This is a genomic window from Rhodococcus wratislaviensis (assembly GCF_900455735.1).
Taxonomy (GTDB): domain Bacteria; phylum Actinomycetota; class Actinomycetes; order Mycobacteriales; family Mycobacteriaceae; genus Rhodococcus_F; species Rhodococcus_F wratislaviensis.
The window spans coordinates 1-54,839 of the sequence record NZ_UAUI01000019.1; the positions used below are offsets into that span (position 1 = coordinate 1).

General features: G+C 67.0%; 59 protein-coding genes and 2 riboswitches (1 of these 61 running past the window's edge). Of the genes, 27 read left to right on the top strand and 32 right to left on the bottom strand.

Going from position 1 to position 54,839, the window contains the following annotated elements:
* The coding region (locus tag DTA22_RS21490) for an SDR family oxidoreductase (RefSeq protein ID WP_112300828.1) at positions 1 to 1,590 on the bottom strand (1,590 nt) is incomplete at its 3' end.
* 32 nt (positions 1,591 to 1,622) lie between these two features.
* Positions 1,623 to 3,743, bottom strand: coding sequence for an MMPL family transporter (locus DTA22_RS21495; protein ID WP_112300829.1), 2,121 nt, complete (start codon positions 3,741 to 3,743; stop codon positions 1,623 to 1,625).
* A gap of 102 nt (positions 3,744 to 3,845) precedes the next feature.
* Positions 3,846 to 3,977, top strand: a riboswitch (cobalamin riboswitch).
* A gap of 94 nt (positions 3,978 to 4,071) precedes the next feature.
* On the opposite strand from DTA22_RS21495, the gene DTA22_RS21500 reads away from it, so the two are divergent.
* The 7 genes from DTA22_RS21500 (at position 4,072) to DTA22_RS21530 (ending at position 12,285) form a co-directional block, all read left to right on the top strand.
* On the top strand, positions 4,072 to 5,067 hold the full coding sequence (locus tag DTA22_RS21500) for an ABC transporter substrate-binding protein (RefSeq protein ID WP_112300830.1): 996 nt from the start codon (positions 4,072 to 4,074) through the stop codon (positions 5,065 to 5,067).
* Positions 5,064 to 6,152 carry a FecCD family ABC transporter permease gene (locus DTA22_RS21505; protein ID WP_112300831.1) on the top strand — a complete coding sequence of 363 codons (1,089 nt, stop codon included), beginning with the start codon at positions 5,064 to 5,066 and terminating at the stop codon, positions 6,150 to 6,152. The genes DTA22_RS21500 and DTA22_RS21505 overlap by 4 nt, the downstream gene beginning before the upstream one ends.
* The gene (locus tag DTA22_RS21510; RefSeq protein ID WP_112300832.1) at positions 6,149 to 6,925 is read left to right on the top strand and encodes an ABC transporter ATP-binding protein; all 777 of its coding nucleotides are present in this window, start codon (positions 6,149 to 6,151) and stop codon (positions 6,923 to 6,925) included. The genes DTA22_RS21505 and DTA22_RS21510 overlap by 4 nt, the downstream gene beginning before the upstream one ends.
* Positions 6,918 to 7,664 carry a (2Fe-2S)-binding protein gene (locus DTA22_RS21515; protein WP_112300833.1) on the top strand — a complete coding sequence of 249 codons (747 nt, stop codon included), beginning with the start codon at positions 6,918 to 6,920 and terminating at the stop codon, positions 7,662 to 7,664. The genes DTA22_RS21510 and DTA22_RS21515 overlap by 8 nt, the downstream gene beginning before the upstream one ends.
* A 144-nt stretch (positions 7,665 to 7,808) precedes the next feature.
* The gene (locus DTA22_RS21520) at positions 7,809 to 11,063 is read left to right on the top strand and encodes an error-prone DNA polymerase (RefSeq protein WP_112300834.1); all 3,255 of its coding nucleotides are present in this window, start codon (positions 7,809 to 7,811) and stop codon (positions 11,061 to 11,063) included.
* Positions 11,064 to 11,086: 23 nt separating this feature from the next.
* Positions 11,087 to 11,980: a DUF4349 domain-containing protein gene (locus DTA22_RS21525; protein ID WP_112300835.1), complete on the top strand. Its 894-nt coding sequence runs from the start codon at positions 11,087 to 11,089 to the stop codon at positions 11,978 to 11,980.
* Positions 11,977 to 12,285, top strand: coding sequence for a rhodanese-like domain-containing protein (locus DTA22_RS21530; protein WP_037244869.1), 309 nt, complete (start codon positions 11,977 to 11,979; stop codon positions 12,283 to 12,285). The genes DTA22_RS21525 and DTA22_RS21530 overlap by 4 nt, the downstream gene beginning before the upstream one ends.
* A 21-nt stretch (positions 12,286 to 12,306) precedes the next feature.
* On the opposite strand, the gene DTA22_RS21535 is transcribed toward DTA22_RS21530, so the two are convergent.
* Positions 12,307 to 13,356, bottom strand: coding sequence for a TDT family transporter (locus DTA22_RS21535; RefSeq protein ID WP_112300836.1), 1,050 nt, complete (start codon positions 13,354 to 13,356; stop codon positions 12,307 to 12,309).
* An 89-nt stretch (positions 13,357 to 13,445) separates the two neighbouring features.
* On the opposite strand from DTA22_RS21535, the gene DTA22_RS21540 reads away from it, so the two are divergent.
* A complete protein-coding gene (locus DTA22_RS21540) occupies positions 13,446 to 14,390 on the top strand; it encodes a LysR family transcriptional regulator (RefSeq protein ID WP_037244875.1) in 945 nt (314 codons plus the stop codon).
* On the opposite strand, the gene DTA22_RS21545 is transcribed toward DTA22_RS21540, so the two are convergent.
* Positions 14,371 to 14,838, bottom strand: coding sequence for a tRNA (cytidine(34)-2'-O)-methyltransferase (locus tag DTA22_RS21545; protein WP_112300837.1), 468 nt, complete (start codon positions 14,836 to 14,838; stop codon positions 14,371 to 14,373). The two genes, DTA22_RS21540 and DTA22_RS21545, sit on opposite strands and share 20 nt — an antisense overlap.
* A 24-nt stretch (positions 14,839 to 14,862) precedes the next feature.
* Between DTA22_RS21545 and DTA22_RS21550 the strand changes: the two genes are divergently transcribed.
* A complete protein-coding gene (locus DTA22_RS21550) occupies positions 14,863 to 16,488 on the top strand; it encodes a recombinase family protein (protein WP_112300838.1) in 1,626 nt (541 codons plus the stop codon).
* Positions 16,489 to 16,527: 39 nt separating this feature from the next.
* Here DTA22_RS21550 and DTA22_RS21555 read toward each other — a convergent pair whose 3' ends face one another.
* Genes DTA22_RS21555 through DTA22_RS21565 form a run of 3 tightly spaced genes read right to left on the bottom strand, consistent with a single transcriptional unit; the run spans position 16,528 to position 17,773 of the window.
* A complete protein-coding gene (locus DTA22_RS21555; protein ID WP_146777782.1) occupies positions 16,528 to 16,809 on the bottom strand; it encodes a hypothetical protein in 282 nt (93 codons plus the stop codon).
* Complete coding sequence (locus tag DTA22_RS21560) at positions 16,806 to 17,180, bottom strand: P27 family phage terminase small subunit (protein ID WP_245973309.1); 375 nt, start codon at positions 17,178 to 17,180, stop codon at positions 16,806 to 16,808. Before DTA22_RS21560 ends, DTA22_RS21555 begins: the two co-directional genes overlap by 4 nt.
* Complete coding sequence (locus DTA22_RS21565) at positions 17,177 to 17,773, bottom strand: hypothetical protein (protein WP_146777783.1); 597 nt, start codon at positions 17,771 to 17,773, stop codon at positions 17,177 to 17,179. The genes DTA22_RS21560 and DTA22_RS21565 overlap by 4 nt, the downstream gene beginning before the upstream one ends.
* Before the next feature lie 499 nt (positions 17,774 to 18,272).
* Here DTA22_RS21565 and DTA22_RS21570 point away from each other — a divergent pair, with 499 nt between their 5' ends.
* Positions 18,273 to 18,590: a hypothetical protein gene (locus tag DTA22_RS21570; RefSeq protein WP_146777784.1), complete on the top strand. Its 318-nt coding sequence runs from the start codon at positions 18,273 to 18,275 to the stop codon at positions 18,588 to 18,590.
* Between the two features lie 459 nt (positions 18,591 to 19,049).
* Here the strand turns inward: DTA22_RS21570 and DTA22_RS35945 are convergent, their stop codons facing one another.
* The 8 genes from DTA22_RS35945 to DTA22_RS21605 form a co-directional block, all read right to left on the bottom strand.
* Entirely contained in the window at positions 19,050 to 19,949 is a 900-nt protein-coding gene (locus tag DTA22_RS35945; protein ID WP_146777785.1) for a helix-turn-helix domain-containing protein, read from the bottom strand.
* A complete protein-coding gene (locus DTA22_RS36110) occupies positions 19,930 to 20,106 on the bottom strand; it encodes a hypothetical protein (protein WP_160118530.1) in 177 nt (58 codons plus the stop codon). Before DTA22_RS36110 ends, DTA22_RS35945 begins: the two co-directional genes overlap by 20 nt.
* A 540-nt stretch (positions 20,107 to 20,646) precedes the next feature.
* On the bottom strand, positions 20,647 to 21,417 hold the full coding sequence (locus tag DTA22_RS21580) for a hypothetical protein (RefSeq protein WP_112300843.1): 771 nt from the start codon (positions 21,415 to 21,417) through the stop codon (positions 20,647 to 20,649).
* 104 nt (positions 21,418 to 21,521) lie between these two features.
* Entirely contained in the window at positions 21,522 to 21,839 is a 318-nt protein-coding gene (locus tag DTA22_RS21585) for a hypothetical protein (RefSeq protein WP_112300844.1), read from the bottom strand.
* Between the two features lie 78 nt (positions 21,840 to 21,917).
* Complete coding sequence (locus DTA22_RS21590) at positions 21,918 to 22,154, bottom strand: hypothetical protein (RefSeq protein WP_112300845.1); 237 nt, start codon at positions 22,152 to 22,154, stop codon at positions 21,918 to 21,920.
* Positions 22,151 to 22,357: a MerR family transcriptional regulator gene (locus tag DTA22_RS21595; protein ID WP_112300846.1), complete on the bottom strand. Its 207-nt coding sequence runs from the start codon at positions 22,355 to 22,357 to the stop codon at positions 22,151 to 22,153. The genes DTA22_RS21590 and DTA22_RS21595 overlap by 4 nt, the downstream gene beginning before the upstream one ends.
* Positions 22,354 to 22,668: a hypothetical protein gene (locus DTA22_RS21600; protein ID WP_112300847.1), complete on the bottom strand. Its 315-nt coding sequence runs from the start codon at positions 22,666 to 22,668 to the stop codon at positions 22,354 to 22,356. The genes DTA22_RS21595 and DTA22_RS21600 overlap by 4 nt, the downstream gene beginning before the upstream one ends.
* Positions 22,665 to 22,928, bottom strand: a complete 264-nt coding sequence (locus tag DTA22_RS21605) for a hypothetical protein (protein ID WP_112300848.1) — start codon at positions 22,926 to 22,928, stop codon at positions 22,665 to 22,667. Before DTA22_RS21605 ends, DTA22_RS21600 begins: the two co-directional genes overlap by 4 nt.
* A 1,773-nt stretch (positions 22,929 to 24,701) precedes the next feature.
* On the opposite strand from DTA22_RS21605, the gene DTA22_RS21610 reads away from it, so the two are divergent.
* Both DTA22_RS21610 and DTA22_RS21615 read left to right on the top strand, forming a co-directional pair.
* The gene (locus tag DTA22_RS21610; RefSeq protein WP_112300849.1) at positions 24,702 to 25,016 is read left to right on the top strand and encodes a hypothetical protein; all 315 of its coding nucleotides are present in this window, start codon (positions 24,702 to 24,704) and stop codon (positions 25,014 to 25,016) included.
* A 48-nt stretch (positions 25,017 to 25,064) separates the two neighbouring features.
* Entirely contained in the window at positions 25,065 to 25,478 is a 414-nt protein-coding gene (locus DTA22_RS21615; RefSeq protein ID WP_146777786.1) for a helix-turn-helix domain-containing protein, read from the top strand.
* A gap of 5 nt (positions 25,479 to 25,483) precedes the next feature.
* Here DTA22_RS21615 and DTA22_RS36330 read toward each other — a convergent pair whose 3' ends face one another.
* Complete coding sequence (locus DTA22_RS36330) at positions 25,484 to 25,645, bottom strand: hypothetical protein (RefSeq protein WP_174233839.1); 162 nt, start codon at positions 25,643 to 25,645, stop codon at positions 25,484 to 25,486.
* A gap of 535 nt (positions 25,646 to 26,180) precedes the next feature.
* The gene (locus DTA22_RS21620; protein ID WP_112300851.1) at positions 26,181 to 26,426 is read right to left on the bottom strand and encodes a hypothetical protein; all 246 of its coding nucleotides are present in this window, start codon (positions 26,424 to 26,426) and stop codon (positions 26,181 to 26,183) included.
* Positions 26,427 to 26,607: 181 nt separating this feature from the next.
* Here DTA22_RS21620 and DTA22_RS21625 point away from each other — a divergent pair, with 181 nt between their 5' ends.
* From DTA22_RS21625 to DTA22_RS21635, 3 genes are read left to right on the top strand one after another with little or no spacing between them, the layout of a single operon-like run.
* Positions 26,608 to 27,213, top strand: a complete 606-nt coding sequence (locus tag DTA22_RS21625) for a pentapeptide repeat-containing protein (protein WP_037244878.1) — start codon at positions 26,608 to 26,610, stop codon at positions 27,211 to 27,213.
* Positions 27,214 to 27,246: 33 nt separating this feature from the next.
* A complete protein-coding gene (locus DTA22_RS21630; RefSeq protein ID WP_174233840.1) occupies positions 27,247 to 28,107 on the top strand; it encodes a bifunctional methylenetetrahydrofolate dehydrogenase/methenyltetrahydrofolate cyclohydrolase in 861 nt (286 codons plus the stop codon).
* A 1-nt stretch (position 28,108) separates the two neighbouring features.
* Entirely contained in the window at positions 28,109 to 28,393 is a 285-nt protein-coding gene (locus DTA22_RS21635) for a DUF3017 domain-containing protein (protein ID WP_005239865.1), read from the top strand.
* A 30-nt stretch (positions 28,394 to 28,423) separates the two neighbouring features.
* On the opposite strand, the gene metX is transcribed toward DTA22_RS21635, so the two are convergent.
* Both metX and DTA22_RS21645 read right to left on the bottom strand, forming a co-directional pair.
* Positions 28,424 to 29,548 (bottom strand): homoserine O-acetyltransferase MetX, encoded by a 1,125-nt coding sequence (gene metX / locus DTA22_RS21640; RefSeq protein WP_037244882.1) that lies wholly within the window; start codon positions 29,546 to 29,548, stop codon positions 28,424 to 28,426.
* On the bottom strand, positions 29,545 to 30,828 hold the full coding sequence (locus tag DTA22_RS21645; protein WP_005257028.1) for a bifunctional o-acetylhomoserine/o-acetylserine sulfhydrylase: 1,284 nt from the start codon (positions 30,826 to 30,828) through the stop codon (positions 29,545 to 29,547). Before DTA22_RS21645 ends, metX begins: the two co-directional genes overlap by 4 nt.
* A gap of 117 nt (positions 30,829 to 30,945) precedes the next feature.
* A riboswitch (SAM riboswitch) is annotated at positions 30,946 to 31,066 on the bottom strand.
* Positions 31,067 to 31,340: 274 nt separating this feature from the next.
* Between DTA22_RS21645 and DTA22_RS21650 the strand changes: the two genes are divergently transcribed.
* The 5 genes from DTA22_RS21650 to yhjD all read left to right on the top strand — a co-directional run bounded on the left by DTA22_RS21650 (position 31,341) and on the right by yhjD (position 36,943).
* Positions 31,341 to 32,564 carry an NADP-dependent isocitrate dehydrogenase gene (locus tag DTA22_RS21650; protein ID WP_005560536.1) on the top strand — a complete coding sequence of 408 codons (1,224 nt, stop codon included), beginning with the start codon at positions 31,341 to 31,343 and terminating at the stop codon, positions 32,562 to 32,564.
* Between the two features lie 198 nt (positions 32,565 to 32,762).
* Complete coding sequence (locus DTA22_RS21655) at positions 32,763 to 33,986, top strand: MFS transporter (RefSeq protein ID WP_095867335.1); 1,224 nt, start codon at positions 32,763 to 32,765, stop codon at positions 33,984 to 33,986.
* Between the two features lie 35 nt (positions 33,987 to 34,021).
* On the top strand, positions 34,022 to 34,828 hold the full coding sequence (locus tag DTA22_RS21660; protein WP_112300852.1) for an exodeoxyribonuclease III: 807 nt from the start codon (positions 34,022 to 34,024) through the stop codon (positions 34,826 to 34,828).
* 52 nt (positions 34,829 to 34,880) lie between these two features.
* On the top strand, positions 34,881 to 35,915 hold the full coding sequence (gene trpS, locus DTA22_RS21665; protein WP_037244889.1) for a tryptophan--tRNA ligase: 1,035 nt from the start codon (positions 34,881 to 34,883) through the stop codon (positions 35,913 to 35,915).
* A complete protein-coding gene (yhjD, locus tag DTA22_RS21670) occupies positions 35,912 to 36,943 on the top strand; it encodes an inner membrane protein YhjD (protein ID WP_037244891.1) in 1,032 nt (343 codons plus the stop codon). The genes trpS and yhjD overlap by 4 nt, the downstream gene beginning before the upstream one ends.
* 18 nt (positions 36,944 to 36,961) lie before the next feature.
* Here the strand turns inward: yhjD and DTA22_RS21675 are convergent, their stop codons facing one another.
* From DTA22_RS21675 to sdhC, 6 genes are all read right to left on the bottom strand, one after another.
* Entirely contained in the window at positions 36,962 to 38,242 is a 1,281-nt protein-coding gene (locus tag DTA22_RS21675) for a D-alanyl-D-alanine carboxypeptidase family protein (protein WP_112300853.1), read from the bottom strand.
* 118 nt (positions 38,243 to 38,360) lie between these two features.
* Positions 38,361 to 39,356 (bottom strand): malate dehydrogenase, encoded by a 996-nt coding sequence (locus DTA22_RS21680; protein ID WP_112300854.1) that lies wholly within the window; start codon positions 39,354 to 39,356, stop codon positions 38,361 to 38,363.
* 156 nt (positions 39,357 to 39,512) lie between these two features.
* A complete protein-coding gene (locus DTA22_RS21685) occupies positions 39,513 to 40,292 on the bottom strand; it encodes a succinate dehydrogenase iron-sulfur subunit (RefSeq protein ID WP_005256985.1) in 780 nt (259 codons plus the stop codon).
* On the bottom strand, positions 40,292 to 42,043 hold the full coding sequence (sdhA, locus tag DTA22_RS21690) for a succinate dehydrogenase flavoprotein subunit (protein WP_037244896.1): 1,752 nt from the start codon (positions 42,041 to 42,043) through the stop codon (positions 40,292 to 40,294). The genes DTA22_RS21685 and sdhA overlap by 1 nt, the downstream gene beginning before the upstream one ends.
* 15 nt (positions 42,044 to 42,058) lie before the next feature.
* Positions 42,059 to 42,502: a succinate dehydrogenase hydrophobic membrane anchor subunit gene (locus tag DTA22_RS21695; protein ID WP_005239887.1), complete on the bottom strand. Its 444-nt coding sequence runs from the start codon at positions 42,500 to 42,502 to the stop codon at positions 42,059 to 42,061.
* A 1-nt stretch (position 42,503) separates the two neighbouring features.
* Entirely contained in the window at positions 42,504 to 42,908 is a 405-nt protein-coding gene (gene sdhC, locus DTA22_RS21700) for a succinate dehydrogenase, cytochrome b556 subunit (RefSeq protein ID WP_005239889.1), read from the bottom strand.
* 255 nt (positions 42,909 to 43,163) lie between these two features.
* Between sdhC and DTA22_RS21705 the strand changes: the two genes are divergently transcribed.
* From DTA22_RS21705 to DTA22_RS21715, 3 genes are read left to right on the top strand one after another with little or no spacing between them, the layout of a single operon-like run.
* The gene (locus DTA22_RS21705; protein ID WP_037244899.1) at positions 43,164 to 43,568 is read left to right on the top strand and encodes a cytidine deaminase; all 405 of its coding nucleotides are present in this window, start codon (positions 43,164 to 43,166) and stop codon (positions 43,566 to 43,568) included.
* Positions 43,561 to 44,856: a thymidine phosphorylase gene (locus tag DTA22_RS21710; protein WP_037244901.1), complete on the top strand. Its 1,296-nt coding sequence runs from the start codon at positions 43,561 to 43,563 to the stop codon at positions 44,854 to 44,856. The genes DTA22_RS21705 and DTA22_RS21710 overlap by 8 nt, the downstream gene beginning before the upstream one ends.
* A 9-nt stretch (positions 44,857 to 44,865) precedes the next feature.
* Positions 44,866 to 45,951, top strand: a complete 1,086-nt coding sequence (locus tag DTA22_RS21715; protein ID WP_037244904.1) for an adenosine deaminase — start codon at positions 44,866 to 44,868, stop codon at positions 45,949 to 45,951.
* A 20-nt stretch (positions 45,952 to 45,971) separates the two neighbouring features.
* Here the strand turns inward: DTA22_RS21715 and DTA22_RS21720 are convergent, their stop codons facing one another.
* The 5 genes from DTA22_RS21720 to DTA22_RS21740 all read right to left on the bottom strand — a co-directional run bounded on the left by DTA22_RS21720 (position 45,972) and on the right by DTA22_RS21740 (position 49,516).
* Positions 45,972 to 47,216 (bottom strand): hypothetical protein, encoded by a 1,245-nt coding sequence (locus DTA22_RS21720; RefSeq protein WP_037244907.1) that lies wholly within the window; start codon positions 47,214 to 47,216, stop codon positions 45,972 to 45,974.
* 128 nt (positions 47,217 to 47,344) lie between these two features.
* Positions 47,345 to 47,650 (bottom strand): YbaB/EbfC family nucleoid-associated protein, encoded by a 306-nt coding sequence (locus DTA22_RS21725; protein ID WP_037244909.1) that lies wholly within the window; start codon positions 47,648 to 47,650, stop codon positions 47,345 to 47,347.
* Complete coding sequence (locus tag DTA22_RS21730; RefSeq protein ID WP_037245031.1) at positions 47,647 to 47,991, bottom strand: hypothetical protein; 345 nt, start codon at positions 47,989 to 47,991, stop codon at positions 47,647 to 47,649. Before DTA22_RS21730 ends, DTA22_RS21725 begins: the two co-directional genes overlap by 4 nt.
* 8 nt (positions 47,992 to 47,999) lie before the next feature.
* On the bottom strand, positions 48,000 to 49,190 hold the full coding sequence (locus DTA22_RS21735) for a C40 family peptidase (protein WP_112300855.1): 1,191 nt from the start codon (positions 49,188 to 49,190) through the stop codon (positions 48,000 to 48,002).
* Positions 49,191 to 49,192: 2 nt separating this feature from the next.
* The gene (locus DTA22_RS21740; protein ID WP_037245034.1) at positions 49,193 to 49,516 is read right to left on the bottom strand and encodes a type VII secretion target; all 324 of its coding nucleotides are present in this window, start codon (positions 49,514 to 49,516) and stop codon (positions 49,193 to 49,195) included.
* Between the two features lie 132 nt (positions 49,517 to 49,648).
* On the opposite strand from DTA22_RS21740, the gene upp reads away from it, so the two are divergent.
* Entirely contained in the window at positions 49,649 to 50,272 is a 624-nt protein-coding gene (upp, locus tag DTA22_RS21745) for a uracil phosphoribosyltransferase (protein WP_037244912.1), read from the top strand.
* Positions 50,273 to 50,280: 8 nt separating this feature from the next.
* Here upp and DTA22_RS21750 read toward each other — a convergent pair whose 3' ends face one another.
* Both DTA22_RS21750 and DTA22_RS21755 read right to left on the bottom strand, forming a co-directional pair.
* Complete coding sequence (locus DTA22_RS21750) at positions 50,281 to 51,870, bottom strand: phospho-sugar mutase (RefSeq protein WP_112300856.1); 1,590 nt, start codon at positions 51,868 to 51,870, stop codon at positions 50,281 to 50,283.
* A complete protein-coding gene (locus DTA22_RS21755; protein WP_112300860.1) occupies positions 51,867 to 52,649 on the bottom strand; it encodes a purine-nucleoside phosphorylase in 783 nt (260 codons plus the stop codon). Before DTA22_RS21755 ends, DTA22_RS21750 begins: the two co-directional genes overlap by 4 nt.
* Positions 52,650 to 52,669: 20 nt before the next feature.
* Here DTA22_RS21755 and DTA22_RS21760 point away from each other — a divergent pair, with 20 nt between their 5' ends.
* The 3 genes in view from DTA22_RS21760 to DTA22_RS21770 are tightly spaced (at most 12 nt apart) and all read left to right on the top strand, a layout consistent with a single transcriptional unit that may run on beyond the window.
* The gene (locus DTA22_RS21760; RefSeq protein ID WP_037244917.1) at positions 52,670 to 53,368 is read left to right on the top strand and encodes an enoyl-CoA hydratase-related protein; all 699 of its coding nucleotides are present in this window, start codon (positions 52,670 to 52,672) and stop codon (positions 53,366 to 53,368) included.
* Between the two features lie 12 nt (positions 53,369 to 53,380).
* Positions 53,381 to 54,541, top strand: a complete 1,161-nt coding sequence (locus DTA22_RS21765; protein WP_112300857.1) for a M20 family metallopeptidase — start codon at positions 53,381 to 53,383, stop codon at positions 54,539 to 54,541.
* Positions 54,538 to 54,839 carry the start of a M20 family metallopeptidase gene (locus tag DTA22_RS21770; protein ID WP_037244919.1) on the top strand. It continues 850 nt past the right edge of the window, so 302 of the gene's 1,152 nt are visible here — the first part of the coding sequence; its start codon is at positions 54,538 to 54,540; its stop codon lies beyond the right edge, outside the window. The genes DTA22_RS21765 and DTA22_RS21770 overlap by 4 nt, the downstream gene beginning before the upstream one ends.

Consider the following 54,839-nt stretch of genomic DNA (forward strand, 5'->3'; position numbering starts at 1 on the left):
CGCGACGTCGGTGAAGCCGTCGAGGGCCGACTTGCTGGCGACGTAGGCGGCGAACCGCGGCGTCGCGCCCTGGACCCCGGCGCTGCTGATGTTGACGATGTGCCCGAATCGCCGCTGGCGCATCTGCGGGAGGAAGGCGAGGACGAGCCGGACCGCGCCGAAATAGTTGACGGCCATGGTCCGCTCGAAATCGTGCAGCCGGTCCGTCGAGTGGTAGAGGCCCCGACGGATCGACCGGCCGGCGTTGTTGACGAGCATGTCGACGTGATCATGTTCGGCGAGAACGGCTTTGACGGTGTGCTCGACCGACTCGTCGTCGGTGATGTCGCAGGGGTAGCCGTAGGCCTCGCCGCCCGTCGCGCGGATCTCGGCCACCACGGCGTCGAGTTCCTCGGTGCGCCGGGCGAGGAGAATCACCTTCGCGCCCTTGCGGGCCGTCGCGATCGCGGAACTCCGGCCGATCCCGGACGACGCCCCGGTGATCACCACGTGCCTGCCCACGAGCGGTCCGGCCGGATGGGGCCGGCGCGCCCGATCCGGATCGAGGTTCTCGCGCCAGTACGACCACAGCCTGTCGGCGTACGAGGCGAACCGCGGGACGTCGATGCCTGTGCCGCGCAGCGCCTCCCGCGTGTCGTCGTTCACGAACACCGTGGGCAGGGTCATGTTCTCGACGAGCACCGGAGGGATGCCGAGAGCGCTCAGTACCACCTTGCGGCCCGTGTCGAGGGCCGAGTCGGGGGTGGGAGTGAGGAAGGGGCGAACCAGGCCGCCGGGCAGGCTGGCTGCGGCATGCGGAGCGCCGGCGGCCTCGGCGAGCGCGGCGTAGATCTCGCGGACCGGCTGGGGACGCGGATTGACGAGATGGAACGTCTGGCCGTCCCGTCCCGGCGCCGACATCAACTCCACGATGGCCGCGGCCACGTAGTCGACGGGTACGACGTTGGTCGATCCGATCCGGGGGACGGCAACGGGTAGGGCCGAGGGGAGTTTCGCGAGCGCCGCGACGGCGGGGAAGAGGTAGTACGGGCCGTCGATCTTGTCCATCTCGCCCGTGACCGAACTGCCGACCACCGCGGAGGGGCGGTAGATGCGCCACCGCAGGCCCTCGGCTTCCCGGACCAGCCTCTCCGCCTCGAATTTGGTGCGGTGATACGGGGTGGGGAATCCCTGCCCGAGATCGAAATCGGTTTCCCTGAACGGACCCTCGTGATCCCCCGCGACGGCGATGGACGAGACGTGGTGCAGAGTCGCATCGAGTTCCCGTGCCAGCGCGATCACCGAGCGGGTGCCGTCGACGTTCGTGGTGGCCTGTTCGTCGCCCGCCGTGAGGTCGTAGATCGCTCCGAGGTGCACGACGTGATCGGCCGCCGGCACAGAGGTGATTCCGAGGCCGGGCTCGGTCAGGTCGCCGATCAGCGGATGCACCCGCTCGCCGCCGGGCATGCCGTCCACGAGCGCCTCCCACCGCGCGACGGACGCGCGCCGGACGAGCACGTGGATCTCGGCTGATGCATCGCGGTCGAGGATCAGGGGCAGCACGTGCCGACCCAGGAATCCGGTCCCGCCGGTGACGAGGTAGGTGGCCATGACCCGAACTTACTCCAAAGTAAGATAATGCACTAGTGGCCGAGACCCACCTTGGCGTGCACCTTCTTCATCCAGGCCGGAGCCCACCAGTTGGCCTCGCCCATCAGCTTCACGAGGGACGGAACGAGGAGCATGCGGACCACCGTCGCGTCGACGAGGAGCGCGACGATCATGCCCACACCGAGGAACCTCATGATCGACAGACCGGAGATGGTGAACGCTCCGGTCACCACCACGAGCAGCAGCGCCGCGGCCGTCACGATGCGGCCCGTGCGCTCGGTGCCGAAGCGCACCGCCTCCTCCGTGGTCGCGCCCGCCTCGTGCGCCTCGACCATGCGTGACATCAGGAACACCTCGTAGTCGGTCGACAGGCCGAAGACCACGGCGAGGATGAGAACCACGAACGTCGCCTCGAGCGGTGCCGGACTGACCCCGAGCAGACTCGCGCCGTGACCCAGCTCGAAGATCCACGTGAGCACACCGAACGTGGCGGCGAGGCTCAACCCCGCCATCGCGACCGCCTTGATCGGCAGCACCACCGAGCCGAACGCCAGGAACAGCAGCACGAGCGTCGAACCCACCATGATGGCGATCATGACCGGCATCCAGTGCACGATCGCGGCGTTGCCGTCGTCGACGGTCGCCTGACCGCCGCCGACGAGGAGTTCGGTTCCCTCGGGCGGCGAGATGGCACGGAGACCGTCCACCGCGGCGCTCTGATCGTCGGTGGTGACTCCCTCGGCGTAGACGGCCTGGACCGCGACCAGTTCGTTGCCGGACGCGACGACGGTGGCGGCCCCGATGCCCTCCACCCGGCCCGCGGCCTGGGCGACCGCGGCGCCGTCGGCGGCCGTGGGGGCGCTGCCGTCGGTGCCCCGGAGAATGAGGGTGGCGCCGTTTCCGGTGGTGGGAAATTCGGTGGTGAGCGTGTCGGTGGCGATGCGGGCAGGATCGTTCTCCGGCAGCGCCGTGTACGTGACCTCGCCGAGTGACGCGCTGAGCAGTGGCGACGCGAGGACCATCAACCCCGCGACGATGCCGACCGCGATGGCGACCGGCCGGCGCATCACCCAGGTGACGACGGAGCCCCAGAACGTGCGGGCGCGAACCTCCCCGCGCTGCGCCGCATCCTTGCGCCAGGTCAGCGCGTTGATGCGATGGCCCAGGATCGCGAGCAGCGCCGGGACCGCGGTGAGCGACAGCAGGGCCGCGCTCGCGACCGCGGCCATCGCACCGAACCCGAGCGATTTGATCACGTCCTGCGGAAACACGAGCATGCCCGAGAACGCGCACACGAGAAGCAGACCGGAGAACAACACGGTGCGACCTGCGGTCAGGACGGTACGCCGGGTCGCCTCGGCGACGTCTGCGCCGGACTCGAGTTCCTCGCGGAAACGTCCGACGATGAACAGGCCGTAGTCGATCGCGAGCCCCAGGCCGAGTAGGGACGCCACGTTGATCGCGAACGAACTGACGTCGGTGAACAGGGTCAGCAGGCGCAGGGTGGCCAGGGCGCTGAAGATCGAGAGCAGCCCGACGAACACCGGAACGGCGGCGGCCACCAGCCCGCCGAAGATGAAGACCAGCAACACGAGAGTGATCGGGAGCGCGATCGCCTCGGCTAGCACCAGGTCCTGTTGCAGCCGGTTGTTGAACGCCACACCCACCACCGAATTGCCCGCGAACTCGGTGTCGATGCCCTCCACCTCGAGCTTCGGCAGCAGGTCGTCGAACGTGGCGGCGGTGATTCCGGCGTCCGGGTCGACGGTGATCGCGGCGGACGCCTTGGTGCCGTCCTCCGACACCATCAGCTGCTTCCTCGCCGCGTCCGCGGTCCAGTAGGACGTCACCGAATACGTCGGCACCTCGGCGGCGAACCGGTCGAGACTCGCGGTGACCTCGGGGCCGATGTCGTCCAGGGTCTTTCCGTCGGGTGCGGTGTAGATGGCGATGATGTCGGGTGTCTGCGGACCCAGGTTGTCCTGGACGATCCGGGCCACCTCGGCGGATTCGCTACCGGGATCGGTGAACCCGCCCGAGCTGAGTTTCGCGAAGACACCGGTGCCCCACGCGCCGCTCACCAGAACGGCGACGACGGCGAGGCTCAGGACCCACCATTTGCGTGAAACAACGGTCGAGGCCCAACGTGTCATGCGTCATCTCCGGCGTGTCTGGGGCGGGCAGCTGCGACTGCCGACTGTAGTGCGGATCGGGGTGTCACCGACGGGGGTGTGATGCGGCTCCCGGCAAATCGTGCATACTCGGCATCGCACTTGCAGCCACACGCACGGGGGAAGCCGGTCCGAATCCGGCGCTGACCCGCAACGGTAGGCCACCAGATCGTTTCGGTGGCGAGCCCGATTACCCGGCGTGGGGTGTGCGACATCCTTTTCGTCGTGGTCTACGAAGCGGAGTCCTGCAGGCGCCGAACAGGCGTCTGCTGACTTCTCATTCGTGGCTCTGAGCCGCAATGAGGTTTACATGCACGGTCAGTTGTTCAGAAGTACCGGTCTGGTCACGCTCGCGGTGGCCGCGCTGCTGGTCGCCGGTTGTTCGCGCGGGGAGTCCGTGGGGCAGACCGCTTCCGCCGAATCCTTCGCCGAGCCGGTGTCCGTCACCAACTGCGATCGAACGGAGACGTTCGACGCCCCGCCGCAGCGCATCGTCAGCATGAACGATCACGTCACCGAGGTGCTGATCGAGATGGGGGCCGGCGACCGCATCGTCGGCACGGGGTACGGCGACGCGACCCCGCTGCCGGAGTTCGCGGACGCCTTCGCGAAGATCCCGAAACTCGCGAAGGAATACCCGACCCGGGAACAGATCCTCGACCTCGACCCCGACCTGGTGGTCGGCGGAATGCGGAGCGCGTTCGACGAGAAGGAGGGGCGGTCGCGCGAATCCCTCGGCGACCAGGGCATTCCCACCTTCCTGTTCTCCGAGTACTGCGGGCAGGGATTCCCCGACATCGGTCTGCTGCGCAGCGACTACACGCAGCTCGGCGAGATCCTCGGAGTCCCCGACGAGGCGCGGGCGATCACCGACCGGGTGACGTCCGGACTGCGGGCCGTGCGCGACGAGATCGCCGGCACCGCCCCGGTTCCCACGTTCTTCTACGATTCCGGCGAGGACGTCCCGCTGACGATCGGCGGGGTGGGAGTCGGCCAGCTCATCGCGGACCACGCGGGTGCGGCCAACCTCTTCGCCGAGGGGGAGAAGCCGTATTCGAAGTCCACCTGGGAGATCATCGGTGAACGCGCCCCGGAGGCGATCGTCGTCCTCGACTACGGCACGACGAGTGCGCAGGCGAAGATCGACTTGCTGAAGTCGCACCCGATCATGTCGACGACGCCCGCGGTGAAGGCCGGCCGGTTCGTGGTGGTGCCGCTCGACGACTTCTTCGAGAGCCCGCGCCTGGTGCGGTCGGTGGAGACGATCGCGCGGGCACTGCATCCGGACGTCGTCGGCGCGCGATGACCGTCACCGTAGAACGTGCGGTGCCAGCGGTGCAGGCGCCGCACCCGGCCCGCGCACGCCTCGGTTTCGCGGGCCTGATGGTGCTGCTCGCGCTGACGACTCTGTTCGTCGTCGGCCTCGCGGTGTCGTTCGGTTCGGTGCGCATCCCGGTCGGCGACGTCTGGGCGATCGTCGCGCACCGGCTGGCCCCCGGTGCATTCGAGTCCTGGTGGTCGCAGGCGCGGGAATCGATCGTCCTCGACTCCCGGCTGCCGCGGGCGCTGACCGCGGCGGCAGTCGGGGCGGCGCTGGCCCTGGCCGGCGCCGTGGCGCAGGCGGTGACGCGCAATCCACTGGCCGATCCCTACCTGCTCGGTGTGTCCTCGGGGGCGGGTTTCGGCGTGGTGGTGGTGACGGTGCTCGGGCTCGGGGTGGGAGCGCTCGGCGCGTTCACCATTCCCGTCGCGGCGTTCCTGGGCGCGCTGGTGCCGCTGTTCCTGTCGCTGGCGATCGGCGGACGGTATCCGCAGCCGACGGCGGTCATCCTCGTGGGTGTCGCGTCGGCGCAGGTGTTCTCGGCTCTCATCACCTTCTCGATCCTGGTCGTCGCCGACGAGCATCAACTGAGTTCGGTGATGCACTGGCTGGCGGGCGGATTCGGCGACTCGCGCTGGTCGACGGCGATCTTCCCGGCCGTGGCTCTCGGGACAGTCGGGGCGGCGATGATGCTGAGCGCGAGCCGTATCGACCTGCTGCAGGCGGGCGACGACGGCGCCGCCGCTCTCGGCATGAACGTGCGGCGCTTCCGTGTGCTGCAGTTGCTCGGGGTGTCGATGCTGGCCGGGGCCGCGGTGTCCGTCGCCGGCGGCATCGGCTTCATCGGCCTGCTGGTGCCGCACCTGGCCGGGTACGTCGTGGGCGCCCGGGCGGTCAGGCTGCTGCCCGTCGCCGCATTCCTCGGCGCGATCGCGATGGTCGCGGCGGACACGGCCGCGCGGTCGGTCGCGCGGAGCATCGAGGTCCCGGTGGGCGTCGTCACCGCGCTCGTGGGAGCGCCGATCTTCGTGTGGATGCTCTACCGGCAGTATCGGAGGGCCGAGCAGTGACCGCGCTGAGTCTGCAACGGGTCCGCGCCGAACTCGGGGCGCGGGAAGTGCTGCACGGCGTCGACTTCTCCGTTCGTCCCGGTGAGGTGCTGGCGTTGGTCGGGCCCAACGGTTCCGGCAAGACCACCGCGCTGCGCTGCTGCTACCGCGCGCTCACCCCGACCGGGGGCGCCGTCGTCGTCGACGGAACGGACGCGGCCGATCTGGGCCGGCGGGAACTGGCCCGCACCATCGGGGCGAGCACCCAGGAACCGCGGGTGTCCGCGGGACTGACCGTGCGCGAATCCGTTTCGCTCGGACGCGTTCCGCATCGGGGCTGGTTCGAACGGGCGAACGGCGCCGACGGCGAGATCGTCGAGACGTGCGTACGTCAGGTGGGGTTGGCCGAACTCGCGGGTCGCGACGTCGAGGCGCTGTCGGGCGGGGAGCGTCAGCGGGTGTCGATCGCCCGGGCGCTCGCGCAGCAGCCGAGGGTCCTGCTGCTCGACGAACCCACCAACCACCTCGATCTGCGGCATCAGCTGACGGTGATGACCCTGCTGCGTGACCTCGCGTGCGACGGTCTCGCGATCGTCGTGACGATGCACGACCTCCGGCTGGCCGTCGAGTACTGCGACACGCTGGCCGTGATGCACGATGGACGGGTGATCAGCACCGGTCCGCCCGCCGACGTGCTGGACGACGCCGTGCTCGGCGGGGTGTTCGGCATACGCGCCGTCGTGCGGTCGGCGCCGCGCCTGTCGATGGAGATCCTGGGGTTGGCCGATGGATGAGCAACTACGGCGTGCGTACGAGCTGACCGCCCGCCGCGTCCCGATGATCGCCGACCAGATCGCGCTGCAACCCGGCGCCACCTCGTTCCCGGCCGTGCGCCTGACCGATCCCGGCTGGCTCGCGGACCGGGTCGCGGACACGGCGACGCGGTGGGGCAGCGACGATCCCCGGGTCAACGGCACCCTGTGGTGGTACTCGGCCAGCTCGACACTGACCGGGATTCCGATCGCGACCGCGCTCGTCACGGGTGTCGCCGCCCGGCCGAGGCTCGGCGACGCCGTGGCATTCCTGCGGGACGACGGGTATCTCGGCGGTCTCACCGCGTCGTCGGCGCTGCCGGTCACCGAGGGGCTCTCCGAGCTGGCGTCCGAGATGGCCGCGGCGCTGACGCCGATCATCGACGCTCTCGCCGCGGCGTCCGGGGTGCGGGAGGCCGCGATGTGGGCGATCACGACGGATTCGATCGCCAACCGGGCACTCGACGCGGGAACGGCGTGCGGCGATCGCGTACGCGGCAGCATCTTCGCCCGGGGGCTGGTGGACGCACTCCGCCGCGTCGGTGTGGTGATGCCGGACCCGCGGTTCGTCGACGTCCGGGCCGGGTCACTGTCACGCCGGTTCACGCAGCGGGCGTCGTGCTGCCTGATCTACGAGACCCCCGGGTCGGGCAAATGTGTGAGCTGCCCGAGGAGGCCGGCCGAGGACCGTCTGAGAGGTCTGGCCGCGCTCGTGACGTGAGTCCGGGTGGCCCCGCGTTGACCGGTCCGTGCGTGTGATGGCAGACTGAAAGTGTTCGAACTCCCGTTCGAATGATGCGTCTTCCCCAGCGGCATCTTCCATGGTTTCGGCACGGCACGTGCGCGACATGAAGAGGTGTGCCAGATGGGTTGGGGAAACGGTCCGCCGACGTGGTCCGAGATGGAGCGCGTCCTGTCGGGCAGGCCGGGGCGGGTCAGCCCGGAGTCGCTGTATCCGGGCGACGGCGGCGACAGCCCCGCGTGGTCCCGCAAGCGGGGGGAGTACCGGGCGGGCCGTCAGGAGCGCGCCGGTTCCACCGTTCCGTACGCCGAACTGCACGCGCACTCGGCGTTCAGTTTCCTCGACGGCGCCTCCCCGCCGGAAGAGTTGGTGGAGGAGGCCGTCCGGCTCGGTCTCGAGGCCGTCGCACTCACCGACCACGACGGGTTCTACGGTGTGGTCCGGTTCGCGGAGGCGGCGAAGGAACTGAACATGCGCACCGTGTTCGGGTCCGAACTGACGTTGGACGACGCGCATCTGCTGGTACTGGCGCGAGGTCAGGAGGGGTACCGACGGCTCTCCCGGGAGATCGCGGCGGCGCATCTCGCGGGCGGGGAGAAGGGCACACTGCGCTACGACCTCGACCGTCTCACCCACGCGGCCGGGGGGCACTGGCAGATCCTGACCGGGTGCCGGAAAGGGCATGTGCGTCAGGCGCTGGCCGACGGTGGCCCGGACGCCGCGGCCGCCCGGCTGCGGGAACTGATCGACCGGTTCGGGGCCGATCGGGTCACGGTGGAACTCACCCATCACGGCATCGCGGAGGACGGTGAGCGCAACGCCGCCCTCGCCGAACTCGCACAGCAGCACGGACTTCGGGTGATCGCGTCCACGGCGGCGCACTTCGCGGGACCGCCGCGCCGGAGACTGGCCATGGCGATGGCCGCAGTCCGGGCCCGTCAGAGCCTCGACGACGCGGCCGGGCACCTGGCGCCCGCCGGGGGAGCGCACCTGCGGTCCGGTGAGGAGATGGCGCACCTCTTCGCCGCGTACCCGGAAGCCGTTCGCGGTGCCGCGGATCTCGGCCTGGAGTGTGCGTTCGACCTGCGGCTCATCGCGCCGCAACTGCCACCGTTCGACGTGCCCGACGGGCACACCGAGGCGAGCTGGCTGCGGCAGCTCACGATGGACGGAGCGCGCCGCCGTTACGGTGCGCCGGCGGACCGGCCGGAGGCCTACCGGCAGATCGAGCACGAACTGGACATCATCACCGGGCTGAACTTCCCGGGCTACTTCCTGGTGGTCCACGACATCGTGTCGTTCTGCAAGAACAACGACATTCTCTGCCAGGGACGGGGTTCGGCGGCCAACTCCGCCGTCTGCTACGCAATCGGCATCACCAACGTGGATCCCGTCCGCAACAAGCTGCTGTTCGAACGTTTCCTCTCACCCGAACGCGACGGCCCGCCGGACATCGACGTCGACATCGAATCCGATCGGCGGGAGGAGGCCATCCAGCACGTCTACGCCAAGTACGGCCGCCAGTACGCGGCGCAGGTGGCGAACGTCATCACGTACCGCGGAAAGTCCTCGGTACGGGACATGGCCCGGGCGCTGGGTTTCTCGCAGGGGCAGCAGGACGCGTGGAGCAAACAGGTCAGCCGCTGGGGTGGCATCGGGAAGGAGGTCGGCACCGACATTCCGCCCGCCGTCCTCGAACTGGCCGCTCAGATCGAGGGGTTTCCGCGGCACCTCGGCATCCACTCGGGTGGCATGGTGATCTGCGACCGGCCGATCGCCGACGTGTGCCCGGTGGAGTGGGCGCGCATGGAGAACCGCAGTGTTCTGCAGTGGGACAAGGACGATTGCGCGGCGGTGGGTCTGGTGAAGTTCGACATGCTGGGTCTAGGCATGCTCTCCGCGCTGCACTACATGATCGACCTCGTGGCCGAGCACAAGGGGATCGAGGTGGATCTGGCGCAGCTGGACCTCTCCGAGGAGGCCGTCTACGAGATGTTGCAGCGAGCGGACTCGGTGGGGGTGTTCCAGGTGGAGTCGCGGGCCCAGATGGCTACCCTGCCGAGGCTGAAACCACGGAACTTCTACGACCTGGTGGTGGAGGTGGCGCTCATCCGCCCCGGTCCGATCCAGGGCGGATCGGTGCACCCGTACATCCGCCGCCGCAACAAGCTCGAACCGGTGACCTACGACCACCCGTCCCTGGAGAAGGCGCTGAAGCGGACGCTGGGTGTGCCGCTGTTCCAGGAGCAGTTGATGCAGATGGCGGTCGACGTGGCGGGTTTCAGCCCGGCCGAGGCCGACCAGCTCCGCCGGGCGATGGGGTCCAAGCGGTCGCCCGAGAAGATGGAACGGCTGAGGGGGCGGCTCTACCAGGGCATGCGGGAGATGCACGGGATCGGCGAGGACGTGGCCGACCGGATCTACGAGAAGCTGTACGCTTTCGCGAATTTCGGTTTCCCCGAAAGTCATTCGCAGAGTTTCGCCGCCCTGGTGTTCTATTCGTCGTGGTTCAAGCTGCATCACCCGGCGGCGTTCTGCGCCGGTCTGCTGCGGGCGCAGCCGATGGGGTTCTACTCGCCGCAGTCGCTGGTGGCCGACGCCCGCAGGCACGGGGTGCAGGTGCACGGTGCGGACATCAATGCGAGTCTCGCGCACGCCACCGTCGAGGCGGGCGGGACGGAGGTGCGTCTCGGGCTCGGGGAGGTGCGGCACATCGGGACCGCGCTGGCCGAGCGGATCGTCGACTCCCGCGGCCAGGGAGGTCCGTACACGTCGTTCCTCGACCTCACGGGCCGGGTGGAACTGAGTACGGCGCAAGCCGAATCGCTGGCTACCGCAGGTGCTCTCGACAGTTTCGGGTTGTCCCGACGGGAGGCGTTGTGGGCGGCGGGCGCCGCGGCGGGGGAGCGCCGCGACCGGCTGCCGGGGATCGGGGCGTCCACCCGCGCGCCGACCCTGCCCGGGATGAGCGATCTCGAACTGGCCGCGGCGGACGTGTGGGCCACCGGGGTGTCACCGGACACGTACCCCACCCAGTTCCTGCGCCCGCAACTCGACGCGCTCGGGGTGATCCCGGCTGCGCACCTGCTCGATGTCCCCGATGGCGACCGGGTTCTGGTGGGTGGGGCGGTGACCCACCGGCAGCGCCCGGCGACGGCCGCGGGGGTCACGTTCATCAACCTCGAGGACGAGACCGGGATGGTCAACGTGGTGTGTTCGGTGGGGTTGTGGGCAAAGTACCGCAAGCTCGCCAACACGGCGCCCGCACTGCTGATCCGCGGCAAGGTGCAGAACGCGGAGGGGGCGGTGACGGTGGTGGCGGATCGGCTGCAGCTGATGGATTTGCGGGTGTCCGCCAAATCCAGGGACTTCAGGTGAGCAGGCACCGCTAGCATTCGGACATGAGGAGATACGTCTTGTCGGCGATCGTCGTGGCTTCGCTGGCGCTCGCGGGATGTGGGGGTTCCGGCAGCGATTCCTCCCAACCGTCGCCGGCCCCGACGCCCGGGGATTCGAGCCAGATGGAAATCGGTGGCGCGGTACAGCAACCCGCGAAAGACCAGGCGCCCACCGACCGCCAGGAGATCATCACCGGTCAGGTCGCGCTCACCGCGGGCGACCCGGTGGCCGTCGGCAGGCAGATCGTGGACAAGGTCGACGATCTGGGCGGACGCGTCGACCAGCTCACCGAACAGCCGGGCTCCGACGATCAGGACGCGAGCAGTTCCCTGACGATCCGGGTGCCCGCGGATTCGCTCACCCGGACGCTGGACGATCTGCGGGAACTGGGCAAGGTCACCAGCGTCAGCGTCACGAAGAGCGACGTGACGATGCAGTCACAGGATCTCGACGCCCGGATCGGCGCGTTGACGGCGTCCGTCACCCGGCTGCAGGGGCTCATCACGTCGGCGGCGAACACCGCGGATCTGATCGAGGCCGAGAGGGCGCTGTCGGAGCGGCAGGGCGAACTGGACAGCCTCACCGCCCAGAAGCGGACGCTGAACGACCAGGTGGCACTGGCCACGCTCATGATCGACGTCACCACCACGGATGCCGAGCAGCCCAGTCCCGGTCCGGACAACTTCTGGGAAGGTGTCGTCGCGGGCTGGAACGCCCTGCTGTCGGCGATCAAGGGCGGCGCCGTGGTCGTGGGGGCGCTGATTCCCTGGTTCGGTTTCGTGGCCGTCATCGCACTGGTCGTGTACGGCGCGTACCGTCTGCGCCGGATGTACAACAGGCCGCCCGGCCCACCGTCGGGCCCGGCGCCGGAACGAGAAGAGGCGAAGACGCAATGATCGAAGTCGACCTGAATGCCCTGGACGGCGCGTTGGCGTCGGGTGCCCCCGTCATCGATGTGCGCGAGGCCGACGAGTACGCCCAGGCGCGGGTGCCGGGCGTGACGCTGATTCCGCTCAGTGAGTTCGTCGCGCGTGTGGACGAGATCCCGGAAGCCGAGGTCGTCTACGTGATCTGCGGGGTCGGCGGCCGGAGCCTGCAGGCGGCGGAGTACCTGAACGCGCGGGGGATCAACGCGGTGTCGGTCGCGGGCGGGACGTCCGCGTGGATGCAGTCCGGACGGCCCATCGAGTCGGGCGCCTGACACCCCGGATCACCCTTCCGGTCAGCGGACCGCGCTGAGGGCGTGCGCCGCGGAACCGTCGCGGACCGCGCGCCCACCCCGTTGCCCGGCGGCGTGCCGCAGTGTGCGGACCGCGACGGTGCTCCAGATCAGGACCAGTGCGCACCACAGGGTCACGCCTGCGCCGACGATCACCACCGAGTCCAGCGCGACGCCCAGCGAGTTCGCGCCCAGCGCACAGGTGCCGACGGGGAACGTGAAACTCCACCAGCTGGGCGTGAATCCCAGCCCGCGGCGAAAGGCCCTGGCGGTCACCGTGACCAAAGTCACGAGGGCGAGGACGCCGAGTGCGCCGACCGTGGTCCCGTAGACCACGCCCACCGAGTGCAGCCAGGCGTGGCCGGATGCCCCGCCGAGCAGATTGATCGCCGCCACCGACTGTCCGATCACGCCGAGCGGAATCCACAGCGTGGGCACGAGCGGGGTGTCGGGCAGCCCGTTGCTCAGCAGATGGCGTCCGACGACGACGGCGACGGTCAGTGCGGCACTCAGCGCCAGCGCGAACAGTGTGTAGCAGACCACCAGCATCGCGACCTGCGGCGCGCCCTCCGGGAGGTGCTTGACCAGTGCGGCACCGGTAGCGGCCGACACCATGGGCGGCACGACGGGCATCAGCCAGGACGGCACCGGGGTCACCTGGTGGGGCCGGGTCAGCCGCCGCGCCATCACCACGTAGGTGACGAGCCCGATGACGGTCCCGAGGGTCCACAGGGTGGCCGACGCGGCGACGGCGACACCGCCGAGGAGTTCGCGACCCGCGGATCCGGTGCCCGCGCCGACCGTCAGCACCGCCATCGACACGGCGCCGTAGAACGGGAACATCGTGTGGCTGCGGGCGTCCGCGAGTGCGTCGTCGCGGCGACGGATCCAGTGACGCACCAGCGCGGTCGTCAGCACCACGAGCAGCGACACCGCGATCAGCCAGAAGATCTCGGCCGCTGTCCGGGTCACCGGACCGCCGGCCGGAAATGCCGCGGCGACGACTGCGACGATGCCGGTGCCCATCACTGCTGCGAACCAATTCGGGGTCATACCTAGAGCTTGCCGACGCATCGTCGTGGCCGGTAGAAGGCTTGAAGTTGAATACCCACAAATCGCGTTTGTGGGACTAGCCTTGGGTTGTGCCGCTGTCTCCCCGAGTACCCGAACTCAGTGCCCTCGACGTCCTGCTGTCCGTCGAGCGGCTCGGAAGCATGGGGGCGGCGGGGCGCGAACACGGGCTCAGCCAGCAGGCCGTCAGCGCCCGGGTGCGTTCGGCCGAACGCCAGTTCGGCATCAAGGTGTTCAGCCGCGGCGCCAGCGGGGTGCGGCCCACGTCGGAGGGCGCGCTCATCCTCGAGTGGGCGAGCCACATCCTCGCGACGGCCGAGGAACTGGCATCGGGTGTCGCGGCGCTGCGCGGCGAACGGCAGGCCGGGCTGACGGTGGCGGCCAGCATGACGATCGCCGAGTACCTCGTTCCCGGGTGGACCGTCGCGATGCGGCGCAAGTACCCGAACGTGGTCACCAACGTCCGGCTCCTCAACTCGTCCGAGGTGACCGCCCGGGTGCTGTCCGGTGAGGCGGATCTCGGGTTCGTCGAGGGCCCGGACATTCCGGCCGGGCTGCAGGTACGGGAGATCGGCCGCGACCATCTGGTCGTCGTGGTGCCACCGGAGCACGAATGGGTCCGCCGGTCACCGATTCCCGTGTCCGAACTCGCCGCGACGCCGATGATCCAGCGAGAGTCCGGTTCCGGGACGCGCACCACCCTGGAGAACGCGGTGCCGCAGTGCGTCCCGCCGCTGCTGGAGTTGACGTCGTGCACGGCGGTGAAGGCGGCGGTCGTGGCGGGCAACGCGCCGGCCGTGCTGTCCTCGCTGGCGGTCGCAGCCGACCTGACCGACGGCCGGCTCGCCTCCGTCCAGGTGGAGGGGTTGACGCTTCCGCGGCGGCTCTCCGCTGTCTGGGACCCGGTGCGCGGCGTGCAGGGTGCCGCGCGCGACTTCCTCGACATCGCTCTCGGTGCCGGCGCGGCCGCGGGTGTGGGGGCCGCAGCTGTCGGGGCTACAGCGCAGCCCCGCTGAATCCGTGCTGGCGCCACGCCTCGTACGTGACGAGGGCCGCGGCGTTCGACAGGTTCAGCGACCGGCGGCCGGGCAGCATGGGGATGCGGAGCCGCTCCGTCACGTGTGGATCGGCCAGCACCTCCTCCGACAGTCCGGTGGGTTCGGGACCGAACAGCAGAACGTCGCCGGGCTGGTAGGCGATGTCGGCGTACGACACGGTGGCGTGCGCGGTGAAGGCGTACACCCGCGCAGGCTCCACCGCCGCCCAGGCCGCCTCCAGGTTCTCGTGCACGGTCACCGACGCCAGGTCGTGGTAGTCGAGCCCGGCGCGTTTGAGTTTCGGCTCGGACAGGTCGAAGCCGAGTGGACCCACGAGGTGCAGTTCGCACCCGGTGCCTGCCACCATGCGGATGGCGTTGCCGGTGTTGGGTGGGATTCGGGGTTCGTGGAACATCAGCTTGAACACAACCGGACTGTATCATCTCACTTTGTGTCAACTTCCACGAATCCTAGCCGTGTCCTGGGCCGATTGCGGCTGTCTCGGGCAACCGACGAGTCGACCTCTATCGAGCGGCAACGCGAGATCATCGAGCGGTGGGCAGACGCCCACGGTCACACCGTCGTCGGCTGGGCCGTGGACGAAGACGTCTCCGGGTCTGTGGACCCATTCGACACCCCGGCCCTGGGTCCGTGGTTGACAGACCCGAGCAAGGCCCACGAGTGGGACATTCTCGCAGCATGGAAGCTGGACCGGCTTGGTCGTAACGCGATACAGCTCAACAAGCTGTTCGGGTGGTCGATGGACAACGGTAAGACTCTGGTCTCGTGTGCTGAGTCGATGGACCTGAGCACCACTACCGGTCGGATGCTGGCGGCGATTATCGCCGGTATCGCAGAGGGGGAGCTGGAGGCTATCCGGGAGCGGACCTTGGCATCACGGGCCAAGCTCCGAGAGCGTGCCCGGTGGGCTGGCGGCAAGCCTCCGTTTGGGTATACGGCTGTCAAACGGACAGACGGCCAAGGCTGGGCCTTGGAGATTGACCCTCTGGCTTCGACGCTCGTGCGTCGAATCGTCGACTCCGTACTCGATGACCAGCCGTTCACGGCAACCGCCAGAAACTTGAATGACGAGGGTGTTCTCACCCCAGGCGACTACTACCGAACCGTGAGAGCCGGTACTCCGTCGCTGCATCGGGTCGACGGAATCGAACCTCGGTCCAAGTGGGCACCGACGACGCTTCGGCAGCTACTTCGGTCCAAGGCTCTCCGTGGTCACGTCCACCACAACGGTGAGACGGTGCGTGGTGACGATGGTCAGCCGCTCCAGATGGCTGAACCGCTTGTGACAACCGACGAATGGGAACTGATCCAGGCTTACCTGGACCGACGAGCAGAGTCCCGTAAGGGGATCAAACGGACTGAGGCCAGCCCGCTCTCTGGTGTCGCGGTCTGCCTGGTGTGCGGGAACCCTCTGCACCACTCCCGGCACACCACCAAGGGCCACCAGTACCGGTACTACCGGTGCCCTGACAGGCACACGACACAGATCCCAGCCGAGTACCTGGAGGAGCTGGTGGAGGAGAGTTTCCTCCGTGATGTCGCGGACTTGGAGGTCCGAGAGCGTGTCTGGGTTCCCGGTGACTCTCGGGATGCAGACCTGAAAGACGCTCAGTCGGCTCTGGACGAGTTGACCAAGGCTCTCGGGGGTATGAGGTCAGCTCAGGCTGTCCAACGGATCCACGAGCAGCTCCGGGCTGTTGATGCCCGGATCATCGAACTCGAATCGACCCCAGCTCGTGAGGCCCGGTACGAGTACCGGGCTACCGGGGGTACGTACCGTGACGCCTGGGGAGCAGCCGACACCGATGGTCGGCGCGAGCTACTCCTCAGGTCCGGTATCAGTGTTGCCATAAACCTGAACACCGGAGGAGTCCGTCGGTCGAAGTTCCACGATGGAAACTGGTCCGTTGACATCCGTATTCCCGAGGGCTTCTACGAGGCACTCGGGGTGGAGATGCCCGAGCACGTACGCGAGCGGCTCTATAACCCGAAGGAACTCACCGAGGAGGAGTGGAAGGCGCTAGCGGCCGAACCTAGCTACTACGAGGGGGCGTAGCAGCCTGCCTGGGTTTGGCCGGCTGCGGAGCCGTGGCGGTCATCGGTACAGCTCAGGCTGCATCGACCGCCGGAACCATTCCTCCGGCGGACACCCGATCTCGGCCAAGATCTCGTGGACAAGGTCATGGTGCATACCCCCGGTGTAGGCGGGTAGGTCCAGCTCGCCCCGAATCCAGTTGTCCAGATCCAGGGCGTACTCGCTCAGACCTCCTCCGGGCACGTCCGTATCTACGTGCAGGTGGAGGAACCTCTCGGGTAGCCGCGCCACCAGGGCGGCGACGGAGGTCCCGGTGTTCTTGCTCCGGTACCTGGTGGTCACATCGACCACCGGGCCTTAGCTGCGGACTTCGCGGAATCGGTGCGCTTCTGGCGCTTCAGCTCCGTCTCCTGGTCCGTCTCGGGCAATCCGAGCTTGCCCATCAGGGTCGCCATGAGGCCACGAGCAGACTGCGCCTGGGACACGCAAGGATGGATCACAGGCTGGCCGGTGGAGCCCTGGACTACCAGCGGCGCACTGGCCGCTTCGTCGTCAAGACGCTTGATGGTGTCTGCCAGCTTGCACGCGTCGAACAGAACCCTGAGCTTCGCGGGTTCGTCGGTGAAGTCGAAGACCTCGGTGAGGTCCTTCCAGAGCTTCTTACCTTCGTCGCCGAGTCCTCTAGGCATCCGGGGCTTGGGGTTGGTGGTCATGCTGCGTTCTCCTGTTCTTCGCGATCTGCGATGTAGTCGAGCCAGTTCTTCCGGCCCTTGGTGTTGTTGCTGGATCGATTGGTGGGCACGAGATTGGAAACGATGTGCCCCGGCGTTCCCGGTGCAGACAACGGCACTGCGTGGTCCAGGTGCCAGCCCTCCTGTAGGGGCTGGCCGGTGTAGACGTCGTGGTCCGGTGAGATGCCACGGCGCTGCCAGTCGGCTAGCAATTCCTCGGTCGTGATGTGCTCGTACGGCACACCTGCGAGCTGGGCGCGGTGCCTGCCTCGGCGCAGACGATCCACCAGCGGGCGGTTGTCGCGGTACCGCTGGGTAATCGCCTTTGACCTCTCTGGGTTCTCGATCTGCCATCTGCGGACACGCTCAGCCACCTTCTCGGGATGCTGACGCTGGTATTCGAGGGTGATCGCGTTCTCGCAGTCGCGGCAACGACTGCGGAGGCCCATCCAACCCCGCGAATTGGACTGGAAACGGTCGATTGGGAGGGCTTCAAGGCACTTGGAGCACCGTTTCAGCCCCTCCGCGAACAGGGCTTTTCTTGCTTCCTTCTCGGCTTTGGTGATGTCCGGCATAGTTCAAATCTCCTGTGTGTGAGTGAAATAGCTTGGTTTGGTGTGTTCTGCCCGGTGAGAGCAAAAACGACGGATGCGATCCGCATCGGGGCTTGTTTGCGTATAACGCCCCGATCTAGCGTGCGTGCGTGGGGGTATACCCCCCTGGGGGTGCGGGGGTGCTGACCTGCGGATACGTCCCCCGAGCCGGTGCCCAGGCCGGTGCCCGGAGCCAGACCCCACCCAAGCCCGGAGCCTGCCTACCCAGAGGCAGGCACCCGAGGACCCCAAGCCCCAGACCCAGGCAGGCAGTACCCCACGTGCCCCCACCCCGGTACCCCGGTGCCCTCCCTGCCCGGTGCCCCTGCCTCCCCTCTACCCCGGCAGTGCCCTACCCCAAGCCCGGTGTGTACCCGTGCTCACCAGGACATACTCGGTTCGTGTTGCATCTGTAGGTACAGACGTGCTTATCTGTACCCACACCAGCCAGACGGGCTGGCTCACAGAGGGAGTACCTCAGATGTTCACCAACAAGATCCTCAGCACCGCAGTCGTTTTCGTGTTCCTGCTCGTGGTGTTCGGTGCTGGATTCTCGGTCTCGTCTGCTACCGCTTCAGCTCAGCCGGTGTCAGCAGCTATGACCTGTGAAGATGCCCCCGAGTACATGCCCGCCGGGGTGTGCGGTCCGGTCGCTGTCGAGCTGGATGAGGCACACGCTGAGCGCGTCTCCTTCTGCACCGATGGCCTCCCGGTGTTCATTGACCCGACGACCGGTGACCTGTTCGGGGACCAGGACCGCGACGGGGTTCTCGCTGGCGATGACTGCGCCTGGTCCTGACGAGCACACACACGAGAGGAATGATCACCATGGTTGATCTGACCAAGGCATCCGACCGGTTCCCGATGCACCCCGCAGCCGGGGAGCTGCGAGCGTTCGATCGACTCGGGCTCAGCGAGTACCAGCGTTGCCGCAGGGTCCAGCGGGACCATCGTCGTCTACGAGCTATCCACTCAATCTCCAAGCGTTGATCGATCCGACTGGCCGGACTCCTCAGGGGTCCGGCTTTCGTCGTTTCTCAGACCTCAGGAAGGATCAGGACCATGGCAACACCGTTGAGGAACATCAGGGTCTCAGATGAACTCTGGCAGGCAGCGCAAGCGAAGGCTGCCCAGGATGGCACCACGGTTACGCGTGTCATCGTGGAGGCCCTGGAGGCCTACACGGGGGCAGACAAGATCCACGTATTCCCTGGGAACCGATGAGGTTCCCGATTGTGGGAACCCCACAAGGGCCGGTTCAAGAACCTGCAGGTGGATCGTTGCCGGCCGTGGTCGCCGGCCTGTAGGAACCTCCAAGCGTTGGCCGGTGGTAGTCCGCGAATGGGTCAAACCCACCAGTCGCCGGTACCGGCTGTCGCTTCGGTACTTCGCTCAGCCAATCAGGCATCGTCTCCCACGGTTGAGGCGTGGTCGACACCGGGAACAGGATCTCAGTGGTGGCCGCTGCACGTTCGTTCGCCCATTGCTCCGCTGGGCTCACTGCCCACGGATCATCCTGGAAGATCTTCCTGGTGAGTTCGGCAGCTTCTCGGGCTGCCTCCTCAGTGACTCTCTCCTCCAGTAGGCCAGCTTCAGGGCTGGCCTCTAGAGCGGCTTCAGCCGCTACTGTTACCGACTCCACTGATTCGGCAGCTTCTCTATGAGCTGCCTTCTCATCCTCCAATGGATCTGATCCTGGATCTGTTCCAGGATCTGATAACGGATCTGTTAGTCCCAACCGTGCTTGGGTATCAGTCCCAAGCTGGCTTGGGCCTGTGTCCCCAGTGTGCTTGGGCCTGTGTCCCAAGCGTGCTTGGGTCTTGGGCTTGGTGACACCCAAGCTGGCCGGGTCCTTGTCGGCCTCGGCAGGATCTCCGAGCCGGTACACGGATGCACGCCCGGTGTAGTTCGAACCTCTGGAGTCCTGGACTATCCAGCGGCGTGCTCGGAGCGACGCCAGCGCGGTTTCAACGCTGGTCGTGCTTGCTGCGATCTCTTCGGCAATGGTCTTGATCTTGGGACGTGCGTCGTATCCGTATTCGTTGGAGTGGTTGAACAGAGAGATGAGTACTCGGTACTCGGACAACGTGAACTTGACCCCGTCCAGGGACTTGAGCCATACGAGTTTGCTGAACTTCTTACTTGGTGCTGCGGTCATTCGTGGTGCCTCCTAAGGCAGAGTCGATCAGGTCCTGGAGTTCCAGGAGTTCGTCGTTGTTGAAGAGAAGGAACGCGGATGTTCCGGCCTTCTTGATTCGGTGCGTGTACTCGCCACGCTTGTGGTTGAAGTGCGAGTCAATCGCTGGGGGGTTCATCGGCGGGTCTCCTGTATCGAGCCCTGGGAATCCCCCAGGGCATCGGTGTTCGTGTCTGTACGGCCCCTCTCAGGGCCGGTTTGCTACGTCCAACGGTGTCGGCTTCCGTCGCTTCTTTGCTCGTTGACGCTTGCGCTTAGCGCGCTGGCCCTCCTCGGTGAGCACGCGGCGTAGATCCTTGGCACCTGCGCGGTACGCCGAGAAAGCATCAGCGGCTGCGACGAGCGTCGTCCATGCCTCGGTCAGCACGGCGTCATCCTCCGGGCTAAGCCGTGGTATCTGGCACTGAATCTCCAGCCGGTCCAGCTCCTCGTCTACGAGCTGGCACAGCGTGGAGCAGTACCGTAAACCTTTATCCACGACGTACCGTGGCATCGTGTCCGGGCATCCGGGTCTTGAGCACGGGTGTTCTGTTTCGTTCAATGTCTATCTCTCCCTTGGTGTTACTACCCAGGGGCAGGCATGGCGGTACCTGCCCCCGGTGAGTGATGATCAGCGAGCCAGCTCAAGGCTGGCGCTGCCTTCGTGACCTCTGGTCGCTCAGCGACGTACGCCGATGAACCTCTGGCCTGCCGTCAGCGGCTTACCGTCCTCCAGATCCTGGAGAAGCTGCGTCGACTCGTCCGGGGTCAGCATCTTGAACTCGACGCCGTTGCGTGCGGCGGCGAAGTACACCGGACCAACCGACTGCAAAAGCGTGTCGGCGGTGTGCCTGGCCTGGTGCGCCTCCCTCAAGGCGTACAGCGGCTTGTAGTCATCCGGTGCAGTCACGCGTAGCACCGGCTCGTAGTTGGGGTTGGTGCTGTAACCCGGAAGTTCCCCCAGTGATTCGAGCCAGTTGTCGACCTTCTCAAGGAACCCAGCTGCCTCGGTGGCCTCCCCGAGGGCTGCGAGTACTTCAGCGTCACGCGTTTCGACCACGGACTCTGACGTCAGGTCAAGAGGCAGCTTCACCGCTGCCGCTACGTATCGAGCCGCCTGGGCGTCGAACTTCTCGGTGAGCTGGTCGAGGACACTCGGCACTGCCGCAGCAGCTTCACGGATGATCCTGCTTTCGAGTTGGCCTGCGATACGCTGCTGGGCCTCCTCAAGATGGGCATTGACGCTCAGCTCCTTGGCTACTCGCTCGACCTCCGCAGCGACACCGGCAGCCTTGAGCTTGGTCGGGTCGATGACCGGCTCGTGTCCGGTCTCGACGTAGCGGAGCGCGTCGTACGCGGCGAGTGCATCGTCCAGCGACTTGGGGAGCTTGACGTCCAACGTGGACGTCCAGTTGGCGATGCGGGAAACCTTCATGTACTGGGTAGTCATAGTGTTCTTCTCTCCTTGGTTGTTGCCCTGGTCCGGGCATAAGAATGGCCAGCTCGATGGCTGGCCGTGTGTGAGCTATTCAGTTGTCTAGCAAGCGGATACGACTATCCGGCGTAGTCCTGTCGCTGGGAGATCGCATCTCTGATCAGTGCAGCAGCCGAGTTCGTAGCGGCACCGTTGATGCTCCCGGCGTTCGCTCCGAGGGCTGCACGTAGAACCGATGCGCCGTTCAGCGGGATATGCGCCTGAGCTTCGGACATGCTCCCTGGCGTGTACTTCGCCTTGCTGGCCTGGGTCGAGCCGAGTCGACCGAGGATCCGCTCAAGATCCTGATCGGCGGTCTCGGCCTCGGTGGGCCGACTACCCGACTTCATGAACGCTTGCATGAGTGCGTTCGCGGGCTTCAGATTCGTGGTTGCCATGGTGTCTCCTTGGATTGGGGGTACCTCGGGTACCCAGGTGGTTGCGTTAGTCCGTCAGAATCGATCTGAGGGCTTGTTTCAGTGCCACCCTTCGGTGGCGTAGTCCTTCACAGACTTGATCGGTGGCAGCGACGACGGGGGAGCGGGCTGATTCCACTTCCGCCGGTACAGCTCGAATCGTTCGTCATCGTCATCGGTCCACGAGACGTCAGAACCGCCAGCGTCCACGTACCGCTGGCGCTTGGCGAGATAGTCCTGGAATCGCTCGTACTGTTCGCCTTCGGTGGGCAGTCGCTTGGTTGCTGTGAATGTCATTCGTTCTCGTCCTTTGCGTGTCGTAGTAGATCGGTCATGGAGTAGATCTGGACCGGGTAGTCCGTGTCCGGTGCGAAGTAGCGGCCAGCCGGTTTGAGACCGGCCTCGGCCCAGTCGAGCAACGTCGATGTGCTGATGCCGTACTCGGCGGCGAGGTCATCGGGGGTTGCTGCGTAGGGGAGTAGTCCGGTCGTGTTCATCACGCACCAACCAGGTGCTTGAGGATTTCCCAGAGGTCGATCTCGCCCTCTACCGGGGGGATCGTGGCGTACGAGAACACCTGGTACCAGCCACCAACATTGACCACGATGGACACCAGACCGGGGTCTATGTCCACCAGTTCGGGGTTCACTTCGCCGGAGGTGACCTGGAGGGTCGTCGGGTCGGTGCCAACCATGGCGGTGCCAGTCGCGTTGAGACGCGGGTGGTGAGCGCGAATAACGATGGTTCCGCTGGTGCTGTCGGGGTCGGAACTGCCTCCGACGTCGGTAATGATGCCGCGAATAATGGTCATTCGATGCCCTCCCCGAACCGGTTGACGATGGACTGGGCCACTGCTTCAGGCGTGGCACCGGGGTCTGTACCGAGCGCCATGGTGTCTAGGTCCACGTGGACTCCCTGGGCCTCCAGGGCGCGGACCAGCTCTAGGGCCGCGCGCTGCTTGGCCTTGTACGCCTTGTCCGTCGCCAGCGAGCAGGATCGACACTGTCCGGTCTTGGTCTTGTCGTGAGCTGGGTGCAAGTTGTTCCTGCACAGCTCGATTGGGTGTTGCATGGTTCCTCCTTCCGAGGAGTAGAGCTACTTGGATATGGCACAAAAAAAGGACCCAGCTCGACGGGAGCTGAGTCCGTTGTTCTTCGATCTGGTGATCGGAAGCTGTTGGGTGTCGGCCTTGGTGGGCCGACCCGGAGGAGCTGACATGGGGTGGTGTCGCTCGACTCCGGGCCGGTGGACCACCAACAACCCCTGCGAGGCACCGCACCTCGCAGCCTGTCGCGGGAGAGAGACCGCGACAAGTTCTTGTGTGAGGGTCTAACCCCTCACTCTGTAGTACATTCGACTTTCAGAAAAAGGGTCGTCACTTCGTTCCCCTCACCCTGTAGTAGGTGAAACTTTTCGGATTTAGGCCGAACCTAGTTCCCACGATGCGGGAACATGCTGGTAGGGGGAGTCCCACTGTGAGCAACGTCACGCTAAGAGCCCTTGTGGGAGTGCGTCGGGAGCTGTACGTCGTCACTATGTAGTAGGTGCGGGTTTTCAAATTTCCCTGCCCTGAGCCCTCTGTTGTGACGAGCTTCACGGCTCGTCTCTCTCCCTCACTATGTAGTAGGTTCGACTTTCTGAAAAAAGTCGGATCTGAACCTAGTTTGTGACGAGACTCACCGCCTCGCCTTCCCTCTCACTATGTAGTACATGTATGTTTTCGCCGAGATGCAGTGTGAGCCCTCTGATGCGACGAGCTTCACAGGCTCGTCTTCCTCGGCTCTCACTCTGTAGTACATGCGGGTTTTTCAGTTTCCCTGGCCTAAGCCCACTTATGTGACGCGCTTCACTTAATCTGACTCATTTTGTTTACTGTCAGGAAACACCCCATCGGGGGTGCTTGTCCTTATATCTCTATGCACGCCTTCGGGCGTGCCGGTCTGGTACCGTCGGAACCTAAGGATGCGCCCACGGGTGGATCCGGATGAAGTCGTGTCTTGACCCGGATCCACGATGCCGATTCCTGGCCCTGAGGGACACGCTGACGGCCTCTAGTGCCGTAGGTGGGACAACTTCATGGATACGGGGGTCCGATGCGTCTGCGTGGACGCTGGGCACCAGCATTCGCGTATGTCGAGGTCAGGTGATGTTTCCGGCCCCTCACGCGGGCACGCGAAACAAGGAACTAAACCCCGGTTTTCCCAGTTGGGGGAAGAATTACCAGGACCCTGAGGTCCTGGAAACTACCGTTGACCAGTAAGAACAACTACCGGTAACGAGATCCCTGAGGGGATCTCTTACGGGAGATTCCTGAAGGAATCTCTAAACGACGGGCGCGTGTGTACGCGCGTAGGCCAGGTCCGGGACCAGCGTCAAATCCGCTGGTCAGCGAGTGCCGGCCAAACCTCGGCACCGGGCCACCGGAAAGTGACCTCGGACTGTTTCCTGTCAGTAGACAAATCTGGTCGGTCTGAGTGCAACCTGGTGGCGTTGCGTCGTTGCATTGCAGGGCCTGGGGACGTTGCGTCGCACGTTGCACCCCGGTGCGACGCGTGCAACATCGGTGCCATGTTCCGGTGCAACATCAGGGTGCAACACGGCTGTGACCTGGGAGTGTTGCACCGCAACGGGTGCGACATCCGCGGTATCCACGGGTGCCACGTTGCACTCTTCAAGTGCAACAGTGTCACGGGCTGCCGGTGCAACGTTGCACTCAGCCTGCAACGCAATGCTGGGGGTTCCGTAGACTGCTCTCGCCCCTCAGCGGACTGTCCCGTCCTCGTGAGGGGCTTTCTCGTGTCGACCAAAGGGCGTAGTCGGTTCACGGGCATACGATCTCCCACTATGGGAATCAAGGTGAGTGCTGATCTGTACGAACTGACTTGGGGGGACCTTTTCAACCTGGTCGATTTGGCGCGTGGCGCTGGTGTCGATGAGAGCGACGAGGTAACTCAAGTCCCAGTCGAGAATCACGACGAGAACGTGATCGACCGATTCGAGCTGGAGTTGCCTAATGGCACCTCGATTCGGAGAAGCCCGACTCTGTCCAACGAGGACCGCGACCGTTTCGCGGAAGCACTGGACCAAGTCATCGAACGCGATGGGGATGCTCGGGCGTCGATGATTGAACTCAAGGAACTCCGAGACTGGCTGGTCTAGCCCCAGGGCGTGGCCGGGGTCCCGAAAGACCCCGGCTACTCTCCGAGCATGTCGAGATGGGTTTCTTTCGTTAGTTCGCACCTGGAAGCCAACGGCTGGACCCGGAATCGGCTAGCCAAGGAGATTGGTCTCAACGCGTCTGTCGTCTCGCGTTGGATGAACGACGGCATGGAACCTGGGATCAAGTCGATCCGGTTGGTAGCGGAGGCGTTCGGGGTTCCCGTCACCAGGGCGTTGCTGGCAGCCGGTGCGGTGACAGCGGATGAACTCGGGATTGTGCCGGTGGTCGCTCCCGACCCGGATCTGTTGACCGATGAGGAGCTGTTGAGCCAGCTCGCTAAGCGGATGCAACAGCGTCGAACCGAGGTGATTGTTCCGGCTGAGCCAGCGGCTCCCGTCGTGGTGGATCGTTCGTCTTCACGAGGGGCGCAGTTGCGAGGATGGACACCTCCTTCGAGGTGACTGGGTTAGCTCCAGTCCAGTTCCTCGGCTCGTTTCTCGGATGTCTTGATCAGTTGCTGTCGCCACCCTTTCGGTGGCGGCCAGGGAACACCCCACCGGGCTAGCTGGTCGCGGGTCCATCCGCCTTTGGGTGTCTTTGCTGCTTCGATCTCGTCTGCGGAGGGCATCCTCGCGTCTCCTTCGTGGTTGTGTCCCAAGATCTTACGGCTCTGGTGTTCGTGGCTCTCGGTGCATCTGAGAGCCGGGAACGCTGCGGGAAACTACACCGGGTGCTGAAGGCTGGTGGGGCGCGGGTGTCCCTGTCTGTTTGGAAGACAGGAACGCGCCACCGGTACGCAGTTAGGAGTACGGGTATGCGGTCAGTGTCGGGTCACGGGTATTACTCGCTCACCCACCGGCCGGGATGTGTACCACGGTCTCCGTCTGTCGACGGCAAGGGTCGTCGGGCGGTCCTTCTAGGTAAGCGACCAGCCGTGGTACTCGAATGCGCTTGTCGGCGCATGGGAGGAGATCCCGCTCTGACCGGGGACGACTCCGGTTGTGCCCCGTGTGGGATTAGCCGGATCACCCGTTGGGATCTACGGGCGCAGAGACTACGAACACACGGGGGTGAAGACCTCGGTTACCGAATCGGCCCTTGTACCTGCACCCCCGTTTCGGCCCTGAGATCGCTTCTAAGCGACTTTCAGGGCTTTGGTGGTGTCAGAGGTAGGGCTGAGCATCCAGTCGGGATGCGATGACTCGGAGGTCTTGTTCCCGGAGGACCGGGACGCTCCGGTAGTCGGTCACTGAGAGACCGATCTCGACGGCTCCAAGCTCCAGCTCACCCAAGGTGAGACCGGCAGCGTCGATGACGTCCTCGGTGTCGGCACCGAGAAGATCAGCGGCTTGGTTGATCGTGTAGGCGTCCGCTTGACGCTGGACGCTAGACTTGTGCCTACGGTTCATAACGGCTGCTCCGTTGTGTCCTAGACCCTGGTCGGTGTTGGTAGCACCTACCGGGGTCGTTTCATTTGTGGGGTTTACCTGGGGTTATCCAGTTGCGCTAAAGCTGCAATCCCACTCGTGGAACATCACTCGGAACACCCGCACAGCTTAGGGGCACTCCGCGAGGCGGCATGATGGACGCATGGATCCGGTAGAAGAGGTGGTGGGTGAGGACTACGGCGACGCACGACTCCCCGCGCAGAACTGGCAGCGGCGGCACTACACGAAATGCAACTTCCGCGACGCCGACCTGAGTGAACTCCGCACCGAGTCGGTGATCTTCACCGAATGCGATTTCACGGGCGCCGACCTCGCCGAGTCGCGTCATGTGGGGACGGCGTTCCGCTCGTGCTCGTTCACCAGAACGACGCTGTGGCACAGCGAGTTCCGCAACTGCAGCTTCCTCGGTTCGGAATTCGACAACTGCAGGCTGCGCCCGATGGTCTTCGACGAATGCGATTTCACGCTCGCGTCGCTGGGCGGCGCGGACCTGCGCGGACTCGATTTCACGGACTGCCGGTTCCGGGAAGCCAACCTCGTCCGCACGGACCTCCGCCGCGCCGTACTCCGCGCCGCGGATCTGTTCGGCGCCCGCACCGGCGGCGCGAAATTCGACGGCGCGGACCTGCGCGGGGCCCACGTCGACGCGAACCTGTGGACGGCGGTGTCGCTGGACAAGGCGCAGATCGAGCTCACCCAGGCCATCGCGTACGCGACGGCCAACGGGCTCGTGGTGGAACCGACCTGACGCGCGTATGGCGAACCTGAAACAATGGGGCACGTGACTGCAACGATCCTCGATGGCAAGGCGACCCGCGACGAGATTTTCGAAGACCTGAAGGTGCGGGTGAGCGCCCTGAAGGACAAGGGCATCACGCCCGGTCTCGGCACCGTTCTGGTGGGGGACGACCCGGGGTCGGCCGCCTATGTGCGCGGGAAGCACAACGACTGCGCGAAGGTCGGGATCACCTCGATCCGCCGCGACCTGCCCGGTGACATCACGCAGGAGAAGCTCGACGCCACCATCGACGAGCTCAACGCCAACCCCGACTGCACCGGCTACATCGTGCAGTTGCCGCTGCCGAAGCAGCTCGACGAGAACGCGGCCCTCGAGCGCATCGACCCCGACAAGGACGCCGACGGCCTGCACCCGGTCAACCTGGGCCGGCTGGTGCTGGGCAAGGAGGCGCCGCTGCCGTGCACGCCGCGCGGCATCCTGCACCTGCTGCGCCGGTACGAGGTGCCGATCGAGGGGGCGCACGTCGTCGTCGTCGGTCGCGGTGTCACAGTGGGCCGCCCGATCGGTCTGCTGTTCACCCGGCGCAGCGAGAACGCCACCGTCACGCTCTGCCATACCCGCACGCGGGACCTCGCCGCGGAGGTCCGCCGCGCCGACATCGTCATCGCGGCGGCGGGTGTTCCCGGTCTGGTGACGGCCGACATGGTCAAGCCCGGCGCTGCGGTGCTCGACGTGGGCGTGAGCCGCACCGAGGACGGACTGCGCGGCGACGTGGCGGCGGACGTCGCCGAGGTCGCCGGTTTCCTGTCCCCGAACCCCGGTGGTGTCGGACCGCTCACCCGCGCCTTCCTGCTGACCAACGTCGTGGAGCGGGCCGAGCGTGTCGCAGCGTCTCTCGGCTGAGATGGCCGACTGGGGGCAATTCGCGAAGAAGAACCTGCCGATGCTCGCAGTCCTCGTCGTCATCGTCGTGGCCGTGGTGTTCGTGCTCGCGGATCGGTGGCGGCGAGGGGCGTTCGTGTTCGGTGTCGCCACGCTGCTCGCGGCGGTCTTCCGGTTGATGATGCCGTCGGAGCGCGTGGGGCTGCTCGCGGTGCGCAGCAAGCCCTTCGACGTGGGCGCGCTCGTCGCCGTCGGGGGCGCGATCGTGTGGCTGGCCGTGTCGATCGACCCGCTCGGAACCGACTAGCGGTCCGAGCGGGCGTCGCCCGCGCCGGTGTCAGCGCCCGGTGCGTGCCAGCTGCATCGTCTCGGAGAGCAGCTTCGCGACTGCGGCGGCCTCGGTGAGGAACCCGTCGTGGCCGTCCCGCGAGTTGAGCACGCGCAGTCCGTCGCAGGTGGGGATGTCGTTGGCCAGATCCTCCTGCAGGCGGATCGGGTAGAGGCGGTCGGAGTCGACGCCGCCCACGATGACGGGTGCGGTGATCTTCCCCAGCGCCGCGGCGATGCCACCGCGACCGCGGCCCACGTCGTGCCGGTTCATGGCCTCGGACAGCAGCACGTACGTGCTCGGGTCGAATCTGCCGACCAGCTTGTCGGCCTGGTGCTGGAGGTAGCTCTCGACGGAGTACCGTCCGCCGCGCCACGGGTCCTCGCCGTCCTGCGGCGAGTTCGCGAACCGGGAGTCGAGTTCGCTCTCGCTGCGGTACGTCAGGTGCGCGATCCGGCGGGCGATGCGCAGTCCGGCCCGGGGGATACGGCCGGTGCCGTGATAGTCGCCGCCCTGCCAGTCGGGGTCGCTGGTGATGGCCGCGATCTGGGTGGTCTGCGTGCCGATCTGGTCGGCGGTCGCGCGGGCTCCGACGGCGAGAACGAGCGCTGACGCCACCTGGTCCGGGTAGGTGACGGCCCACTCGAGCGCGCGCATTCCGCCCATCGAACCACCGACGACGGACGCCAGCTTGTCGATGCCCAGCAGGTCGGTGAACTTCTTCTCGGCCGCGACCTGGTCGCGGATGGAGATCTCGGGGAAGCGGCTGCCCCACGGGCGCCCGTCCTCGGCGATCGAACCGGGACCGGTGGTGCCGCGGCAGCCACCGAGGACGTTGGTCGCGATGACGCACCACTCGTCGGTGTCGATCGGCGCACCCGGACCGACCATTCCGGTCCACCAGCCGGGGGAAGGGTGTTCGTCGGTGACGGGTCCGGTGACGTGGGAGTCGCCGGTGAGGGCGTGCTCGACGAGCACCACGTTGTCGCGGTTCGGGGACAGCTCACCCCATCGTTGCACGGCGAGGGACACCGACGGGATCACCGTTCCGCTCTCGAGCTCGAGCGATCCGATGTCGATGGTGCCGAGACGTCCGTCCGCCACGGGCAGGTTCTGTACAGCGCTCACGGTCAAGATGCCGCCGCCGTAAGTCCGGTCTCGATATCGGCGATGATGTCGTCGATCCCTTCGATGCCGACAGCCAGGCGGACCAGTCCGGGGGTGACGCCGCTGGCGGCCTGCTCCTCGGGGGTCAGCTGGGAGTGTGTGGTGGACGCGGGGTGGATCACCAGCGAGCGGACGTCGCCGATGTTCGCGACGTGGCTGTGCAGGGTGAGCGCGTTGACGAACTTCTTGCCCGCGTCGATGCCGCCTGCGAGTTCGAACGTCACGATGGCGCCCGCACCCCTCGGCGCGATCTGCTTCGCCCGGTCGTGCCAGGGCGACGACGGGAGCCCGGCGTATCCGACGGATACGACCTCCGGTCGCGCCTCCAGGTACTGGGCGACGGCGGTCGCGTTGGACACATGTCGCTCCATCCGAAGGCTCAGCGTCTCGAGGCCCTGCGCGATGAGGAACGCGTTGAACGGGGAGATCGCCGAACCGAGGTCGCGGAGCAGCTGCACGCGCGCCTTGAGGGCGAACGCGGGCGGTCCGAGTTCGGAGTAGACGACGCCGTGGTAGCTCGGGTCCGGGGTGGTGAAGTTGCCGTGGCGCCCCTGGGTCCAGTCGAACGTGCCGCCGTCGACGATGACACCGGCGATCGCGGTGCCGTGGCCGCCGAGGTACTTGGTGGCCGAGTGCACCACGATGTCCGCGCCGTGCTCGAGGGGGCGGATCAGGTAGGGGGTGGCCACCGTGTTGTCGACGATCAGCGGGAGTCCGTGCTGATGCGCGATCCCGGAGATGCCGGGCAGGTCGAGGACGTCGTTGCGGGGATTGGAGATGGTCTCGCCGTAGAACGCCTTCGTGTTGTCCCGGACCGCGTCCTTCCACTGCTCGAGGTCGTCGGGGTCTTCGACGAACGAGACCTCGATGCCGAGCTTGGGCAGCGTGTAGTGGAAGAGGTTGTAGGTGCCGCCGTACAGCCGCGGGCTGGAGACGATGTGGTCGCCTGCCTCCGCGAGGTTCAGGATCGCGATCGTCTCGGCTGCCTGTCCGGAGGACAGCAACAGTGCGGCGACGCCGCCTTCGAGGGCGGCGATGCGCTGCTCGACCGCGTCCTGTGTGGGGTTCATGATGCGGGTGTAGATGTTGCCCGGCTCGGCCAGCCCGAACAGCGCGGCAGCGTGATCGGTGCTGTCGAACGTGTACGAGGTGGTCTGGTAGATCGGCAGCGCCCGCGCCTTGGTGGTCGCGTCGGACGTCTGCCCGGCGTGGATCTGCTTGGTCTCGAACGACCAGTTCTCGGTCATGTGCTGTCTACTCCAGTGGTCTGACGAGGCGCGGACGGAGTGCTGGTTCGTTCGCGCGCAGGGCTTGTCTGGGGTCTATCTACGACAACAACAACACATCATGAACCTCCGATGTCGGACCCGCGCTTGTCACCCGACTGTTGTATGAATCAGGGAACCAGGTCATCACCCGGGGCACCCCACCGCGGTGGAGGGTTGCCGGCCAGCTAGCCGGGGCTCGTTGCTGGCACTCATGACCTGGAGTGAATCTTAGCGGCTGAGGCGGAACGACCGGAAACGGCACCGATCAGGGCCGCTAGCAGGGAAAAGTTACCCGCGAGTAGGGGTGGGTCGTGCGCCCCACATGTTGCGAGCCGCTCGCATAGCAGTACGCTTGTCTTGTTTAGGTGCGGTCTCCCCAGGGGCCGCCTTGACCGTCTACGTTTGATAAGCGAACCGTTCGCGGACCCACTCACAAAGTGCGCCCGCAACCGTGTAACCAGGGAAACTTCCTAGGAGGACGCGAAGCACCCATGTCCAAAATCAAGGTTGAGGGCACCGTCGTCGAACTCGACGGCGATGAGATGACGCGCATTATCTGGCAGTTCATCAAAGACAAACTGATCCATCCTTACCTGGATGTGAACCTCGAGTACTACGACCTCGGCATCGAGTACCGGGACGAGACCGACGACCAGGTGACCGTCGACGCGGCCAACGCCATCAAGAAGCACGGCGTCGGCGTCAAGTGCGCGACCATCACCCCGGACGAGGCACGCGTCGAGGAATTCGGTCTCAAGAAGATGTGGCGGTCGCCCAACGGCACCATCCGCAACATCCTCGGTGGGACGATCTTCCGCGCGCCGATCATCATCTCCAACGTTCCGCGACTGGTTCCGGGCTGGACCAAGCCGATCATCATCGGCCGTCACGCCTTCGGTGACCAGTACCGCGCCACCGACTTCAAGGTCCCCGGCCCCGGCAAGGTGATGATCACCTACACGCCCGAGGACGGCAGCGAGCCGATCGAGCACGAGCTGGTGAACTTCCCCGAGGGCGGCGGCGTCGTCCAGGGACAGTACAACTTCACCAAGTCCATCGAGGACTTCGCGCGCGCCTCGCTCAACTACGGCCTGCAGCAGAACTACCCGGTGTACCTGTCGACCAAGAACACCATTCTCAAGGCGTACGACGGCGCGTTCAAGGACATCTTCCAGCATGTCTACGAGACCGAGTTCAAGCCGGAGTTCGACGCGGCAGGCCTCACCTACGAGCACCGCCTCATCGACGACATGGTCGCGTCGGCGCTCAAGTGGGAGGGCGGCTACGTCTGGGCCTGCAAGAACTACGACGGCGACGTCCAGTCCGACACCGTCGCGCAGGGCTTCGGATCGCTCGGCCTCATGACCTCCGTGCTGCTGACCCCGGACGGAAAGACGTGTGAGGCCGAGGCCGCACACGGCACCGTGACGCGTCACTTCCGTCAGCACCAGCAGGGCAAGCCGACGTCCACCAACCCCATCGCGTCGATCTTCGCGTGGACCCGTGGACTCGAGCACCGCGGCAAGCTGGACAACACCCCCGACGTCATCGGCTTCGCCCAGAAGCTCGAAGACGTGGTCATCAAGACCGTCGAGGGTGGCCAGATGACCAAGGACCTCGCGATGCTGGTCGGCGGTGACCAGGGCTACCTGACCACCGAGGAGTTCCTCGGTGCGCTGGACATCAACCTCCAGAAGGCCATCGCCGAGCAGTAGGCACCGAGCCACAGCGTTACGAACGGGACGTCCCTCACGGGGCGTCCCGTTCGGCGTCTCCGGGCCCGGGTGAGTCATCTCACGGTCGCTCGATGCGCGAAAAGCGGAATCCGGGGAAGAGAATTTCGACGTGGGTCGTTGCGCAACGAGGCGCCGTGCGCCGCGTAGCCGTCTCTCTGCCTAGTCGAAAGTTCTTCTGTGAGCACCTCCACCCCCGTCCGCCCCGAGCACCTCGGTGTCATCGCGCAACATCCGTCCGTCCGCAAGCTCGCCATGATTGCGCTCGCGCTCGGTGGCTTCGGGATCGGGACCACCGAGTTCGTGGCGATGGGGCTGCTGCCCGAGATGGCGTCGAGTCTCGGGATCACCGAGCCGACGGCCGGGCACGTCATCTCGGCGTATGCGCTGGGTGTGGTCGTGGGCGCGCCACTCATCGCGGCGCTCACCGCGCGGGTGCCCCGCAAGACGCTGCTGATCGCGTTGATGGCGGCGTTCACGATCGGCAACGCCGCCACCGTGTTCGCGCCGAACTACGGCGTGCTGATGGCCGCGCGGTTCGTGGCGGGCCTCCCGCACGGCGCCTACTTCGGTGTCGCGGCCCTCGTGGCGGCGCACCTCGCGGACCGCGGCCAGCGGGCCAGGGCGGTCGCTCTCGTCATGATGGGACTGTCGGTGGCCAACGTCGTCGGCGTTCCCGTCGCCTCGTGGCTGGGCCAGACGCTCGGCTGGCGCAGCGCCTTCGCGCTCGTGGCCGTGATCGGTGTGGTGACACTGGGCGCGATCTGGTCGTGGGTGCCCGCGCTCGCCGCCATGCGGATGTCGAATCCCCTCACCGAACTCGGTGCCCTGCGCCGCGCGCAGGTGTGGATGACGCTCATCATCGGCATGGTCGGGTTCGGTGGCATGTTCGCCGTCTACACGTACATCAGCACGACGCTCACCGACGTCGCCGGGCTGTCGCGGTCGCTGGTGCCGCTCGCCCTGATGATCTACGGGCTGGGCATGGTCGCGGGCAACCTGATCGGCGGCCGGCTCGCAGACCGGGCGCTGATTCCCGGTCTGTTCGTATCGATGACGGCGCTCGGGGTATTGCTCGGCATCTTCGTGATCGCCTCGCACAACCCGTACACGGCGCTGCTGCTGGTGTTCTTCGTCGGTGCGGCGGGTGCGTCGATGGTTCCCGGACTGCAGACCCGGCTGATGGACGTCGCCGCCGATGCCCAGACCCTCGCCGCCTCCCTCAACCACGCGGCCCTCAACATCGCGAACGCGTTCGGGGCGTGGATCGGTGGCGTCGTGATCGCGGCCGGCTACGGCTACACGGCGCCCGCCGCGGTCGGTGCTCTGCTCGCCGTGGCGGGACTCGTGGTTCTCACCGTGGCGGTCGCGATGGAACGCCGCAGCGCCCGTTCGTCTCGGTAGTCGCGCTGTCGTACGCGTCCGCTACGGTGCTTGCCGTGCCACACATCATCACCACCGTCAATGTCAACGGCGTCCGCGCGGCCGCCCGCAAGGGACTCACCGAGTGGATCGAGCGCACGGAGGCCGACGTCGTCTGCCTGCAGGAGACGCGGGCGTCCGACGAGCAACTCGCCGAGACGCTCGCGCCCGCCCTGGAGGGCGGATGGAATCTGGTGTCGGCGGAACCGTCGTCGAAGGGGCGCAACGGCGTCGCGATCCTGTCCCGGAAACCTGCCGACGCCTTCCGTGTCGGCCACGGTGACGACGAGTTCGCGACCGCGGGCCGCTACCTCGAGGCCGACTTCGACGACCTGACCGTGGCGAGCCTGTACCTGCCCTCCGGGGAGGCCCAGACGCCCCGGCAGGAAGAGAAGGAGCGGTTCATGGACTCCTTCGCCCGGTACCTCACCGATACCGCAGCGGCCGCCGCCACGGCGGGCAGGCACGTCGTGGTCTGCGGCGACTGGAACATCGCCCACACCGAACTCGACCTGAAGAACTGGAAGACCAACAAGAAGAACTCCGGGTTCCTGCCTCACGAGCGGGAGTGGTTCGGGGCCCTGTTCGCCGAGGACGCGCACTGGACCGACGTGGTCCGGCAGCTGAATCCCGACATCGCCGGGCCGTACTCGTGGTGGTCGTATCGCGGGAAGGCGTTCGACAACGACTCCGGCTGGCGCATCGACTACCAGATCGCCACCCGGGAACTGGCGGAGCGGGCCAAGCAGGCCGTCGTCGAGCGCGCCGAAACCTACGACCAGCGGTGGTCCGATCACGCGCCGGTCACCGTCCAGTACCGCTGACGACCGGTATCTGATTCGTGTCGTCACGGCGCACGTGAAAAGATCAGTACTCATGTCGACCCCTGCAGCTCAGAAACCCACCGCGAAACCGCGGGTGCTCTCCGGCATCCAGCCCACCGCCGACTCGTTCCATCTCGGCAACTTCCTGGGTGCTCTGCAGCAGTGGGTGCCTCTGCAGGACGACTTCGACGCGTTCTACTTCATCCCCGACCTCCACGCGATCACGGTGGCGCAGGACCCGAAGGAGCTGCGCCGTCGCACGAAGATCGCGGCGGCGCAGCTGCTGGCCCTCGGAATCGACCCCGACCGCGCCACGCTGTTCGTGCAGAGCCAGGTGCCCGAGCACGCGCAGCTGGCGTGGGTCCTCAACTGCATCACCGGTTTCGGTGAAGCGAGCCGGATGACGCAGTTCAAGGACAAGTCGGCCAAGCAGGGCAGCGAGAACGCGAGCGTCGGCCTGTTCACGTATCCGGTGCTGATGGCTGCCGACATCCTGCTCTACCGTCCGCAGCGGGTCCCCGTCGGCGAGGACCAGCGTCAGCATCTCGAACTGGCCCGCGATCTCGCCCAGCGGTTCAACACACGGTTCGGGAAGGCGTTCGTGATTCCCGAGGCCCAGATCATCAAGGGCACCGCCAAGATCTACGACCTGCAGGATCCGACGTCGAAGATGAGCAAGTCCGGTCCGAGCCCCGCCGGGCTGATCAACCTCCTCGACGACCCCAAGGTGTCGGCGAAGAAGATCAAGTCCGCGGTCACCGACAACGAGCGGGAGATCCGCTACGACCCGCAGGCCAAGCCCGGTGTGAGCAACCTGCTCACCATCCAGTCCGCGCTGTCCGGCACCCCGGTCGAGACATTGGTGTCCGGGTACGAGGGCAAGGGATACGGCGACCTGAAAACCGATACGGCCGACGTCCTCGCCGAGTTCGTGACACCGTTGAAAGCGAAGGTGGAGGCGTACCTCTCGGACGAGGCCGAACTCGATCGTGTCATCGCGGCCGGTGCCCACCGCGCCCGTGAGGTGTCGTCACAGACCCTGGCGGCCGTGTACGAGAAGGTTGGGTTTCTGACACCGAAGGGATGAGCACTGTGGCTGACGAACCGAGTTTTCTCGACAGGCAGCGGGCAGCGCGCCCCTGGTTCGACCATCTGATGCGGGCCGCACAGCGGTACCAGCAGCAGAAGGGCGACTATTACGCGGCGGGAATCACGTATTTCAGTGTGCTCGCCCTGATTCCGATCCTGATGGTCGCGTTCGCCATCGCCGGTTTCGTCCTCGCCGGTCAGCCGGAGTTGCTGCAGGAACTGCAGGACAGCATCACCAAGAACGTTCCCGGAAGTCTGGGCGAGACGCTCAACACCGTCATCGACTCGGCGATCGCCTCCCGCGCCAGCGTGGGCGTTCTCGGTCTGCTCGGTGCCGCCTACGCGGGACTCGGGTGGATGGCGAACCTGCGCGACGCGCTGACGGCGATGTGGGAGAGCCAGCGCGAGTCGAAGGGATTCGTGCGAACCAAGCTGGGCGACGCGGCCGCTCTGCTGGGGCTGGGGCTGGCGATGGTGGTCTCCCTCGGCGCCTCCGCGCTGAGCAGCGGTCCCGTGGCCCGAACGGTCGTCGAGTGGCTGAACCTCGACGACGTGCCCGGAATCGATTCCGGGTTGCGCGCACTGTCGACCGTGGTGTCGCTTCTCGCGACGTGGGCGGTGTTCACCTGGGTGATCGCGCGACTGCCGCGCGAACCCGTGACGTTCCGCAGTGCCCTCAAGGGGGCGCTGCTGGCGGCCGTGGTGTTCGAGATCTTCAAGCAGGTGGGTGCCATCTACCTCTCGGCGGTCACGGCGGGTCCGGCCGGGGTGGCGTTCGGTCCGATCATCGGTCTGCTCGTGTTCATCTACCTGACGTGCCGGATGCTGCTCTTCTCGACGGCGTGGGCCGCGACCACCCGCGCCAGCCTCGCGCTCGCCTTTGTGCCGCCGCCGGATCCGGCTGTCATCACCCCGCGGATCGAGGTGCACGAGGGCCCGGGTGTGCGTGGGGGACTCGCCCTGGTCGGTGTGGGCGCCGTTGCGGCGCTCGGGTTGTCGGGACTGTTCACCCGCAACAAGCGCTGAGCCGGGCGCCGCGGCCCGTCAGCGCCTGCGGGACAGCCGGCGCGCGCAGAGCACGAGGACGAGGACGACCGCCGCCCCGACGACCCCCACACCTGCCCGCAGTGCCAGTGTGTTGTCGGGGTGGTCGGAACCCGACGCGACGACGGAACTCGTCGCCGCGGCCGAATCCTGTTGCGGCGGTGCGGCAAGCACCGCGGCGGAGCCCTCTTCGGCCGGATACAGGTCCTCGAGTGACCCCACCTGGGCGTCGCGGTCGAGGGCGAAACCGTAGTCCAGCAGTCGTGCCGCCTGCTCCCACGGCCGGATCGGCTGGGCTTCGGCTCCCATCAACGTCACCATCAGGCGGCGACCATCGTGATCGGCGCCGCCGACGTACGTGTGGCGGGCGTCGTCGGTGAATCCGGTCTTGCCGCCCAGCGCCCCGTCGTAGTTGTAGAGCAGCTGATTGTCGTTGGCCAGTGCGAACGGGGGCCGGTCCTGGTCGTCCGGGATCGCCGGGTCCTTCGGGAAACCCGGGAACTGCACCGTCTCGGTGGAGATGAGCGCCGCGAACGTCGGGTTCTTCATCGCGGTGTGGAAGATGAGTGCGAGGTCGAACGGTGAGCTGCTCATTCCGGGGCCGTCGAGCCCCGACGGGGTCGCGGTCCTCGTGTCGTGCGCGCCGAGGGTGTCGGCGAGGTGGTTCATCTTGTCGACCGTCGCGGCGTCGCCGCCGAGTTGCCGGGCGAGGACGTGGGCGGCGTCGTTCCCCGACGCCATCACCAGGCCCTGCATCAGCTGCCGGTTCGTGTACTGACCGTTCTTGCCGATCCCGACCGCGCTGCCCTCCACAGCGGCGTCCTCGGCGGTGGCGGTCACGGTCTTGTCGAGATCGAGTTCGCCCAGCGCCACGAGAGCCAGCAGCATCTTGATGGTGCTCGCCGGCCGGTAGCGGCCGTGCGGGTCCTTCGCCGCGAGCACGTCGCCGGTGTCGATGTCCGCGACCACCCAGCCGGACGCCGCGATGTCGGCGGGTAGCGCCGGCGCGTCGTCGGGAAGGATCACCCCGCACCCGTCCAGCTTCGGCCCGCCCACCGGCTCGTCGGGCACGGACACGGCGCTCGGTGTCGGATCACCCGGCTGGGGTACCTCGGACAGGTCGATCGCAGGCGCGGGGGCCGACCGGTTGGGGCAGTTGTCGGTGTTCGGGGTGGTGAACGGTGTGGCGGTGGGGGAGGAGGGCACCGCGGGCGGAATGGCCCCGGCAGCACTCACCGAGAGTCCGGCCAGCAGGGTTCCGGACACGACCGCGGTACACACTCGACGCCACATCATCGAAGAGGCAGCGTATGCGACGACCGGTCGACTTCCGAAAACGGACGCGTGTCGACACGCTTTCGTGACGTCCGCGCGACCGTTTCGGAAGGGGGACGCCGGATCAGATGAAACCCATGACCCGGACGGCGTCGCGTTCGGACTCGAGTTCCGCGACCGACGCGTCGATCCGCTTCCGTGAGAAGTCGTCGATCTCCAGGCCGTCCACGATCTGCCACGACCCGTCGACCGAGCGAACCGGGAACGAGCTCACCAATCCCTCCGGCACGCCGTAGGCGCCGGTGGAGGGCAGGGCCACAGAGGTCCAGTCGTCCTCGGGGGTGCCGAGCACCCAGTCGTGGACGTGGTCGATCGCGGCGTTGGCGGCGGAGGCCGCGGAGGATGCGCCGCGAGCCTCGATGATCGCGCTGCCACGGTTCGCGACCGTGGGAATGAAGTCGCCGGTGAGCCATTCGCGGTCGGCGGCGAACTCCGCACCGGACCGGTCCCCAACCCGCGCATGGAAGATGTCGGGGTACTGGGTGCTCGAGTGGTTACCCCAGATCGCGACGCGGCGGATGTCCTTCACCGCGGCGCCGGAGCGCCGTGCCAGCTGGGCGATCGCGCGATTGTGGTCGAGCCGGGTCAGCGCCGTGAATCGCTCCGCGGGGATGTCGGGGGCGTTGTTCGCGGCGACCAGCGCGTTGGTGTTGGCCGGGTTGCCCACGACCAGCACCCGGACTCCGTCCGCGGCAACCTGGTTGATCGCGCGACCCTGCACGGTGAAGATCTGCCCGTTCGCGGCCAGCAGGTCGCCACGCTCCATGCCCTTGGACCGGGGACGCGATCCGATGAGGAGCGCCACATCGGTGCCGTCGAAGCCCCGCTTCGGGTCGTCGTGGACCTCGACGTCGCGGAGCAGCGGGAAGGCGCTGTCGTCGAGTTCCATCGCGGTACCTTCGGCAGCGGACACGGCGGACGGAATCTCCAAGAGCCGCAGCCGGATCGGGGTGTCGGGTCCGAGCATCGCGCCTGCAGCGATCCGGAACAGTGCCGCGTAGCCGATGCTGCCTGCCGCTCCGGTGACCGTGACCACTGCGGGACTGGGCGACTGCGCCATGTGTGAACCTCACTGTCCGTCGGGAGCATCTGTTCTCGACACTAGCGCGGGGATTTCACCGTGGGACCGCTCGGACAGTGAGGTTGGACACGACGCAGGGCGCCCCCGACCGGATGTGGTCGGGGGCGCCCTGTGAACGTGCTCGGCAGACCTGGGTCAGCGCGCGAAGAGCAGCGCGCGCTTGACTTCCTGGATCGCCTTCGTCACCTGGATGCCACGGGGGCACGCGTCGGTGCAGTTGAACGTGGTCCGGCAACGCCAGACGCCGTCCTTGTCGTTGAGGATGTCGAGACGCTCCGACGCACCCTCGTCACGGCTGTCGAAGATGAAGCGGTGCGCGTTGACGATGGCGGCGGGGCCGAAGTAGCTGCCGTCGCTCCAGTACACCGGGCACGACGTGGTGCAGCAGGCACACAGGATGCACTTGGTGGTGTCGTCGAAACGTGCCCGGTCGTGCTGCGACTGGATGCGCTCACGGGTGGGCTCGTTGCCGGTGGTGATGAGGAACGGCTTCACGGCGCGGAACGCGTCGAAGAAGGGCTCCATGTCGACGACGAGGTCCTTCTCCACCGGCAGGCCCTTGATGGGCTCGACGGTGATCGTGACCGGCTTGCCGTCCTTGGGCAGCATGTCCTTCATGAGGAGCTTGCAGGCCAGACGGTTGACGCCGTTGATCCGCATCGCGTCCGAACCACACACGCCGTGGGCGCAGCTGCGGCGGAACGTCAGGGTGCCGTCGAGGTAGCCCTTCACGTACAGGAGCAGGTTCAGCATGCGGTCCGTCGGCAGCGCCGGAACCTGGAAGCTGTCCCAGTGCTGGCCCTCGCCGGACTCCGGGTTCATCCGCGCGATCTTGAGGGTGACCATGACGGCGCCCTCGGGCACGGGAGGGAGATCCGACTTGTTCTCGCTCTTGTCGACTGCAGGTGCGCTCATCAGTACTTACGCTCCATCGGCTCGTAGCGGGTCTGGACTACCGGCTTGTAGTCGAGACGGATGTCGGAGAGCAGGCCGTCGCCCTCCTTGTATGCCATCGTGTGCTTCATGTACTCGGCGTCGTTGCGATCCGGGTAGTCCTCGCGGGCGTGGCCGCCGCGCGATTCCTTGCGGTTCAGCGCGCCGACCACGGTGACCTCCGCCATTTCGAGGAGGAAGCCGAGCTCGACGGCCTCGAGCAGGTCGCTGTTGTAGCGCTTGCCCTTGTCCTGCACCGTGATGTGGTTGTAGCGCTCCTTGAGTGCGCGCACATCCGCGAGTGCCTGGGTGAGGCGCTCTTCGGTGCGGAACACGGAGGCGTTGTTGTCCATGGACTGCTGCAGCTCGCTGCGGATGTCCGCGACACGCTCGTGACCGTGGTCCGACAGGATGGTGGCCATCCAGTCGTCGACCATCTTCTCGGGTGCCTCGGGCATGTCGACGAACTCGCTGTTGTTGGCGTGCTCGGCGGCGGCGATGCCGGCGCGGCGTCCGAAGACGTTGATGTCGAGCAGCGAGTTGGTGCCGAGACGGTTCGCGCCGTGGACGGAGACGCAGGCGCACTCGCCGGCGGCGTACAGGCCCTGGACGATCTCGTCGTTGTTGCGCAGGACCTCACCGTTGATCCTGGTGGGGATGCCGCCCATGACGTAGTGGCAGGTGGGGTACACCGGCACGGGTTCCTTGACCGGGTCCACACCGAGGTAGGTGCGGGAGAACTCCATGATGTCGGGGAGCTTCTCGTCGAGGACTTCCTCGGGGATGTGGGTCACGTCGATGTAGACGTAGTCCTTGTTCGGCCCCGCGCCGCGTCCCTCGAGGACCTCGAGAACCATCGACCGCGCGACGATGTCGCGGGGTGCGAGGTCCTTGATGGTGGGGGCGTAGCGCTCCATGAACCGTTCGCCGTCGGCGTTGCGGAGGATGCCGCCCTCACCGCGCACGGCCTCGGAGATGAGGATGCCGAGCCCGGCCAGGCCTGTGGGATGGAACTGGTGGAATTCCATGTCCTCCAGCGGAAGACCCTTGCGGAAGATGATGCCCATGCCGTCACCGGTGAGGGTGTGCGCGTTGGACGTCGTCTTGTACATGCGTCCCGAGCCGCCGGTGGCGAACACGATGGACTTCGCGTGGAAGACGTGGATCTCACCGGTGGCCAGCTCGTAGGCGATGACGCCAGTGGCGACCGGGCCGTTCTCCGTCTCGGTGATCGCGATGTCGAGTGCGTAGAACTCGTTGAAGAACTCGACGTCGTGCTTGACGCAGTTCTGGTAGAGCGTCTGCAGGATCATGTGGCCGGTGCGGTCCGCGGCATAACATGCGCGGCGCACGGGGGCCTTACCGTGATCGCGGGTGTGACCACCGAAACGACGCTGGTCGATCTTGCCCTCGGGCGTGCGGTTGAACGGCAGACCCATCTTCTCGAGGTCGAGCACCGCGTCGATGGCCTCCTTGGCCATGATCTCGACGGCGTCCTGGTCGGCGAGGTAGTCGCCGCCCTTGACCGTGTCGAAGGTGTGCCACTCCCAGTTGTCTTCCTCCACGTTCGCCAGTGCGGCGCACATGCCGCCCTGGGCCGCGCCGGTGTGGCTGCGGGTGGGGTAGAGCTTGGTCAGTACCGCGGTGCGGGCGCGGGGACCGGCCTCGATCGCTGCGCGCATGCCGGCGCCGCCGGCACCGACGATGACCACGTCATAACGGTGTTCCTGCATGAAGTCTGTGCTCCCCTAGCTCGCCGAGATATTGGGGTCGAAGGTGAAGATGACGTACGTGCCGAGGCCCATGATCAGGATCATCGAGAGAACGAGGATCGTGGTCAGCCAGAAGCGCGTGGAGTCCTTGCGGGAGTAGTCCGCGATGACCGTGCGGAGTCCGTTTCCGCCGTGCAGCTGGGCAAGCCACAGCATGGTGAGGTCCCAGAACTGCCAGAACGGGCTGGACCAGCGGCCTGCGACGAACGCGAAGTTGATGCGGTGCACACCGTCGTCGAGCATCAGCATGATGAAGAGGTGGCCGAGCACGAGGAAGATCAGTGCGAGTCCGGAGAACCGCATGAACAGCCAGGCGTACAGCTCGAAGTTGTTCTTCGAGGTCCGGCGCGGAGAGCGCGGGTTGTCCAGGCTGGCGGGACGGTCGTAGGTCTTGCCGAGACTCTTGGCTTCTGTCGTCATGTCAGTGCCCCGCAAACATGTTGTAGAAGATGCGGCCGGCGCCCGGGATCATCACCAGGAACCAGATCGCGAGGATTACCCAGAGCATCAGGCGCTGGTACTGCGGTCCCTTGGACCAGAAGTCCACCAGCATCACCCGGACACCGTTCAGTGCGTGGTACAGCACCGCGGCGACGAGCGCGAGCTCCATGAGCCCGACGATCGGGTTCTTGTAGGTCTCGATGACACTGTCGTACGTGTCGGGATTGACCCGCACCAGCGCGGTATCCAGCACGTGCACGAATAGGAAGAAGAACGTCATTACGCCTGTGATCCGGTGCAAAACCCAGGACCACATTCCGGGGTCGCCCCGGTAAAGCGACCGTGTGCGCTCCTTGGCCGGAGCGGCTTCAGTCGTAGTACTCATCGAGTGCTGTGCCTCCAACGTCATTGGTGGACGTGTCGAGTCTGCGCAGCGTTGCGGACATACCACAACTGGGGACCCGACGTGATCCTGAACCGACTTCTCTGAACTCTAAACCCAACGGAAACGGGGGAACTAATTCGAGTCGGGGTTCGTACGCCCCCCGCAATTGAACTTAGGTTTGCCTCTCCAATACGAATCGGGCTGTCCCGGGCGAATCTCTGCATCCATTCAGCCCACGTGATTGGATGGGAAACTATGGTCGAGATCGATTGGAAACTGTTGCGCGCCAACGCGCATGAGGTGATGGGTCGGGCCTACGCGCCCTACTCCGGCTTCGCGGTGGGAGCAGCGGCGCTGGTGGACGATGGGCGCATCGTCGTCGGATGCAATGTGGAAAATGTCTCATACGGTTTGGGGCTCTGCGCCGAGTGCGTACTGGTCGGTAACTTATTTGCGGGCGGCGGCGGGCGATTAATCGCCTTCACCTGCTGTGACGCGAGTGGCGACATACTCATGCCGTGCGGACGCTGCCGGCAGATTCTCTTCGAGCACGGCGGCCCCGCACTGCTTGTCGACCACCGGGTCGGCGTGCGCCCATTGGAACAGCTGCTGCCGGACGCTTTCGGTCCGGAGGAGAAGGGGAGAATCAGCCATGCATGACGCCTCGTCGATCATCGCCGCCAAGCGCGACGGCAGAGAACTGTCCGGTGCAGAGATCGACTGGGTGGTCGAGGCATTCACCCGGGGGGTCGTGGCGGACGAGCAGATGTCGGCGCTGGCCATGGCGATCTACTTCCGTGGGATGACCCGCGAGGAGGTGAGCCGCTGGACCACGGCGATGATCTCGTCCGGTCGCCGCCTCGACTTCACCCACCTCGGCCGGCCCACCGTGGACAAGCACTCGACGGGTGGTGTGGGTGACAAGATCACGCTCCCGCTCGCACCGCTGGTCGCCGCGTGCGGCGCCGCGGTGCCGCAACTGTCGGGACGCGGGCTCGGTCACACCGGCGGAACCCTCGACAAGCTCGAGTCGATCCCGGGCTGGCGCGCCGACCTCGACACCTCCGAGATGGCCGAGATCCTGTCCGATCCCGCCGTCGGAGCGGTCGTGTGCGCCGCGGGCTCGGACCTGGCACCGGCGGACCGGCGGTTGTACGCGCTCCGCGACGTCACCGGGACGGTCGAGTCGATTCCCCTGATCGCCAGCTCGATCATGAGCAAGAAGATCGCCGAGGGCACCGGTGCGCTCGTGCTCGACGTCAAGGTCGGGTCGGGCGCGTTCATGAAGAAGCTCGACGACGCGCGGGAGCTCGCCCAGACGATGGTCGACCTCGGGAGCGACGCCGGAGTGCGGACGATGGCGTTGCTCACGGCGATGGACGCGCCACTCGGCCACACGGCGGGCAATGCGCTGGAGGTGCGGGAATCGCTGGAGGTGCTGGCCGGCGGCGGCCCGTCCGACGTCGTCGAACTGACCCTCGAGCTCGCGCGAGAAATGTTGAAGGCAGCCGGAATCGACGGAGTCGACCCCGCCGACAAACTGCGTGACGGCTCCGCCATGGACCGCTGGCGGAGGATGATCGCCGCCCAGGGCGGCGACCCCGACGCGCCGCTGCCGACGGCCCGGCACACCGAGGTGCTGCTCTCCGAGTCGGACGGGGTGGTGTGCGGCCTCGACGCCATGGCGGTCGGGCTCGCCGCATGGCGGCTCGGTGCGGGTCGCGCGCGACAGGGCGAGCCGGTGCAGGCGGGGGCGGGCATCGAGTTGCACGCGAAGCCGGGGGAGACGGTGTCGGTGGGCACCCCGCTCGTCACGCTGCACACCGACACGCCCGAACGGTTCGCCGCGGCGAAAGCCGCACTTTCCGAAGCCTGGACGGTCGTGGCCGACGCGCCGTCGGTGACCACGCCGCTCGTCATCGAGCGGATAGAGGATCCCTCACGCTAACGTCGTCGCATGACCGCACTGGATCTGTCGGCCCTGCGCCGAGCGCCGAAGGTGTTGCTGCACGACCATCTCGACGGAGGTCTCCGGCCCGAGACGGTTCTCGAACTCGCCCGCGACTGCGGCTACGACGCGCTGCCCGCCGACACCGCGCCTGCGCTCGCCACGTGGTTCCGGGAGGCCGCCGACAGCGGCTCGCTCGAGAGATACCTCGAGACGTTCGCTCATACGGTCGCGGTCATGCAGACACCCGTCGGGCTCGAACGCGTCGCCCGTGAATGCGCCGAGGACCTCGCGGACGACGGCGTGGTCTACGCCGAGGTCCGGTTCGCCCCGGAGCAGCACCTCGAAGAGGGGCTCACCCTGGACGAGGTGGTGGAACAGGTCCTGCTGGGGTTCGAGGCCGGGGAGTCGGCGGCGGAGGTGCGCGGCCAGAACATCCGGATCGGCGTTCTGCTCACTGCGATGCGGCACGCGGCGCGGTCCCGGGAGATCGCGGAACTGGCGATCCGGTTCCGGGACCGCGGCGTCGTCGGTTTCGACATCGCCGGCGCCGAGGCCGGCAATCCGCCCAGCCGCCACCTCGATGCCTTCGAGTACATGCGGGGCAGCAATGCACACTTCACGATTCATGCGGGCGAGGCGTTCGGTCTGCCGTCGATCCACGAGGCCATCGCGTTCTGCGGGACCGACCGGCTCGGGCACGGGGTCCGGATCACGGACGACATCACGATCGGCGACGACGGCGTCCCGGTGCTGGGCACGCTCGCGAACTATGTGCGGGACAAGAGGATCCCCCTGGAACTGTGTCCCAGTTCCAACGTCCAGACCGGGGCCGTGGACGCCCTCGAGAACCATCCGTTCGACCTGCTCGCCCGGCTGCGGTTCCGGGTGACCGTCAACACCGACAACCGGCTGATGAGCGACACCAGCATGAGTCAGGAGATGCTCCGCCTCGTCGAGACGTTCGGATACGGCTGGACGGATCTCGAGCGCTACACCATCAACGCCATGAAATCGGCATTCATCCCGTTCGATCAGCGGCTGCAGCTGATCGACGAGGTGATCAAGCCGGGATTCGCCGTGCTGGTGGGCTGAGCGCCCCAGAGGGCGGGCGCTCACACCGTCCGCAGGCGGGCCTCGAACTCCCGCTCGAGCGTCCGCCACGCCTCGGCCTCGGCGTCGAACGGTGCGCTGGGCGCCATCCGGGTCGGATCCGGGTTGAGGACGAACGAGACGTACCACCCCAGCGGCTCGGACGTCGCGAGTGCGGTTTCCACCGAATCGTCGTCGGCGAAATCGGCTGCATCGGTGAACAATTCGACTGCGAGGTCGAGCTGGTCCGCGTCCACGGACTCCGGGCCGGCGGCCAGGTCGTCGGCGAGACCGGGCAGGACGTACACGTTCTCGTCGGTGACCTCGACCTCGAGCGATCCGTCGACGGCCGCCACCTGGATCTCCTCGTACGTGCTGACCTGCGCGAGGGCGTGCTCGTGGTTGTCGGCGAGGTAGCGGGCCAGCGCGCGTTCGGACGTGAAGACGAAGATCGCGCCGTCACGCCCGAGAAAAAGCGCGTCGTCGTCGAGGTAGCAGCGGAGAGTGAAGTAGGTCTCCCCGGACGTGATGATCTTGACGGGGTCGACACCCACCGCACCCCAGAACGAGTCGTCCTCCTCCTCGTCCTCGGTATCGAGGTCGAGTGCCACGAACTCCTCGTCTTCCTCGGCCTCGTCGGCCACGTCGTCCACGTCGACGGTGTTCTCGTCGGCGGCCACCAGTTCGGCCTCGGCGACGGCTACGGCCTCGGCGTCCACCTCGGGGGTGGCGACGATGTTGTCGACGGCGTCGAGGACGTCATCCCAGCCCTTCGCGATGGCGGTGCCGATCTGGGCCCACAGCTCCTCGCCCTCGCGGCCCTCGAATGCGCTGGCACCTGCGGGGAGCGCGCCGAGAATGGGGTTCGCGTTGAAGAACTTGGTGACCACATCCAGTTCGCAGACCTCACCGATGTTGCGCACCATGTTGAGCGTGTCTTCGAGTTCGCTCACGACGAGAGCTTCGGGGTCGCTCGCCGCCAGCTCCGGCACACCGATCAGATCGAAGCAGAAGTTCTCGTCGGGCTCGAGTTCGGCGGCGGACAGCCCGGACACCACACTCCAGGCGGGATGCTCGACGAGATCGTTGTCGGTGTTCGTGCGGATGAAGGCAGCGAGTTCTGCCACTGATTCGAACCCGTAGAGGTCTTCCTCGTGACCAAGGAATGCTTCCCACTCGTCGTCGCCCTCACGCCACCGTGGTGCCCACAGTGTCACGAGGTCGCCGTCGGTGAGACCGAGTTCGATCGGGACGATGTCTCCAGCCATGGCGCGAAGCCTATCGACCCCGCGGCCAAAGTTATACCCGGGCTGTCTGCGGACCGTTTCCGACGTATTCCCCGCACCGACGAGATGCCGCTCAGCCAGACGGTCGTCGACTCGCCGCGGAGTGAGGGTCACACCTTCCCGAACGCGTCCTGCAGCGTCGTCATCACCCGAGTGCGCCGTTCGGTGGCGAGCCGGGCGGCCTCCTGCGTGGTGCTCGTGATCATCGTCGCGAGTGTGCGGGCGTCGAGCGCCGAGATGGAGTCGTCCATCCAGAGACCGGTCAACGTGCCGTTCCCGTCGACTTCGGCCGTGACCTGACCGGACTCGCTCGATGCGCGCGCCGTGATCGCCTGAAGCCCGGCGAGGGCCTCCTCGAGCAGATTCACCTGTTCGGTGGCCCGCCCGACGATCGCATCCATGTCGTGTTCGCTCACAGTGGTCGCATCCAGCTCGCCGGGGTGGGTTCTTCCTCGTCCTCGATCGCCTGCGCGGCCGCGACGTCGGCGCGCGTGGGCAGACCGAGCTTGTCGAGGATCTCGGCGGGCATGCCGTCGCAGGCGAGTTCGTCGCGCCGCCGCGCCCCGGCCTCCAAGGCCGAGCGCCTGCAGAGCGTCAGGATCTCGTCCGCGAGTCGCTGACCGCCGTACCGGAGTTCACGCGGATCGATGCGGAGTTCGAGTGGCAGGCCCTGCTCGGTGGTCCGGACCGAGACGGTGCCGGAGCGGTTGCTCACTGCGGCCGTGGTGCCGGCCGGGGGTGGGGTGGGGGGAAACATGATTCCTGTCATTCCGTGGGTCGGTAGAAGCCGTAGAAGCCCATGCCGCTGTTGCTGGTTCGAATCGGACCGACCTGCACGGGATCACCGGCCTCGACGAGTTGGCCGTTGCCGATCACCATCGCCACGTGACCGTCCCAGACGGCGAGGTCGCCCGGCATGAGGTCGCCCGGGTCGACCGCGGTGCCGACGTTCTGCTCCTGCGCCAGGCGCGGAAGACCCACGCCGGCTTCGCCGTACGCCCACTGTGTCAGTCCGCTGCAGTCGAGGCCCTCGCCGGGTGACGTCCCGCCCCAGACGTACGGGACACCCTGCTGCGACAGCGCGTTGCGGACGGCGTCGGCCGCCTCCTTGTTGGGGGCGACGGCGGTGCTGCCGTCGGGCAGGACCACCTCGACACCCTCGCCGCCGTGGGCGGAGTCCGAGGTGGACGGCCCGTGACCGGTACCGCCGGACCTGCCGGTGAGGGAATCCGCGCGGGATCCGCCCGAACCGCGTCCCCCCGAGGAGCGTGCGGCCGGGGCGGCGATGCTCGTCAGGCCCGACATCGGCGACGTTCCCGACGAACTCGCGAACCCGGACGCCGCGCGGCTCACCGCCTCGGAGCCCGCGGGCGCGACGGGGGCCGCGGAGGCGGGCATCGTGCTGGCCGCGGACGTGCTCGCGGGCGCGGCGGCAGCGGGCGCGGACGGGGTGTCTTCGGTGGGTGTGAGGGCGATCATCCTGCCGGTCTGCTCGCCGAGTTCGGCCCGCACCTTCGCGACGACCGCGGTGGCCCGGCCGAGGTGGTCGAGCGCCGCCGCGATGATCATCGCCTGACCGGGTGGGGTGGCCAGGGCGGGTCCGGCGGCGACCGCGAGGGAGATGAACGACTGCAGGATCTCCTGCAGTTGCAGCATTCCGGCCCGGACGATCTCGGAGGCCTCGGCGACGACGGCAGCCATGTCGTTGCCGCGATCGGAGACCGCGACCGTCGACCGCTGCGCCTCCTCGGTCTTCACGATCGCACCGGTGCCGCCCTTGCCCTGCCAGTCGCCGTAGATCGAGCTGATGCCGGTGCGCCCGGTGTCGTGCACGGCGTCGATGGCGACCGAGGACGCGCGCAGGGCGTCGGCCGGTCCGCCGGCGGGGAGGACGCCGCTGCCGAACGCCCCGAGCAGATCGAGGATCGGGCGGGTGAGGAGATCGATGGGGATCACGGTCAGGCCTCCAGCCCGACCGCGTGCGCGGCGAGAGCGGCCGTGGTGGCCGCCTCGGTGCCCTCGTACGTGGCGGCGTTCGCGAGGGCGGTTGCGCTGATCCCGCCGAGGACGCCGGACAGTTTCTCGATGGAAGCCAGGTGCGCGGCGTGCGCCGTGGCGAACGCGGCGACGAAGTCTCCGCCGATCACCCCGAAGACCGGTCCGAGCAGGAGCGGCCCCGCGGCAGCGGCCCCGAGACCTGCGGCCTGCATCTCCGCCGACATGGTCGCGGCCGTGGCTGCGAACTCGGCGATACTCGCGGTATCCGCCCTCAAGTCGTTCATCGTCATCCCCCCAGTCGGATTTGATCCCGGTCACCATATTGGACGCAGGTGAGACCGATTCGGTTCCACCCCCGATTCGCCGAGAATCGCTCTCCTGCGAAATCTCGCCCCGCGCCCCCTTATTCTTCGAACATGAACACGCACGTCGTCGACCACCCGCTCGCAGCGGTCCTCCTGACAACGATGCGCGATGCGCGCAGCGACAATGCCACATTTCGGGCCGCTTTGCGACGGCTGACACACATGTTGGTGTACGAGGCGATGCGCGAGGCTCCGGTCGAGACGTTCGACGTGGTCACGCCCATCGCGACGACCGACGGGGTGCGGCTCACCCATCCGCCGTTGCTCGTTCCCGTCCTGCGCGCCGGACTGGGCATGGTCGAGCAGGCCAGCAGCCTGATCCCGCAGGCGCGAGTCGGTTTCGTCGGCATGGCCCGGGACGAGGAGACGCATCTGCCGGTGCCGTACCTCGAGTCGCTCCCCGCGGACCTGTCCGGCATCCCGGTCTACGTCCTCGACCCGATGCTCGCGACCGGCGGTTCGATGGTGCACACGATCGACTTGCTCGTCGCCCGCGGCGCCACGGACGTCACCGCAGTGTGCGTCGTCGCCGCGCCCGAAGGTGTTGCCGCCCTCTCCGCGTCGGGTCATCCCGTGAGACTCGTCACCGCTGCGGTCGACGAGGGACTCAACGAGAACGCGTTCATCGTGCCCGGCCTCGGCGATGCCGGGGACCGTCAGTTCGGACCTCGCTGACTTCCCGGCTACAGGGCTTCGGCGAACTCGCGCAACAGGTTCAACCGGGTCGCGGCCCTCTCGCGGGCCGCGGGTAGCGCCGATCGATCCGGCACCGGGACGACCACCTCCAGGTAGCACTTGAGCTTGGGTTCGGTTCCCGAGGGGCGCACGACCATCCGGACGGTGGACCCCGCGAGTACGACGGCGTCGGTGCGGGACTGCCCGCGCAGTTCCGCCAGATCCGTGGCCTCGACGGGTTCGCCGGCCAGTTCGGCAGGCAGTTCCGACCGCAGGCGTCGCATCATCGCGGTGATGTCCGCGAGGTCGGTGACGCGTCGCGACACCTGGTCTCCCGCGTGCAACCCGAATTCGAGTGCGTAGTCGTCCAGCCTGTCGAGGAGGGTCGACCCCTCGGCTCGCAGCGTCGCGGCGAGGTCGGCGGCCACCACCGCGGCGGAGATACCGTCCTTGTCGCGCACCGACTCCGGGTCGACGCAGTGACCGATCGCTTCCTCGTACGCGTACACGAGACCCTCACCGGCCCGCACGAGCCACTTGAAGCCGGTGAGGGTGCGCGCGAAGCGGGCGCCGCGGGCCTCGGCGAGCTTTCCGAGGAGGGCGGATGAGACGATCGTCGTCGCGACGAGCGAGTCGGCCGGGGCGGAGGCGAGGACGTGCTCGCCGAGGAGGACGCCCGTCTCGTCGCCGCGGAGCATCCGCCAGCCGTCCGGCCCGCGCACGCCGACCGCGCACCGGTCGGCATCGGGGTCGAGGGCGATCGCGAGGTCGGCGCCGACGTCCGCGGCGAGAGCGATGACGGCGTCCGAGGCGCCCGGCTCCTCGGGATTGGGGAACTCGACGGTCGGGAAGTCGGGGTCCGGGCCGAACTGGGTCGCGACGGTGTGGACGTCGGTGAATCCGGCGGATTTCAGTGCGGTGACTGCGGTCTCGCCGCCGACGCCGTGCATGGCGGTGAGCGCGATGCGCAGGGTCCGCGACCGTCCCGTCGGCAGGGACGCGACCCGGTCGACGTAGCGGTCGAGGAGTTCTTCGGACGCCGGCGTCACCACCGTGCGGGGGACGAGATTCGCCGGCCCGATCCGGCTGATCGATGCTTCGATCTCCCTGTCGGACGGCGAGATCAACTGGGCGCCGCCGTCGAGGTAGACCTTGTATCCGTTGTCGGCGGCGGGGTTGTGGGAGGCGGTGATCTGCACGCCGGCCGCGGCCCGGAGGAGGCGGACCGCGAACGCGACGATCGGCGTGGGGAGCGGGCGGGGGAGGAGGACGACCGAGAATCCCGCGGCCGCCAGCACTTCCGCCGCGGCGACGGCGAACTTCTCGGATCCGTGCCGCGCGTCGCGCCCGACGACGACGGTGGAGCCGCCCAGGCACCGGTCTTTCAGCCACGCGCCCAGCCCGGCCGTCGTGCGGATCACCACGGCGAGATTCATGCCGTTCGGGCCTGCCCGCACCGGCCCGCGCAGACCCGCGGTCCCGAAACTCAGCGGAGCGGCGAAGCGGTCGGCGAGCTCGTCGGCGGAGAGGCTCGCGAGTTCCGCCCGCGTTTCGGGGTCGGGATCGGTGTCGATCCAGTCCGCGATCGGATCGTTCACAAGCGTTCCACCAGTTCTCGCAGGAGACCGCCCATGCGGTCGGCGGACGCCCGGCCCGCGGCGAGGACCTCCTCGTGGTTCAGGTGCTCGCCGGTGATGCCGGCCGCGAGATTGGTCACCATCGAGATCCCGAGGACACGGGCGCCGAGCGCCCGCGCCGCGATCGTCTCGTGGACGGTGGACATGCCGACGAGATCCGCACCGATCGTCCGCAGCATCCGGATCTCGGCGGGGGTCTCGTAGTGCGGACCCGGCAGACCGGCGTAGACGCCTTCGCTCAGCGACCCGTCGATGTCGCGGGCGAGGGCCCGCAGTTCGGGGTCGTACGCGTCGACCAGGTCGACGAACTCCGCGCCCACGAGAGGTGACCGGGCCGTGAGGTTGAGGTGATCGCTGATCAGCACGGGCTGTCCGACGGTGAAGTCCTCGCGGATTCCCCCGGCCGCGTTCGTCAGGATGACGGTCGTCGCTCCGGCGGCGATGGCCGTGCGCACCGGGTGGACGACGGACGACAGGGGATGGCCCTCGTAGGCGTGGGTACGGCCGAGGAGGACGAGGACCCGCTTGCCTTCCACGTCCACGGAGCGGATCGTTCCGGCGTGACCCGCGGCCGAGGGTGGTGTGAACCCCGGTAGATCCGCCATCGGGACGGTGCAGAGTGATTCGCCGAACCGGTCGGCGGCGGCATTCCACCCCGATCCGAGGACGACGGCGATCGAGTGTTCGGCGCAGTTCGTGTGCGCGGCGAGCGCGGCGGCCGCGGCGTCTGGCGTTCCCATGAGGCGATAGTCTTCCACTCATGCCCTATCTCGATCGCGACGGCGACGTATTCATCCTGTACCTCGGCAACGAGGGCGAGACGGACAACGAGAACCGCTTCCATCCGGACTGGATCGACGCCACCCACGCCGCACTGGACGAGGTGGAAGCCCACGAGGGTCCCGCCGCACTGGTCACGACCGCGACGGGCAAGTTCTTCACGAACGGCCTGGACACCACGTGGATCTTCGCGAACACGGACAAGCTCCCGGAATACCTCGACCGGGTGCACACGATCTACAGCCGACTGCTCGCGTTCCCGATGGCCACCGTCGCCGCCGTCCAGGGGCACGGTTTCGGTGCCGGCGCGATGCTCGCCACGTCGCACGACTTCCGGGTCATGCGCGCCGACCGCGGGTTCTACTGCCTCCCCGAGGTGTCGCTGAACATGCCTTTCACCGTGGGGATGTCGGCGCTCCTCAACACTCGTCTGCCGAAGCAGACCGCGGTCGAGGCGATGACGACGGGCCGCCGCTACGGCGGTTCCGACGCGCTCGCCGCGGGCATCGTCGACGAACTCGCGGACGGCGACGGCGTCCTCGCGGCCGCCGTGACACGGGCCGCCGCGCTCACCGCCACCCGCGGCGCCAACCTCGCCGGGATCAAGCGCGGAATCCATCACGACGCCCTCGCCGCGCTCGCCACGGTGACGGACAAGAGCAACTTCAGCTTCGGGTGAGAGAATGAGCACGTGAATGCGGATGTCGAGGCGGCGGTCAGGTCAATCGAGACCGATCTGATCGCGCTGTCCCATTCGATCCACAGCGAACCGGAGCTCGCGTTCGAGGAGTTCCGTAGCGTCGCGAAGATCACCGAACTGCTCGAACGCAGCGGGTTCGACGTGCAGTCGGGCATCGCCGGCCTGCCCACGGCGTTCGACGCCACGTTCGGCAGCGGCGACCTCGTCATCGGTATCTGCGCCGAGTACGACGCGCTCCCGGAGATCGGCCACGCGTGCGGGCACAACATCATCGCGGCGTCCGCGGTCGGCGCCGGCGTCGCGCTCGCCACGGTCGCCGACCGGCTCGGGATCACGGTGCGGGTCATCGGGACGCCCGCCGAGGAGAGCGGCGGCGGAAAGATCGCCATGCTCGAGAAAGGCGTCTTCGACGATGTCGCAGCAGCCCTGATGGTGCATCCGGGTCCGATCGACATCACGGGTGCGACGTCGCTGGCACTGGCCGACATCGCGGTCACGTTCACCGGCCGCGAGGCGCACGCGTCGGCCGCACCGGAGTTCGGGCGCAATGCCGCCGACGCCGCGACCGTCGCCCAGGTCGGGATCGGCCTGCTGCGCCAACACCTCTCGCCGGGGCAGCAGATCCACGGGATCGTCTCCGACGGCGGCACCGCGCCCAACATCGTTCCCGCACGCTCCGAAATGCTCTACTACCTGCGCGCCGAGACGGCGTGGTCGCTGTCCGAGCTGACGACGCGCGCGGAGGCGTGTTTCGCGGCCGGCGCACTCGCCACCGGATGCACGCACGAGATCCGGACGGTGTCGCCCACGTACACGGAACTGACGCCCGACCCGTGGCTGGTCGCGACGTACCGGGAGCAGATCATCGACATGGGGCGGACACCGTTGCCGCTCGAGTGGGAGGGCGTCCGTCCGCTGGGCAGCACGGACATGGGCAACGTCACCAACGTCCTGCCCGGAATTCATCCCGTCATCGGTCTCGACTCGGGCGGTGCGGTGACGCATCAGCCTCGGTTCGCGGCGGCGTGCATCACCGAGTCCGCCGACCGCGCCGTGATCGACGGAGCGATTGCGCTGGCTCGCACGGCAGTTCGCGCGGCAACGGACGAGACACAGCGGGTGCGGCTGTTGGAAGGAGTTGATCGCCGGTGAACGCGGCAGTCGACAAATGGATTCTCGCTCACACCGACGAACTCTCCCAGTGGCGTCGACACATCCACGCCAATCCCGAACTCGCGCGACACGAATACGCGACGACGGAATTCGTGGCGACGCGGCTGGCCGCGGCCGGTCTGTCGCCCGAACTGCTCCCCGGGGGAACGGGGCTCACGTGCGATCTCGGACCGTCGGACGGTCCCCGCATCGCGTTGCGCGCCGACATGGACGCTCTCCCGCTCCAGGAACTGACCGGCGCCACGTACTCGTCGACAGTGCCGGGCGTGTCGCACGC

What these genes read in the sequence shown, in the direction of transcription:
- yhjD (WP_037244891.1), top strand. Translation starts at nt 35,912, where the DNA reads ATGAGCACTGTGGCTGACGAACCGAGTTTTCTCGACAGGCAGCGGGCA.
- DTA22_RS21715 (WP_037244904.1), top strand. Translation starts at nt 44,866, where the DNA reads ATGACCGCACTGGATCTGTCGGCCCTGCGCCGAGCGCCGAAGGTGTTG.
- upp (WP_037244912.1), top strand. Translation starts at nt 49,649, where the DNA reads ATGAACACGCACGTCGTCGACCACCCGCTCGCAGCGGTCCTCCTGACA.
- DTA22_RS21740 (WP_037245034.1), bottom strand. Translation starts at nt 49,516, where the DNA reads ATGAACGACTTGAGGGCGGATACCGCGAGTATCGCCGAGTTCGCAGCC.
- DTA22_RS21625 (WP_037244878.1), top strand. Translation starts at nt 26,608, where the DNA reads ATGGATCCGGTAGAAGAGGTGGTGGGTGAGGACTACGGCGACGCACGA.
- DTA22_RS35945 (WP_146777785.1), bottom strand. Translation starts at nt 19,949, where the DNA reads ATGACCGCAGCACCAAGTAAGAAGTTCAGCAAACTCGTATGGCTCAAG.
- DTA22_RS21585 (WP_112300844.1), bottom strand. Translation starts at nt 21,839, where the DNA reads ATGGCAACCACGAATCTGAAGCCCGCGAACGCACTCATGCAAGCGTTC.
- DTA22_RS21500 (WP_112300830.1), top strand. Translation starts at nt 4,072, where the DNA reads ATGCACGGTCAGTTGTTCAGAAGTACCGGTCTGGTCACGCTCGCGGTG.
- DTA22_RS21570 (WP_146777784.1), top strand. Translation starts at nt 18,273, where the DNA reads ATGTTCACCAACAAGATCCTCAGCACCGCAGTCGTTTTCGTGTTCCTG.
- DTA22_RS21705 (WP_037244899.1), top strand. Translation starts at nt 43,164, where the DNA reads ATGGTCGAGATCGATTGGAAACTGTTGCGCGCCAACGCGCATGAGGTG.
- DTA22_RS21610 (WP_112300849.1), top strand. Translation starts at nt 24,702, where the DNA reads ATGGGAATCAAGGTGAGTGCTGATCTGTACGAACTGACTTGGGGGGAC.
- DTA22_RS21565 (WP_146777783.1), bottom strand. Translation starts at nt 17,773, where the DNA reads ATGCCGGACATCACCAAAGCCGAGAAGGAAGCAAGAAAAGCCCTGTTC.
- DTA22_RS21505 (WP_112300831.1), top strand. Translation starts at nt 5,064, where the DNA reads ATGACCGTCACCGTAGAACGTGCGGTGCCAGCGGTGCAGGCGCCGCAC.
- DTA22_RS21525 (WP_112300835.1), top strand. Translation starts at nt 11,087, where the DNA reads ATGAGGAGATACGTCTTGTCGGCGATCGTCGTGGCTTCGCTGGCGCTC.
- DTA22_RS21520 (WP_112300834.1), top strand. Translation starts at nt 7,809, where the DNA reads ATGGGTTGGGGAAACGGTCCGCCGACGTGGTCCGAGATGGAGCGCGTC.
- DTA22_RS36330 (WP_174233839.1), bottom strand. Translation starts at nt 25,645, where the DNA reads ATGCCCTCCGCAGACGAGATCGAAGCAGCAAAGACACCCAAAGGCGGA.
- DTA22_RS21580 (WP_112300843.1), bottom strand. Translation starts at nt 21,417, where the DNA reads ATGACTACCCAGTACATGAAGGTTTCCCGCATCGCCAACTGGACGTCC.
- DTA22_RS21515 (WP_112300833.1), top strand. Translation starts at nt 6,918, where the DNA reads ATGGATGAGCAACTACGGCGTGCGTACGAGCTGACCGCCCGCCGCGTC.
- sdhA (WP_037244896.1), bottom strand. Translation starts at nt 42,043, where the DNA reads ATGCAGGAACACCGTTATGACGTGGTCATCGTCGGTGCCGGCGGCGCC.
- DTA22_RS21495 (WP_112300829.1), bottom strand. Translation starts at nt 3,743, where the DNA reads ATGACACGTTGGGCCTCGACCGTTGTTTCACGCAAATGGTGGGTCCTG.
- sdhC (WP_005239889.1), bottom strand. Translation starts at nt 42,908, where the DNA reads ATGAGTACTACGACTGAAGCCGCTCCGGCCAAGGAGCGCACACGGTCG.
- DTA22_RS21695 (WP_005239887.1), bottom strand. Translation starts at nt 42,502, where the DNA reads ATGACGACAGAAGCCAAGAGTCTCGGCAAGACCTACGACCGTCCCGCC.
- DTA22_RS21605 (WP_112300848.1), bottom strand. Translation starts at nt 22,928, where the DNA reads ATGCAACACCCAATCGAGCTGTGCAGGAACAACTTGCACCCAGCTCAC.
- DTA22_RS21615 (WP_146777786.1), top strand. Translation starts at nt 25,065, where the DNA reads ATGTCGAGATGGGTTTCTTTCGTTAGTTCGCACCTGGAAGCCAACGGC.
- DTA22_RS21730 (WP_037245031.1), bottom strand. Translation starts at nt 47,991, where the DNA reads ATGTTTCCCCCCACCCCACCCCCGGCCGGCACCACGGCCGCAGTGAGC.
- DTA22_RS21600 (WP_112300847.1), bottom strand. Translation starts at nt 22,668, where the DNA reads ATGACCATTATTCGCGGCATCATTACCGACGTCGGAGGCAGTTCCGAC.
- DTA22_RS21760 (WP_037244917.1), top strand. Translation starts at nt 52,670, where the DNA reads ATGCCCTATCTCGATCGCGACGGCGACGTATTCATCCTGTACCTCGGC.
- DTA22_RS21680 (WP_112300854.1), bottom strand. Translation starts at nt 39,356, where the DNA reads ATGGCGCAGTCGCCCAGTCCCGCAGTGGTCACGGTCACCGGAGCGGCA.
- DTA22_RS21590 (WP_112300845.1), bottom strand. Translation starts at nt 22,154, where the DNA reads ATGACATTCACAGCAACCAAGCGACTGCCCACCGAAGGCGAACAGTAC.
- DTA22_RS21620 (WP_112300851.1), bottom strand. Translation starts at nt 26,426, where the DNA reads ATGAACCGTAGGCACAAGTCTAGCGTCCAGCGTCAAGCGGACGCCTAC.
- DTA22_RS21755 (WP_112300860.1), bottom strand. Translation starts at nt 52,649, where the DNA reads ATGGGAACGCCAGACGCCGCGGCCGCCGCGCTCGCCGCGCACACGAAC.
- DTA22_RS21560 (WP_245973309.1), bottom strand. Translation starts at nt 17,180, where the DNA reads ATGACCACCAACCCCAAGCCCCGGATGCCTAGAGGACTCGGCGACGAA.
- DTA22_RS36110 (WP_160118530.1), bottom strand. Translation starts at nt 20,106, where the DNA reads ATGAACCCCCCAGCGATTGACTCGCACTTCAACCACAAGCGTGGCGAG.
- DTA22_RS21685 (WP_005256985.1), bottom strand. Translation starts at nt 40,292, where the DNA reads ATGAGCGCACCTGCAGTCGACAAGAGCGAGAACAAGTCGGATCTCCCT.
- DTA22_RS21645 (WP_005257028.1), bottom strand. Translation starts at nt 30,828, where the DNA reads ATGACCGAGAACTGGTCGTTCGAGACCAAGCAGATCCACGCCGGGCAG.
- trpS (WP_037244889.1), top strand. Translation starts at nt 34,881, where the DNA reads ATGTCGACCCCTGCAGCTCAGAAACCCACCGCGAAACCGCGGGTGCTC.
- DTA22_RS21720 (WP_037244907.1), bottom strand. Translation starts at nt 47,216, where the DNA reads ATGGCTGGAGACATCGTCCCGATCGAACTCGGTCTCACCGACGGCGAC.
- DTA22_RS21710 (WP_037244901.1), top strand. Translation starts at nt 43,561, where the DNA reads ATGCATGACGCCTCGTCGATCATCGCCGCCAAGCGCGACGGCAGAGAA.
- DTA22_RS21650 (WP_005560536.1), top strand. Translation starts at nt 31,341, where the DNA reads ATGTCCAAAATCAAGGTTGAGGGCACCGTCGTCGAACTCGACGGCGAT.
- DTA22_RS21530 (WP_037244869.1), top strand. Translation starts at nt 11,977, where the DNA reads ATGATCGAAGTCGACCTGAATGCCCTGGACGGCGCGTTGGCGTCGGGT.
- DTA22_RS21635 (WP_005239865.1), top strand. Translation starts at nt 28,109, where the DNA reads ATGGCCGACTGGGGGCAATTCGCGAAGAAGAACCTGCCGATGCTCGCA.
- DTA22_RS21535 (WP_112300836.1), bottom strand. Translation starts at nt 13,356, where the DNA reads ATGACCCCGAATTGGTTCGCAGCAGTGATGGGCACCGGCATCGTCGCA.